Source organism: Streptomyces sp. NEAU-YJ-81, assembly GCF_017592595.1.
Classification (GTDB): Bacteria; Actinomycetota; Actinomycetes; order Streptomycetales; family Streptomycetaceae; genus Streptomyces; species Streptomyces hygroscopicus_B.
In genome coordinates, this window is the sequence record NZ_JAGFNO010000013.1 from 170685 (window position 1) to 228355 (window position 57671).

Annotated in this window: 49 protein-coding genes and 1 pseudogene (2 of these 50 cut by a window edge); 26 read left to right on the top strand and 24 right to left on the bottom strand. The window is 71.9% G+C overall.

The annotated features are described in order from the left end of the window. The 5 genes from J5X86_RS26645 to J5X86_RS26665 all read right to left on the bottom strand — a co-directional run. Positions 1–564: the 5' portion of a uracil-DNA glycosylase gene (locus J5X86_RS26645; RefSeq protein WP_208519247.1), read on the bottom strand. Its footprint begins 117 nt before the window's first position; only the first 564 of its 681 coding nucleotides appear in the window; the start codon lies at positions 562–564; the stop codon falls past the left edge of the window. Positions 565–723: 159 nt separating this feature from the next. Then, complete coding sequence (locus tag J5X86_RS26650) at positions 724–1485, bottom strand: SDR family oxidoreductase (protein ID WP_208519248.1); 762 nt, start codon at positions 1483–1485, stop codon at positions 724–726. 18 nt (positions 1486–1503) lie between these two features. After that, the gene (gene fabG / locus J5X86_RS26655) at positions 1504–2265 is read right to left on the bottom strand and encodes a 3-oxoacyl-ACP reductase FabG (protein WP_078638886.1); all 762 of its coding nucleotides are present in this window, start codon (positions 2263–2265) and stop codon (positions 1504–1506) included. A gap of 159 nt (positions 2266–2424) precedes the next feature. Continuing rightward, positions 2425–2820 (bottom strand): DUF3037 domain-containing protein, encoded by a 396-nt coding sequence (locus tag J5X86_RS26660; RefSeq protein ID WP_208519249.1) that lies wholly within the window; start codon positions 2818–2820, stop codon positions 2425–2427. Continuing rightward, positions 2817–3641 (bottom strand): HipA family kinase, encoded by an 825-nt coding sequence (locus J5X86_RS26665; RefSeq protein WP_208519250.1) that lies wholly within the window; start codon positions 3639–3641, stop codon positions 2817–2819. The genes J5X86_RS26660 and J5X86_RS26665 overlap by 4 nt, the downstream gene beginning before the upstream one ends. A 1032-nt stretch (positions 3642–4673) precedes the next feature. On the opposite strand from J5X86_RS26665, the gene rpmF reads away from it, so the two are divergent. The 3 genes from rpmF to J5X86_RS52070 are packed head-to-tail and all read left to right on the top strand — an operon-like array spanning position 4674 to position 5857. Further along, positions 4674–4844, top strand: a complete 171-nt coding sequence (gene rpmF / locus J5X86_RS26670) for a 50S ribosomal protein L32 (RefSeq protein ID WP_208519251.1) — start codon at positions 4674–4676, stop codon at positions 4842–4844. A gap of 25 nt (positions 4845–4869) precedes the next feature. After that, positions 4870–4971, top strand: a complete 102-nt coding sequence (locus tag J5X86_RS52065) for a GTP-binding protein (protein WP_308124739.1) — start codon at positions 4870–4872, stop codon at positions 4969–4971. Position 4972: 1 nt separating this feature from the next. Further along, a complete protein-coding gene (locus J5X86_RS52070; RefSeq protein WP_279595403.1) occupies positions 4973–5857 on the top strand; it encodes an ABC transporter ATP-binding protein in 885 nt (294 codons plus the stop codon). A gap of 16 nt (positions 5858–5873) precedes the next feature. On the opposite strand, the gene J5X86_RS26685 is transcribed toward J5X86_RS52070, so the two are convergent. The 3 genes from J5X86_RS26685 to J5X86_RS26695 form a co-directional block, all read right to left on the bottom strand. Next, positions 5874–6656, bottom strand: a complete 783-nt coding sequence (locus J5X86_RS26685; protein ID WP_208519252.1) for a TIGR03943 family protein — start codon at positions 6654–6656, stop codon at positions 5874–5876. Continuing rightward, positions 6653–7726 carry a permease gene (locus tag J5X86_RS26690; RefSeq protein ID WP_208519253.1) on the bottom strand — a complete coding sequence of 358 codons (1074 nt, stop codon included), beginning with the start codon at positions 7724–7726 and terminating at the stop codon, positions 6653–6655. The genes J5X86_RS26685 and J5X86_RS26690 overlap by 4 nt, the downstream gene beginning before the upstream one ends. A 252-nt stretch (positions 7727–7978) precedes the next feature. Beyond that, positions 7979–9490, bottom strand: a complete 1512-nt coding sequence (locus J5X86_RS26695; RefSeq protein WP_308124731.1) for an alpha/beta hydrolase — start codon at positions 9488–9490, stop codon at positions 7979–7981. A gap of 100 nt (positions 9491–9590) precedes the next feature. Between J5X86_RS26695 and J5X86_RS26700 the strand changes: the two genes are divergently transcribed. The 10 genes from J5X86_RS26700 (at position 9591) to J5X86_RS26745 (ending at position 21211) form a co-directional block, all read left to right on the top strand. Then, positions 9591–10847 carry an ATP-grasp domain-containing protein gene (locus J5X86_RS26700; protein WP_208519255.1) on the top strand — a complete coding sequence of 419 codons (1257 nt, stop codon included), beginning with the start codon at positions 9591–9593 and terminating at the stop codon, positions 10845–10847. Continuing rightward, on the top strand, positions 10844–11725 hold the full coding sequence (locus J5X86_RS26705) for a Rossmann-like domain-containing protein (RefSeq protein ID WP_208519256.1): 882 nt from the start codon (positions 10844–10846) through the stop codon (positions 11723–11725). The genes J5X86_RS26700 and J5X86_RS26705 overlap by 4 nt, the downstream gene beginning before the upstream one ends. Further along, positions 11722–12849: a PLP-dependent cysteine synthase family protein gene (locus J5X86_RS26710; RefSeq protein WP_243981455.1), complete on the top strand. Its 1128-nt coding sequence runs from the start codon at positions 11722–11724 to the stop codon at positions 12847–12849. Before J5X86_RS26705 ends, J5X86_RS26710 begins: the two co-directional genes overlap by 4 nt. Then, positions 12846–13907 carry an enolase C-terminal domain-like protein gene (locus J5X86_RS26715; RefSeq protein ID WP_208519257.1) on the top strand — a complete coding sequence of 354 codons (1062 nt, stop codon included), beginning with the start codon at positions 12846–12848 and terminating at the stop codon, positions 13905–13907. Before J5X86_RS26710 ends, J5X86_RS26715 begins: the two co-directional genes overlap by 4 nt. Beyond that, the gene (locus J5X86_RS26720) at positions 13891–15192 is read left to right on the top strand and encodes an MFS transporter (protein ID WP_208519258.1); all 1302 of its coding nucleotides are present in this window, start codon (positions 13891–13893) and stop codon (positions 15190–15192) included. Before J5X86_RS26715 ends, J5X86_RS26720 begins: the two co-directional genes overlap by 17 nt. Further along, complete coding sequence (locus J5X86_RS26725) at positions 15189–16013, top strand: class I SAM-dependent methyltransferase (RefSeq protein ID WP_208519259.1); 825 nt, start codon at positions 15189–15191, stop codon at positions 16011–16013. Before J5X86_RS26720 ends, J5X86_RS26725 begins: the two co-directional genes overlap by 4 nt. Positions 16014–16075: 62 nt before the next feature. Continuing rightward, entirely contained in the window at positions 16076–17695 is a 1620-nt protein-coding gene (locus J5X86_RS26730) for an ABC transporter substrate-binding protein (RefSeq protein ID WP_208519260.1), read from the top strand. Further along, complete coding sequence (locus tag J5X86_RS26735) at positions 17692–18645, top strand: ABC transporter permease (RefSeq protein WP_208519261.1); 954 nt, start codon at positions 17692–17694, stop codon at positions 18643–18645. Before J5X86_RS26730 ends, J5X86_RS26735 begins: the two co-directional genes overlap by 4 nt. Positions 18646–18710: 65 nt before the next feature. Further along, positions 18711–19586 carry an ABC transporter permease subunit gene (locus tag J5X86_RS26740; RefSeq protein WP_208519262.1) on the top strand — a complete coding sequence of 292 codons (876 nt, stop codon included), beginning with the start codon at positions 18711–18713 and terminating at the stop codon, positions 19584–19586. Further along, positions 19583–21211, top strand: a complete 1629-nt coding sequence (locus tag J5X86_RS26745; RefSeq protein ID WP_374229294.1) for an ABC transporter ATP-binding protein — start codon at positions 19583–19585, stop codon at positions 21209–21211. Before J5X86_RS26740 ends, J5X86_RS26745 begins: the two co-directional genes overlap by 4 nt. 62 nt (positions 21212–21273) lie before the next feature. Here the strand turns inward: J5X86_RS26745 and J5X86_RS26750 are convergent, their stop codons facing one another. The 3 genes from J5X86_RS26750 to J5X86_RS26760 all read right to left on the bottom strand — a co-directional run bounded on the left by J5X86_RS26750 (position 21274) and on the right by J5X86_RS26760 (position 27981). Further along, complete coding sequence (locus J5X86_RS26750) at positions 21274–22704, bottom strand: M1 family metallopeptidase (RefSeq protein ID WP_208519263.1); 1431 nt, start codon at positions 22702–22704, stop codon at positions 21274–21276. Beyond that, on the bottom strand, positions 22701–26678 hold the full coding sequence (locus J5X86_RS26755; RefSeq protein WP_208519264.1) for a Pls/PosA family non-ribosomal peptide synthetase: 3978 nt from the start codon (positions 26676–26678) through the stop codon (positions 22701–22703). The genes J5X86_RS26750 and J5X86_RS26755 overlap by 4 nt, the downstream gene beginning before the upstream one ends. 757 nt (positions 26679–27435) lie before the next feature. Continuing rightward, the gene (locus J5X86_RS26760) at positions 27436–27981 is read right to left on the bottom strand and encodes a GNAT family N-acetyltransferase (RefSeq protein ID WP_208519265.1); all 546 of its coding nucleotides are present in this window, start codon (positions 27979–27981) and stop codon (positions 27436–27438) included. A gap of 354 nt (positions 27982–28335) precedes the next feature. Between J5X86_RS26760 and gndA the strand changes: the two genes are divergently transcribed. Next, on the top strand, positions 28336–29790 hold the full coding sequence (gene gndA / locus J5X86_RS26765) for an NADP-dependent phosphogluconate dehydrogenase (protein WP_208519266.1): 1455 nt from the start codon (positions 28336–28338) through the stop codon (positions 29788–29790). A gap of 211 nt (positions 29791–30001) precedes the next feature. Here the strand turns inward: gndA and J5X86_RS26770 are convergent, their stop codons facing one another. Both J5X86_RS26770 and J5X86_RS26775 read right to left on the bottom strand, forming a co-directional pair. Further along, positions 30002–31345: an MFS transporter gene (locus tag J5X86_RS26770; protein ID WP_208519267.1), complete on the bottom strand. Its 1344-nt coding sequence runs from the start codon at positions 31343–31345 to the stop codon at positions 30002–30004. Positions 31346–31422: 77 nt separating this feature from the next. Next, positions 31423–32574, bottom strand: coding sequence for an XdhC/CoxI family protein (locus J5X86_RS26775; protein ID WP_208519268.1), 1152 nt, complete (start codon positions 32572–32574; stop codon positions 31423–31425). Positions 32575–32625: 51 nt separating this feature from the next. Between J5X86_RS26775 and J5X86_RS26780 the strand changes: the two genes are divergently transcribed. From J5X86_RS26780 to J5X86_RS26800, 5 genes are all read left to right on the top strand, one after another. Next, complete coding sequence (locus tag J5X86_RS26780; RefSeq protein WP_208519269.1) at positions 32626–33213, top strand: (2Fe-2S)-binding protein; 588 nt, start codon at positions 32626–32628, stop codon at positions 33211–33213. Next, positions 33210–34211 (top strand): xanthine dehydrogenase family protein subunit M, encoded by a 1002-nt coding sequence (locus tag J5X86_RS26785; RefSeq protein ID WP_208519270.1) that lies wholly within the window; start codon positions 33210–33212, stop codon positions 34209–34211. The genes J5X86_RS26780 and J5X86_RS26785 overlap by 4 nt, the downstream gene beginning before the upstream one ends. Then, the gene (locus J5X86_RS26790; RefSeq protein ID WP_208519271.1) at positions 34208–36370 is read left to right on the top strand and encodes a xanthine dehydrogenase family protein molybdopterin-binding subunit; all 2163 of its coding nucleotides are present in this window, start codon (positions 34208–34210) and stop codon (positions 36368–36370) included. The genes J5X86_RS26785 and J5X86_RS26790 overlap by 4 nt, the downstream gene beginning before the upstream one ends. Before the next feature lie 10 nt (positions 36371–36380). Beyond that, on the top strand, positions 36381–37028 hold the full coding sequence (locus J5X86_RS26795) for a TetR/AcrR family transcriptional regulator (RefSeq protein WP_208519272.1): 648 nt from the start codon (positions 36381–36383) through the stop codon (positions 37026–37028). A gap of 82 nt (positions 37029–37110) precedes the next feature. Continuing rightward, complete coding sequence (locus J5X86_RS26800; protein WP_208519273.1) at positions 37111–38013, top strand: lysozyme; 903 nt, start codon at positions 37111–37113, stop codon at positions 38011–38013. Between the two features lie 11 nt (positions 38014–38024). On the opposite strand, the gene J5X86_RS26805 is transcribed toward J5X86_RS26800, so the two are convergent. The 3 genes from J5X86_RS26805 to J5X86_RS26815 form a co-directional block, all read right to left on the bottom strand. Continuing rightward, a complete protein-coding gene (locus J5X86_RS26805) occupies positions 38025–38624 on the bottom strand; it encodes an extensin (protein ID WP_208519274.1) in 600 nt (199 codons plus the stop codon). A gap of 171 nt (positions 38625–38795) precedes the next feature. Beyond that, a complete protein-coding gene (locus J5X86_RS26810; RefSeq protein WP_208519275.1) occupies positions 38796–40052 on the bottom strand; it encodes an acyltransferase in 1257 nt (418 codons plus the stop codon). Beyond that, positions 40049–42343, bottom strand: coding sequence for a glycosyltransferase (locus tag J5X86_RS26815; RefSeq protein ID WP_308124735.1), 2295 nt, complete (start codon positions 42341–42343; stop codon positions 40049–40051). Before J5X86_RS26815 ends, J5X86_RS26810 begins: the two co-directional genes overlap by 4 nt. A gap of 710 nt (positions 42344–43053) precedes the next feature. Here J5X86_RS26815 and J5X86_RS26820 point away from each other — a divergent pair. Next, positions 43054–44235, top strand: a complete 1182-nt coding sequence (locus J5X86_RS26820; RefSeq protein WP_208519277.1) for an FAD-dependent monooxygenase — start codon at positions 43054–43056, stop codon at positions 44233–44235. A gap of 56 nt (positions 44236–44291) precedes the next feature. Here J5X86_RS26820 and J5X86_RS26825 read toward each other — a convergent pair whose 3' ends face one another. Both J5X86_RS26825 and J5X86_RS26830 read right to left on the bottom strand, forming a co-directional pair. Further along, positions 44292–45146 (bottom strand): ABC transporter permease subunit, encoded by an 855-nt coding sequence (locus J5X86_RS26825; RefSeq protein WP_208519278.1) that lies wholly within the window; start codon positions 45144–45146, stop codon positions 44292–44294. Beyond that, on the bottom strand, positions 45143–47947 hold the full coding sequence (locus J5X86_RS26830; RefSeq protein WP_208519279.1) for an alpha/beta fold hydrolase: 2805 nt from the start codon (positions 47945–47947) through the stop codon (positions 45143–45145). The genes J5X86_RS26825 and J5X86_RS26830 overlap by 4 nt, the downstream gene beginning before the upstream one ends. Positions 47948–48115: 168 nt before the next feature. Here J5X86_RS26830 and J5X86_RS26835 point away from each other — a divergent pair, with 168 nt between their 5' ends. Together J5X86_RS26835 and J5X86_RS26840 are read left to right on the top strand one after the other, a co-directional pair. Beyond that, positions 48116–49384 carry a VWA domain-containing protein gene (locus tag J5X86_RS26835; RefSeq protein WP_208519280.1) on the top strand — a complete coding sequence of 423 codons (1269 nt, stop codon included), beginning with the start codon at positions 48116–48118 and terminating at the stop codon, positions 49382–49384. After that, complete coding sequence (locus J5X86_RS26840) at positions 49384–50232, top strand: hypothetical protein (protein WP_208519281.1); 849 nt, start codon at positions 49384–49386, stop codon at positions 50230–50232. Before J5X86_RS26835 ends, J5X86_RS26840 begins: the two co-directional genes overlap by 1 nt. Positions 50233–50325: 93 nt before the next feature. On the opposite strand, the pseudogene J5X86_RS26845 reads toward J5X86_RS26840, so the two are convergent. Further along, positions 50326–50859, bottom strand: a pseudogene (locus J5X86_RS26845) (TerD family protein); the annotation flags it as partial. A gap of 156 nt (positions 50860–51015) precedes the next feature. On the opposite strand from J5X86_RS26845, the gene J5X86_RS26850 reads away from it, so the two are divergent. Continuing rightward, entirely contained in the window at positions 51016–51384 is a 369-nt protein-coding gene (locus J5X86_RS26850; RefSeq protein WP_208519283.1) for a BlaI/MecI/CopY family transcriptional regulator, read from the top strand. 224 nt (positions 51385–51608) lie between these two features. After that, positions 51609–52292, top strand: coding sequence for a M56 family metallopeptidase (locus J5X86_RS26855; protein WP_308124736.1), 684 nt, complete (start codon positions 51609–51611; stop codon positions 52290–52292). Positions 52293–52371: 79 nt separating this feature from the next. On the opposite strand, the gene J5X86_RS26860 is transcribed toward J5X86_RS26855, so the two are convergent. The 4 genes from J5X86_RS26860 to J5X86_RS26875 all read right to left on the bottom strand — a co-directional run bounded on the left by J5X86_RS26860 (position 52372) and on the right by J5X86_RS26875 (position 54931). Continuing rightward, positions 52372–53049: a DUF305 domain-containing protein gene (locus J5X86_RS26860; RefSeq protein WP_208519285.1), complete on the bottom strand. Its 678-nt coding sequence runs from the start codon at positions 53047–53049 to the stop codon at positions 52372–52374. Positions 53050–53119: 70 nt separating this feature from the next. Continuing rightward, complete coding sequence (locus J5X86_RS26865) at positions 53120–53626, bottom strand: hypothetical protein (RefSeq protein ID WP_208519286.1); 507 nt, start codon at positions 53624–53626, stop codon at positions 53120–53122. A gap of 98 nt (positions 53627–53724) precedes the next feature. Next, complete coding sequence (locus J5X86_RS26870) at positions 53725–54204, bottom strand: general stress protein (RefSeq protein WP_208519287.1); 480 nt, start codon at positions 54202–54204, stop codon at positions 53725–53727. Between the two features lie 421 nt (positions 54205–54625). After that, the gene (locus J5X86_RS26875; protein WP_208519288.1) at positions 54626–54931 is read right to left on the bottom strand and encodes a hypothetical protein; all 306 of its coding nucleotides are present in this window, start codon (positions 54929–54931) and stop codon (positions 54626–54628) included. A 122-nt stretch (positions 54932–55053) separates the two neighbouring features. Here J5X86_RS26875 and J5X86_RS26880 point away from each other — a divergent pair, with 122 nt between their 5' ends. Next, on the top strand, positions 55054–55422 hold the full coding sequence (locus J5X86_RS26880) for an arsenate reductase family protein (RefSeq protein WP_208519289.1): 369 nt from the start codon (positions 55054–55056) through the stop codon (positions 55420–55422). Positions 55423–55549: 127 nt separating this feature from the next. Here the strand turns inward: J5X86_RS26880 and J5X86_RS26885 are convergent, their stop codons facing one another. After that, the gene (locus J5X86_RS26885) at positions 55550–57184 is read right to left on the bottom strand and encodes an AMP-binding protein (protein ID WP_208519290.1); all 1635 of its coding nucleotides are present in this window, start codon (positions 57182–57184) and stop codon (positions 55550–55552) included. A gap of 449 nt (positions 57185–57633) precedes the next feature. On the opposite strand from J5X86_RS26885, the gene J5X86_RS26890 reads away from it, so the two are divergent. Beyond that, positions 57634–57671, top strand: partial view of a M6 family metalloprotease domain-containing protein gene (locus J5X86_RS26890; RefSeq protein WP_243981457.1) — the start only. 1966 nt of this gene lie beyond the right edge of the window; the window shows 38 of its 2004 coding nt (coding positions 1–38); its start codon is at positions 57634–57636; its stop codon lies beyond the right edge, outside the window.

Below are 57671 nucleotides of genomic sequence, written 5' to 3' on the forward strand. Positions count from 1 at the left end.
CGGGTGCGCCCCCTTCACCACCGCATGCCGCGACGCGTCGATCAGCGGCAGCTTCTTCTGGGCGTAATTCCCCCAGAGCACGAAGACGGCCGGATCGGGGCGCGAGGCCACCGCGCGGATCACCGCGTCGGTGAACTTCTCCCACCCCTTGCTCTTGTGGGAGTTGGCCTCGCCGCCCCGGACCGTCAGCACCGCGTTGAGCAGCAGCACACCCTGCCGCGCCCACGGCATCAGATAGCCGTTGTCGGGCACCGGGTGGCCGAGCTCCTCCTTCATCTCCTTGAAGATGTTCCGCAGCGACGGCGGGGTCTTGACGCCCGGCCGCACCGAGAAGCACAGACCGTGGCCCTGACCCTCGCCGTGGTACGGGTCCTGCCCGAGGACGAGCACCTTCACCTGGTCGAACGGCGTGGCCTCCAGGGCGGCGAACACCTCCTCGCGCGGCGGGTACACCGGCCCCTTGTCCCGCTCCTCCTCGACGAACTCGTGGAGCTCCTTGAAATAGGGCTTCTCCAGCTCCTCGCCGAGGACCCCGCGCCAGGACTCGGGCAGCACATAGGGCACGTCTACAACCTCCGGTCGTGTTCCGTCTACGGCACAGAACCTACCGGCGGCCGCTGACAACGCCTCATGTGGACCGGGCACCGGCCCGCGGTGCCCAGCCCCATGTGGCCCCGGGCACCGACCTGCGTGCCCATGGCGCGGGGTCGGACCGGGCGCCGGTCAGCCGATCCCAGCACCCAGGAGGATGCCGCCGTCCACGACGAGCGTCTGGCCGGTGACCCACGCCGCCTGGTCGGAGGTGAGGAACGCGGCCGCGCCCCCGATGTCCTCCGGCGCGCCGAGCCGCTTCAGCGGATAGGCCGCGGCGGCCTCCTCCTCCCGCCCCTCGTAGAGGGCGGTGGCGAACTTGGTCTTCACCACCGCCGGCGAGATGGCGTTGACCCGCACCCGCGGGGCGAACTCCTGGGCGAGCTGCACCGTGAGGTTGATCATGGCGGCCTTGCTGACGCCGTACGCCGCGATGAACGGCGAGGACGACATCCCCGCGAGCGAGGCGATGTTGACGATCGTGCCGCCGTTCTCCTGCTGCCATGCCTTCCAGGTCCGCTGGGCGAAGCCCAGTGCCGAGACGACGTTGGTCTCGAAGACCTTACGGACCACATCGAGGTCGAGATCGGCGATGGGCGAGTAGACCGGGTTGGTGCCGGCGTTGTTGACCAGGTGGTCGATCCGCCCGAACGCCTCCATCGTCCGCTCGACGGCGGCCGCCTGGTGAGCCTGGTCATGGGCCTTCCCGGCGGCGTAGATCGCACGGTCGGGCCCGAGCCGCTCCACGGCCTCCTTGAGCGCGTCCTCGTTGCGCCCGGTGATGCACACCCGGTCGCCGCGGGCCACCATCGCCTCGGCGATGGCGTAGCCGATTCCCCGGCTCGCCCCGGTGATGAGCGCGGTCTTGCCGCTGTCCTGTATCTGCGCGGTCATCTGGTGGGTGACTCCTGATCAGTTGAGCGGGCCGCCGGCCACGTACAGGACCTGGCCGGAGACGAAACCGGCCGCCTCGCCGGTGAAGAAGGCGACCGCGTTGGCGATGTCGCCGGGCTCGCCGACCCGCTGCACCGGGATCTGGCTCGCGGCGGCCTTCTGGAAGTCGTCGAAGCCCATGCCGACGCGCTGGGCGGTCGCGGCGGTCATGTCGGTGGCGATGAACCCGGGCGCCACTGCGTTGGCGGTGACGCCGAACTTGCCGAGCTCGATGGCGAGGGTCTTGGTGAAGCCCTGCATTCCGGCCTTGGCCGCGGAGTAGTTGACCTGGCCGCGGTTGCCCAGCGCCGAGCTGCTGGAGAGGTTGACGATCCGCCCGAAGCCGGCGTCCACCATGTGCTTCTGGCAGGCGCGCGACATCAGGAACGCGCCCCGCAGATGCACGTTCATCACGGTGTCCCAGTCGGACTCGCTCATCTTGAAGAGCAGATTGTCGCGGAGCACGCCCGCGTTGTTGACCAGGATCGTCGGCGCGCCGAGCTCTTCGGCGACACGCGCGACGGCGGCCTCGACCTGCTCGGCGTCCGACACATCGCAGCCCACGGCGATGGCCTTGCCGCCCGCCTCGGTGATCTTCTCCACGGTGTCCGCGCAGGACCCCTCGTCGAGGTCGAGCACGGCGACGACGCGACCCTCCTCGGCCAGGCGCACGGCGGTCGCCGCGCCGATGCCGCGGGCCGCGCCCGTAACGATGGCAACGCGCTGCTCGGTGGTGGACATGCGGGTTCTCCCTCGCATCGATGGCGGCTCACCGTCCCGGCCCCGGGAGTGAGCAACCGCTTAGTCTCTCCTGCGCACGAGACGCTATGAGGCCCGCCACCGCCTGTCAACGACCGCCCTTATGTACTCGCTCACCTCCGGGCGCTTTCACCCGGTGTGTCACCGCACCAGCAGATCGAGCAACCGCTCGACCTCCGCCTCCGCGTCCGCCGTCAGCCCCGTGTGCACCGGCCCCGGCTGGACGACCGTGGAGCGCGGCGCGACCAGCCAGCGGAAGCGCCGTCCGGGGTCGTCCTCCGCCGCCTGGCCGGCCTGCTCTCCCCCGCAGCAGACGCACTCCACCGCGCGCAGCGCGGCCCGTACCGCCCGCACGTCCGCCGAGGGGTCGAGAGCGCGCAGCCGGTCCTCGTCCAGATGGACCCGGGCCGCCACGAAGGACGTGGCGCGGCAGTAGACGACGACGCCCGCGTTGATCTGCTCACCGCGCTCGACCCGGGGGACGACCCGCAGCACGGCGTATTCGAAGACATCCCGGCCGTTGTGGAACCCGCTCACTTCGACGCCTTTCCATCGACCCACACCCGCAGCCACTCCGGGGCCCTGGACGGCTCCTCGCCGGCGCGCTCGCCGAGCGTGATCCTCGCCCCGACCGTGGCCGCCCGCTCCAACAGCACCTCGACATAGGCGCGGCGCACCGCGTCCGGGCCGTCGAAGCCCGGCTCGTCGATCAGCCACTCGTCGGGGACGTCCGCCACCACCTCGGTGAGCAGCTCCTCGGTGATCAACGGCGCCAGGGCCTCGGCCGCCGCGGCGACGTCCGGTGCGAACGGCGCGAGGACATGCTCGGAGGCGTCGTACGGCTTGGTGGCGGCCTTGTCCAGGCCGCGCCAGCCGTGGTGCCAGATCATCGTGGCACCGTGGTCGATGAGCCACAACTGCCCGTGCCACACCAGCATGTTGGGGTTGCGCCAGGAGCGGTCCACATTGCCGATGAGCGCGTCGAACCACACGACCCGGCCGGCCTCCTCCGCGCCCACCTCGAAGGCGAGCGGGTCGAAGCCGAGCGAACCGGGGAGGTAGTCCATGCCCAGGTTGAGCCCGCCACTGGCCTTGAGCAGCTCCTGCACCTCCTGGTCGGGCTCGCTCAGACCGATCACCGGGTCCAGCTGGATCCGCACCAGATCCGGGACCCGCAGCCCCAGACGACGGCCCAGCTGACCGCAGACGACCTCGGCGACGAGGGTCTTGCGGCCCTGCCCGGCGCCGGTGAACTTCATGACATAGGTACCCAGATCGTCGGCCTCGACGATGCCCGGCAGCGATCCGCCTTCACGCAATGGCGTGACATAGCGGATCGCGGTGACTTCGGTCAACATTTTCCCAGGCTATCCGACTTACTGACCTTGCAATCCACGATTGACTTCGGGCAGGAACAAACCGAGGAAACCGCTGCCATAAGCCCTGGGGAGAATCCGGGGAGTTTCGCCCGGCACGCCGATCCCCCGCCTCCCCAGCAATCCGTCAAGCACGGTGCGCCCCTCGCTGCCGATGGCCGGACGGGAACTATTCGACCGGCGCAGCCGACTTGCAGGGCAGGCCAGCGCTCCCTGGCCGCAACGGCCGGTCCCGGATCGACGCACGCGTCGTTGACGATGGGAACCTGGTGACCGCGGGCGGCGTCACCAGCGGAATCGATCTGGCGCTATGGATGATCACCCGCGAGTGCGGGGCGTCCATCGCCACAAGCGTCGAGTCCGTCATGGAATACGAGCAGCGCGGTGTCGTCTGGCGAAACTCCTGATCGCCATCGCAGGGAAGCATCTTCACTGAACTCGGCATAGCGCAGCGGCGGCAGCCTGCGGGCCACCGACGTGCGCAAGGGTCGTTGGCCACGCCGGTTCACCGTATGGGCAGCGAGCCGCACGTGCTGTCCGAGGCCCAGGGCATCCCGCTCGCCGTCGCCGCGTCCACGGCGAACACGCACGACAGCCAGGCTCGGAAGCCGCTGACCCGCGCGACACCCGCCGTCCGTTCCCGACGCGGCCAGCCACGGTCCGGGCGATGGTGTCCAGATCCTGCCGGATGATCACTGCTGGGCCTCCGGTCGCTTCTTGACACAGCGGGGCACGCCGCAGCAGGTCCAGTACGCGCCCCCGGGTTTCCGGGGTGTTGCCGCACACCAGGCCCAGGAGACCCCGGCTCGCGTTCACACCGGCGCTCACTCCGCCGCCTGGGCAAGAGCGGTCACGACGGCGTGGGCGGTTCTGCGCACCCGTAGCAGCACCAGCGGCACATCTCCTCCTGGGTGACGACGTCACAGTGTCACCGCGGAGACTACATGGAAACGGTACCCATTTTCATATACGGTGCTGGTGACCACCCGCCGAACAGGAAAGGACCCTTACGTCATGGCCGTGCCCAAGCGGAAGATGTCCCGGAGCAACACCCGCCACCGCCGCGCGCAGTGGAAGGCGAGCACTCCGGAACTGGTGACGATCACCATCGACGGCCGCGAACACCGGGTGCCGCGCAACCTCGTCCCCGCCTACCGGCGCGGACTGCTGAGCCCCGAGGGCTGACCACCCGGTGCCCGACCAGCTTCCGGTGACGGTCCTGTCGGGTTTCCTGGGATCCGGCAAGACCACACTCCTCAGCCACCTCCTCAACAAACCGCGAAGGACTGCGGGTCGCGGTCATCGTCAATGACATGGGCGAGGTGAACATCGACGCCGCTCTCGTCCGCGACGGCGACGCGGCCCTCTCGCGCACCGAAGAGCGCCTGGTCGAGATGACGAACCGCCGCATCCGCTGCACCCTGCGGGACGACCTGCTGGAGGAGGCGGACCGGCTCGCCAGGGAGGGACGGTTCGGCTACCTCCTCATCGAGTCCAGCGGCATCTCGGAACCATGCCTGTCGCCGCGACGTTCGCGTTTCCGCGCGACGACGGCGCCACGCTGGGCGAGGTCGCGCGGCTCGACACCATGGTCACCGTCGTCGACGCCGCGGTCCTGCTCGGACGTGGACGGGGCGGATGCCTGGTCGCTGCCGGTACGACGACTGGCACGTACCCTGGCCGCCGTGGTCCAGGAGTCGGGCACCGACATCGACCTGACCGTTCGCGAGGTTGTCGCGATGGGCCGCACCCCGCGCAAGCGTCTGCTCGACGGCGACACCCCCGAGGGCGCCCGGCTCATCGACGCGGCCCTGGAGTCGGTCGACGCCACCGACCTCGCCGACCGCGCCTTCGACCGCCTCTCCGGAGGCGAACGCCGGCGCGTGCTCATCGCCCGCGCCCTGGCCCGGCGCCCCTCCCTGGTGGTCCTGGACGAACCGACCAACCATCTGGACATCCGCCACCAGCTGGAGGTACTCGGAGTTCTACGGCGACTGCCCGCCACCGTTCTGGTGGCCCTGCACGACCTCGACCTCGCCGCGTACTACGTGGCGCTACGACGATCACGCCGACTACGTCCACGACGGCCACCGCCACGCCCAGCACGAGGGCCACCGGGACCACCGCTGACCACGCCCCTGGCCGACGCCGCGATCGCCCTCGACGCAGAAAGCCCCAGGCCGACGGTCTGGGTCTGAGCCGTGTGCCCGCCTTTCACCGGCCGGGCCGGGTGGCCACCGCATCGTTGTACGGGTCCTTGGGCGCGGGAACACGCTTGACGGTCGTGGCGTCCAGGGCCGGGCTCGCGTCGTCCGTCCCGACCTTGCCGGTGGGGTGCCAGGTGCCGGTGACGGAGACCCAGGCATCAGCGGGTGGCGCCGCGGCCCCGTGCACCCGCACCTTGCGCACCGTCGCGTCGGCGGCGCAGCAGCTGATGGCCAGGCGGCTGACGTACCAGGTGCCGTGGTGGCCGGGGGTGACGAAGCCGGTGAGGCGGACGGTGTGCCCCCTGAGGGTGCCGCCGGTGTCCCAGACCGCCCGGGAGCTGAAGTCGTTCAGCGACAACTCGACGATCCCGTTCCGCGGGAGGGCGGGGAAGAGGCCGTCTCCGGCGGTGGGGGCCTTGGCCTTCGCCTCGTCACGGGCGGCGGTGTACGAACCGAGAGCGGGTGGCGCGAGAAACAGGATGGTCAGCGCCGGTACGTACAGCAACCAGGCGATCCGCGGCCCCTGAGCGTGATCGTGTCCATGGCCTTGGTGGCCACCGCCTTGGTGGCCACCAAGGCGGTGGTCGTGGTCCGTACGCGGGCGGTTGAAGGGAAAGCCGTCGCGGGCGGCGCTGACCGCGCCGAGCACGATCAGCAGCACCCCCGAGGCGATGAGCGCGGGCCGCAGGCCCGGGCGCACATAGCGCAGATACAGATCGGTCAGCAGCGAGATGTGCAGCAGACCGACACCGGTGAACAGGAGCAGCAGCACCTGGACGTTGCGCTTCACAGCAGCCACCACCCCGCCAGAGCACTGCACAACACCGCCACCACCCAGGTGGCCGACGAGAAACGCAGCGCGAAAGCCCGCCCGAAGGTGCCCGACTGCAGCGCGATCAGCTTCAGGTCGACCATCGGGCCGACCACCATGAAGGCGAGCCGGGCGCTGGGCGAGAACCCGGTGAGCGAGGCGGCGACGAACGCATCGGCCTCGGAGCACACCGCGAGGACCACCGCCAGCACCCCCAGCATGGGCACCGACAACCACACCGAGTCGGAGAAGAGCCGCAGCACGGAATGCGGCACCGCGACGTTGAACGTGGCCGCGGCCGCCGCGCCGACCACGAGGAACCCCCCGGCGTGCAGGAAGTCGTGCTGGAGCGAGACCCGGAACTCCTCCGCCCGGCTCGCGCCGGGGGTGTGCCCGGTGGGCCCCTTCGGGGCGCGCAGCCACTCCTCACGGCCCAGACGAAGCCACAGCCAGCCCATCACCACGGAGGTCAGCAACGAGGCGACGAGACGTGCCGCGACCATCCAGGGATTGCCAGGAAAGGCCACGTACGTCGCCATCAGCACTATCGGGTTGATGGCAGGGGCCGACAGCAGAAAGGCCAGCGCCGCCGCCGGGGTCACCCCGCGCCGCATCAAACTGCCCGCCACCGGAACCGACGCACACTCACATCCCGGCAGCACCGCCCCGGCCACCCCCGCGACCGGCACGGCAAGCGCCGGGTTGCGCGGAAGCACCCGGGTGAACACCCACGCCGGTACGAAAGCACTGATCGCGGCCGACACCAGAGTGCCGAGCAGCAGAAACGGCACCCCCTGGATGACGATCGCGGTAAACACCGTCCGCCACGCCGCCACCGCCCGGCTGTCGAGCCCGCCGGAGATCTCCGGCCCCAACACGATGGCGACGACACCGAACACCGCCACGGGCAGCCCCGCGATCAGCGCATGAGAGGCGACACGCGCGGCCGCACGCAGGCCGCCGCCCGCGTCGGGATGTGTGGCCGACGGCGTCCGATCATGGGCAGGGCTCTCGGGCAGCGGTGGCGCAACGTCGACATCCCTGTCCACTACGCCTCCCCTCACACAGGACTCTTCGTCACGGCGGCATCCGCAGCCACACCTTAGCGGCGGGGCTCATGCGCCACGTCTCACCGCGGTGTTCGATGCGCAGGGCGTTGAGGTGTGTGCGTGGTCTCGGTGCGTGCCTGGTCTCGGTTGGCGGCGGGTCGTCACATCGGGATCTCGAAGTGCACCGTGGCGCCGCCCGGATCCCGCCACACCAGCCAACTGAAAATGCTTTTTGAAAACGCTGGGCGTGGCTCACGGCACCGCGGGCAGGCCGGGCCCCGCACAGCGCACATCCGCCGTTGGCGCAGCCCCGTCGACGAGGTAGGCGGCTGTGACATTGTCCACGCAGGCGTTGCCTCGGCTGGCGAACACCCCGTGCGAGTAGTCGTTGTCGAGCGTCACCAGGCGCGAGCCGGGAAGCAGGCGGCGCAGCCGGCGGGCCCCCTCGATGGGTGTGACGGGGTCGTGGGCGGAGGCAACCAGGAGAGCGGGCGGCGCGTCGGGGCTGCCGAGCGGGGTGCGGCGGGCGGGGTGGTGGTGCCAGTAGGCGCAGGTGGTTGCCTCCATGCCGGTGAGGACCGGCTGGGGGTCGAGGCGTCGGGTGCGGTGGATGTCCGTCACGATCCGCCGGGGCGTGGGGCCGGGGCCGTCGGCGCACTTGACGATGCGGTTGGCGGCTTCGTAGTTGCGTGAGTCCGGGCCGGTGAAGTCCTCGGCGGGACGGAGTCCGCCGGGAGTGCCGTCGCGCAGATAGATTCGCAGCCCGTCGGCGAGGTCCGCCCAGCGTTCGGTGCGGCCGAGGGCGCGGTACACGGCTCGGTCGAACTCCGCGGGGCCGAAGCCGTCCACGGGGTCGGCGGTAAGTCCGTCGCGTACGCGCAGGTGGGCCCGGCGTACGGCCGCCGCGCTGCCGCCCAGGCGGAAGCGGTCCGCGTGGGCGGCGGTCCAGGCGAAGAAGGCGTCGCGCTGCCGCAGCAGTGCGCGGCTCTGGATCACGTCGAAGTCGTACCAGCCCCAGGGCCCTACGACGCTGTCCAGGACCATTCGGCCCGTGCGATGCGGGAAGGCGGCGGCGTAGGCCGCACCGAGGTAGGTGCCGTAGGAGACGCCGAGGAAGTTCGTCCGCCGTTCGCCGAGTGCGGCGCGTATCGCGTCCATGTCCCGTGCGGTCTGCTCCGTCGACAGGTACCGCAGTGCGTCGCCGGCGCCCGCCGCGCAGTCGTCGGCCAGGTTGCGCAGTGACACCAGGTGAGCCCGCTCAGCCGTCGGGCCGACGGGCACGGGGTCCGCGCCCGGGGCGGCGAAGAGACCGCCCATCGGACCGCAGTCGACGGGTGCGCTCTGCCCGACGCCGCGCGGGTCGAGGCCGATGACGTCGTACGAACGGCGCACGCTCACAGGGAGTTTGGCCCGTTTGGTGACCGCGTAGGGGAGCCCGGAGCCGCCCGGCCCACCGGGGTTGACCAGCAGGATGCCGCGCCGCTCGGCAGGGGCGCCAGAAGCACGGACGCGTGAGACGGCGATCTCGATGCGCGGTCCCCGGGGGCGGTTCCAGTCCAGCGGCACGCTCAGCCGCCCGCATTCGACGTGCTCCGGCGCGGGCGGATCGGGCACGGATTCGGGACAGGCGCCGAAACGGAGTGCGGATGCCGAACCGGCGGAGGGGACACGGGCGGCGGACTGGGCGGGCGCGGCGGGGGCGACAGTCGCGGCGATGGCCGCCAGGGCGCACAACAGGGCCGTGCGGTGCGTGGGTGAGGTCACAACGTTTTCTTCCTCGGCGTGCATGGAGTCAGATGACAATGAAAACGATTATCGATAGCGTGGCCGCCACGTTATCCCACACGACTGGAAAAGGGGAGCTGTGGCTCATCTGTTGGTGGTAGAGAGCTGGGTCGGATCGATGAGCAGACTGCTGCCACGGGCGATACGCGAGAGTGGGCACGAGTTCACCTTCCTCACTCGCGACCTGCACCACTACCTGCGCTCCGCCCCCGAGGGCACGGCGCACCCGCTGCTCGGGGCGCGCAACGTGATCACTGCTGACACCAATGACACCGAGGCGCTGCTGCCGGAGGCCGAGCGGCTGCACGCGGTGTTCGGTTTCGATGGGGCGATCACGTCCTGCGACTACTACCTGCCGACGGTCGCGCGGATCGCCGGGCACCTCGGCCTGCCCGGCCCGGCCCCTGAGGCGGTCCGGAACGCCTGCCGCAAGGACGCCACGCGCCGCGTCCTCGCCGAGGCCGGGGTGCCCGGGCCCCGTTTCGCCGTGCACGAGGAGTGGGCCGACATCGCCCGGGCCGCGCGGGAGATCGGCTACCCGCTGGTCGTCAAGCCCGTCGACCTGTGCGCGGGCATGTACGTACGGCGCGTGGACGACGAGACCCAACTCGCCGCCGCCTTCGGTGCGTTGGCCGACTTCCCGGTCAATGCGCGCGGACAGCGACGCCCGCCCGCGGTCCTGCTCGAAGAGTTGCTGGACGGTCCCGAGGTGAGCGTCGAGACGGTGTCGCACGGGGGCGCGGTCCATGTGGTGGGCGTGACCGACAAGAGCGTCGGCGGGGCGCCCGCGTTCATCGAGACCGGGCATATGTTCCCCGCCGCGCTGACGGCCGTCGACACGGAGGCCGCCGAGCAGACCGCGCTGGGTGCGCTGGGGGCGCTCGGGCTGACCGACGGCCTGGTGTCACACACCGAGATCAAGCTGACGTCCGCCGGGCCACGTGTGGTCGAGGTCAACCCGCGGCCGGCCGGGAACCGCATCACCGAACTCGTCCGCCACGTCACCGGCATCGACCTCGCCGCCGCCTGCGTGGACGTGGCCCTGGGGCGCGCCCCCGATCTGCGGCGCACGGACACCGGGCTGCGCAGCGCCGCCATCGGCTTCCTCGTGCCGGAGCACACGGGCACGCTCGGCTCGCTGGACGGCGCGGGGCCGCGGGATGCTCCCGGCGTGCTGGAGGTCCAGCTCGCGGAGCCCGGCAGGCAGGTGAAGGCGGCGGGCAGCAACAACGAGTACCTCGGGCATGTGATGGCCGGGGACCCGGAGGGGGCCGGAGCCCGGGACCGGGTCGAGGCGCTGCTCGCCGAGGTGCGGTCCGGACTGGTGATCCGATGACCGCCGCCACCTCCGGCATATCCGCCGTCGACTCCGCCCCGGCCCTTTCCGCGGCCCGTGTGAGGACGTACGACGATCTCGTGACGCGTGTCCGGGCCGGCGAACTCGGGCCCGACCCGCGCACCCGGCGGATCGCCGTGGCGTTCACCACGCGGCAGGCCGTACGGCACGACGGGCGCGGCACCGGCTACCGCAACGAGGTTCTCAGCCTGCGGCTCGCCGGAGCCGTCGGCTCGTGCGCGGTCGAGCCCGGCGCCCTGTCCGACAGCGCCGTGGAGGAGTGTGTCGGCGCCGATGTGGCCGAGCTGCTGGACCATCCGCTGCTCCCGGTGCGCGTGGCCGCGCTCGACGCCTACCTGATGCACATCACTCCGCACAGCCCGGAGCACGGGGCACGTCCGGTCGTTCTCCCCGCCGGGACATCCCTGGAGAAGTCCCGGGCACGGGCTCGGGCCGTCGTCGAACTGCTCGACCTGCCGCCGGGGGCGACGGTGCTCGTGGTCGGCGTCGTCAACTCCCTTCTGGAGGAGCTTCGTTCGCACGGAATCGGCTATGTGCCGTGCGACCTCAAGGGCGGGGTGACGGAGTGGGACGAGCCGGTCGTCACCGACGCGCTCGCCGCGGCCGCCCGCTGCGACGCGCTGCTCGTCTCCGGGATGACCCTGGGCAACGGGACCTTCGAGCCGCTGCGGGAGCACGCGCTGCGGCACGGCAAGCGGCTGGTGCTGTTCGCGCAGACCGGCAGCGCCGTACTGCCCCGGCTCCTGGGGCACGGGGTGAGCGCGGTGTGCGCCGAACCGTACCCGTTCTTCTGGCTGGACGGCGGCCCCGGCACCGTCCACCACTACCGCGCCGACCGCCCCGGAGGTGCCCGATGACCACGACAGCCGTCCGTCCCACCGCCCGCCGGGAACTGCTCGCCCTGCTCGGCCGCACCCCCGTGGTCCGCATCGCCTCCGATCTGCCGGGGCCGCACCCCGGCTTCTGGGCCAAGCTCGAAGGACTCGCGGCGGGCGGCATGAAGGCGCGGGCCGCGGTGTCGATGCTGCTGGGCGCCCGCGAGCGCGGGGAACTGCGGCCCGGCGCACCGGTGGTGGAGTCCACCTCCGGCACGCTCGGCATCGGGCTCGCCTTCGCCGGACAGGCCCTTGGCCACCCCGTCGTGCTGGTAGGCGACAGTGAACTGGAACCGTCCATGCGGCAGTTGCTGCGCACTCACGGAGTGCGGCTGGAGCTGGTGGACCGTCCGGCGGAGAGAGGCGGCTGGCAGGCCGCCCGCCTCGCCCAGCTGCGGGAGCTGCTCGCCGAACTGCCCGGCGCGTACTGGCCCGACCAGTACAACAACCCCGACAACACCGCCGGTTACGCCTCGCTCGCCGCCGAACTCGCCGCGCAGCTCGACCACCTGGACATCCTGGTGTGCAGCGTGGGCACCGGCGGCCACAGCGCGGGGATCATCGGTCCGCTGCGGCGGCACTGGCCCGCGCTACGGCTGATCGGCGTCGACGCCACCGGCTCAACGATCTTCGGCCAGCCCGCGCGGCCCCGGCTGATGCGCGGCCTGGGCAGCAGCATCCACCCGCGCAACGTCGCCTACGACGCTTTCGACGAGGTCCACTGGGTCGGTCCGGCGGAGGCCGTGGACAGCTGCCGTCGGCTCGCCCGGGGGAGTTTCGTCAGCGGCGGCTGGAGCACCGGTGCGGTCGCGCTGGTCGCCGCCTGGGCCGCCCGTGTCCACCCCGGAGCGGTTGTCGCCACCGTCTTCCCCGACGGCCCGCACCGCTACCTCGGCAGCGTCTACGACGACGACTTCGCCGCCGCCCACGGTCTCGACCCGGCCACGGCGGCCACCCGGCCCGTGGAGATCCCGCACCCCGGCACGGCCGAGGCCACCGGCTGGACGCGATGTACGAGGGTCACCGACCCCTTGCGGGCCGACCTGCTGGGGCCCGTCCCACTGGAGGCCGTCCCCGCCCACCACCACCTGGAAGAAGACCTGTGAAGGCCAGTCAGCGCACCATCCATCTGCGACTCACCGAGCCGCTGCGCATCTCCCGCTCGACGATGGCCGCCCGCGACGCGGTATGGCTCAGCGTCGAACACGACGGGGTCAGCGGCCACGGCGAGGCCGTCACCAGCGTCTACTACGGTCTCGACGCCGCCGCCCTGCGACGCCTCCTCGCGGCAGTCGGCACGGATCTCGTCCGCCATCGCGACCCCGAGAGTGCCCTGGAAGCCCTGCGAGCGGGCGAGTTGGCCGGTGCGAACACGCCCCCGGCCGTGACCGCCGCCCTGGACGCGGCGCTCCTCGACCTCGTCGGCAAGCGCGCGGGCGCCCCCGTGCACCGCCTCCTCGGCACTCCGGAACCTCCCGTCGCCGCCACCGCCCGCACCATCGGCATCACCTCGCCGAGCCGTGCCGCGGCCGAGGCCCGCCGCCTGGCCGCACGCGGCTTCGAGGTGCTCAAGGTCAAGGCGGGAACTCCCGATCCCGAGGACGACGTGGAGCGCGTACGCGTCATCCGCGACGCGGCCCCCGACGCCCGGCTGCTCCTCGACCCCAACGGCGCCTGGACCGTGGCGCAGGCCCTGGCCCTGCTGCCGCGGTTCGCCGAACTCGGCGTGGAGGCCGTCGAACAGCCCCTCGCGCCCGGCCACCCGGACACGCTGGGAGCCCTCGCCGAGCGCTCACCCGTACCGATCATCGCCGACGAGGACGCCGTGGACCTGGAGGACGTACGCCGTCTTGCCGGACGCGTCCAGGGCGTCAACGTCAAGCTCGCCAAGTGCGGCGGGGTGCACGCCGCCCTGCGCATCGCCGAGACGATCGAGAGCAGCGGCACCGCGCTGATGCTCGGCTGTCTGACCGCCAGCAGCCTCGGCCTGGCGCCCGCCGTCCACCTCGCCGACCGCGCCCGCTGGGCCGACCTCGACGGACACCTGCTGCTGGCCCGCGACCCGTGGTCGGGCATCGGCGGGGCCGACGGTTTCGTCCGCGCGAACACCCTTCCCGGACTGGGAGTTCAGCCCCGGGAGGTGAGCCGTGAAGACATGGCATGAAATGCGCCGCTTCCCCCTCGCGATCCAGCTCCTGCTGGTCAACCAGCTCGGCGTCAACACCGGCTTCTACCTGCTCATCCCCTACCTCGCCACCCACCTCGACGAGAACCTGGGCATGTCGGCCGCCGTCGTCGGCATCGTCCTCGGCGTACGCAACCTGAGCCAGCAGGGTCTGTTCATCATCGGCGGCTCGGCCGCCGACCGGCTCGGCGCACGCGGCGTCATCATCGCCGGATGCGCCCTGCGCGCGGTCGGATTCGGGCTGTTCGCGCTCGGCGACAGCCTCTCCGTCCTGATCGCCGCGTCCGTGCTCAGCGGGTTCGCCGGGGCGCTGTTCAACCCGGCCGTGCGCGCCTACATCGCGCAGGAGGCGGGAGAGCGCAAGGCCGAGGCGTTCGCCCTGTTCAACGTCTTCGCCACAACGGGCGCGTTGATCGGTCCGCTGCTCGGCAGCGCGCTGCTCCTGGTGGACTTCCGCACCTCGGCCCTCACCGCCGCCGGAATCTTCGCGGTCCTCACCGTGGCGCAGGCCCTGGTGCTGCCCGCGCGCCACGTGGAGCCGAGCAAGGGCACGGTGCTCTCGGACTGGCGCGAGGTGCTCGGCCACCGCGCCTTCCTGGCGTTCGCGCTCGCCATGGTCGGCATGTTCACCCTGGAGAACCAGCTCTATCTGCTGCTGCCCGACGGAGCACGCCGGGCCACCGGCTGGGACGGCGCCGCCGGGCTCGTCTTCCTCGTCGGCACCCTCGCCAACCTCGCGCTCCAGCTGCGCATCACCAGCGCCCTGAAGGTGAGCGGTGACCGGGCGCGCTGGATCGCCGCGGGGCTCGGTCTGATGGCGCTGGCGTTCGTGCCGCCCGCGCTGGTGGCGGGTGGCTCCGGCGGCCCGGACGGCACCGCCGACGCGGTACTGCGCGCTCTTCCCGTGCTGATCGGGGCCACGCTGCTCTACCTCGGGGTGATGGTCGCCCAGCCGTTCGTGATGGAACTCGTCCCCGGCTTCGGCCGACCCGAACTGACGGGCACCTACTTCGGCATCTTCTACGTGGTCTCTGGCATCGCCGCCGCCCTCGGCAACACCCTCGTCGGCTGGGCCATGGACGCCGGCGAGCGGGGCGACGCCGACTGGCTGCCCTGGGCGTGCTGCGCGCTGTTCGGGCTCGCCTCCGCACTCGGCGTGGCCTGGCTGCACCGGCTGGGCTCACTGCCGACGACGCCGAAGCCCGCCACACCGGACGCGGTATCCGGCCACACCGGACGCGGCGTGACGAGGGAGAGGACATGACTACCTCCACGACGGGGGCGGATGCGCAGAATCTGCTCACCGACAACCCCGAGCTGTACGAGGCCAGGTTTCCCGACCCCGAGCGGCTGGCCGGCCGATGGACGGAGGACTGCCTGCGCCGGCACGGGGCCGGACCGCGCGTCCTCGACCTGGGCTGCGGCACCGGCCGCGACGCCGCCCACCTCCACGGCGCGGGCCGCGAGGTGACCGGGGCGGACCTCTCCGAGGCGATGCTCGCGCACGCCCGCGGGCACCACCCCGGACCCGAGTACGTCCGCGCCGATCTGCACACGTTCGACCTGGGCCGGGGCGTGTCCGACGCCGTGGTGTGCCTGGACAGCGCGCTGCTGTACTGCCACACCAACGCCCAGCTCGACGGCTTTCTGTCGTCCTGCCGGCGCGCCCTCGTCCCGGGCGGGCTGCTCGTCGCGGAGATACGCAACGGCGCCTACTTCCTCGGCCGTACGGACCTGCTCGACGCAGCCACGGTCGGTGAGTTCACCTGGCGGGGCACCGGCTACCGGTCCACCACCACGCTCACGGTCGACCGCACGGCCCAGCTCCTGCGCCGTACCCGCGTATGGACCGCGGACGACGGATCCGCGCCCGTGGAACAGCGCTCCGCGTGGCGGCTGCTCTTCCCGCAGGAGCTGCGCCACCTCCTGGGCGCGCACGGCTTCGAGGTCCTGGAGTTGCACGACGGACCGGGTCCGCGCACCGAGCCGCCCTGGCGCGAGGGCCACTCCCCCGGCGCTACGGCCGACGCCGACCGGCTGCACGTGGTGGCCCGCGTCACCGAGCCCGCCCCCTCGGCGCCCTGAGGGCCGCATCCGACGCCCGCCCCGTATCCCACCGGCACTTCCCACACCCCGAGGACAACCGCATGCATGACGAACCCGCTCGCCACCTTTCCCCCGTGGGCGATCACCCGGACGAGCACCACTTCCCCGGCCTGCGCCGCCGCGGCTTCCTCGCCGCCACCGGCGCCGCATCGCTCGGCGCCTTCGCCCTCACCGGATGCGGCGGCACCGACGACACCGCGGGAGCGGACGGCAGCGCCGACACCCCCCGGCGTGGGGGACGGCTGCGCGCCGCGTTCGCCGGCGGCGGTGCGAGCGAGACCCTCGACCCGCACCTGGCCAACCTCTTCGCCGATGTCGCCCGCGCGAAGGCCCTCTACGACAAACTCGCCGACTACGGCGCCGACCTGTCCGCCCAGCCACGTCTCGCCGAGAAGTGGGAGGCGAACAAGACCCTGGACCGGTGGCAGGTCACCCTCCGCAGGGCCACGTTCCACGACGGTCGGCCGGTCACCGCCAAGGACGTGCTCCACAGCTACCGCCGGATCGCCGATCCCCGGAAGGCGTTCCGCGCCAAGGCGTCCCTGGAACCCATCGACCTCGGCGCGAGCCGCGCGACCGGCGAACGGGGCATCGAGTTCGTCCTCAAGCGGCCCACCGCCGAATTCCCCAACATCCTGGCCGCGTTCGGCGCGTACATCGTGCCGGCGGACGCCACCGGCTTCGACAAGAAGCCGATCGGCTCCGGCCCGTTCCGCTTCGTGTCCTTCGCCCCGGGCCGGTCGGCCGTCTTCCGCCGCAACGAGGACTACTGGGACGGCGCCCCGCACCTCGACGAGCTCGAGTTCGTCGTCGCCAACGAGGAGTCCGCCCGGGTCAACGCGCTCCTCGGCGGACAGGTCGAGTACGCCCACGAACTCAACCCCACCACCGCCCGCGCCCACGAGGGCAGGGGGCAGATCACCATCGTCCGGCTCCGGGGCAGCGACATGCAGGGGTTCGCGATGAAGACCGACCGGGCCCCTTTCGACGACAAGCGGGTGCGCCAGGCGTTCTTCCTGATCGCCGACCGCAAGGAACTCCTCGACGGCGCCCTGTCGGGCGCGGGGGTGATCGGCAACGATCTGTTCGGCAAGGGCTACGAGTACTACGCCGACAGCCTCCCGCAGCGCGAGCAGGACCTCGACCGGGCTCGCGCCCTGCTGAAGGCGGCCGGTGCCGAGAAGCTGAAGGTCACCCTCGACACCTCGGCGGTGGCCGCCGGGTTCACCGAGTCCGCGAGCATCTTCCGCGACCAGGCCGCGAAGGCGGGCGTCACGATCGACGTGAAGATGGGCAGCAAGGACTCGTACTGGAGCGACATCCTGGACGGCGGCACCCTGTGTTCCTACCGCTCCGGTGCCATGCCCATCGAGGCCCATATCTCCCAGCGGCTGCTCACCGACTCCACCACGAACGCCACCAAGTGGCACCACAAGGACTTCGACGCGCTCTACCAGCGGGCCCAGTCCACCAAGGACAAGGCCGAGCGCACGGGCGTCTACGAGCGCATGCAGCGCCGCCTGTACTCCGAAGGTGGCTTCCTGGTCTGGGGCTTCGCCGACTGGATCCTCGGAACCGCGCGCAACGTCAGGGGGGTTGAGTCCAAGGCGCCCGCCAACACCCTCGACTGGGCACGCTTCGACAAGGTGTGGCTCGCATGAGCGGACTGCGCTCCTTCGTCGCCCGGCGGCTGCTGCTCGGTGTCGCGCAGACCGTGGCCGTGGTGCTGCTGGTCTTCGCGCTCACCGAGGCGCTGCCGGGCGATGCCGCGGTCGCCCTGGCCGGCGACCAGCCCGACCCCGCGCGTATCGCGGCCATCCGTGAGGCCCTCCACCTGGACCGGCCCGCCCACGAACGACTGACCGACTGGGCCGCGGGCCTGCTCCACGGCGACCTCGGGACCTCGCTCACCTCCGGCCGCCCGGTCAGTGCGTACCTCGCCGACGGCTTCGGGCCGACCCTGCTGCTGGCCGCGCTCACCGTGACGCTGCTCGTCCCGATCGGCTTCGGCCTCGGGGTGCTGGCCGCACGGTACGAAGGCCGCCTGGTAGACCGGCTGGTCAGCTCGGTGACGCTCGCCGTGTACGCGGTGCCCGAGTTCGCCCTCGGGGTGCTGCTGGTGACCGTCCTCGCGCTCCGCCTCGACTGGCTGCCACCGACCGCCGTCGGCTACGGCACCGACCTGCTCGGCCACCCGGCCGCGCTCGTACTGCCCGTGCTCGTCCTGCTGTCCCGGCCGGTGTGCTCGCTGTCCCGGCTGGTGCGCGCCGGCATGGTCGACGCGCTCGCCTCCCCGTACGTGGCACAGGCCCGGCGCTACGGCGTCTCCGGGGCCAAGGTCCGTTACGCCCACGCCCTGCCGGCCGCCCTCGCCCCCGCCGCCCAGCAGTTGGCCCGCACCATCGACTGGCTGCTGTGCGGCGTTGTCGTCGTGGAGGCCCTGTATGTGATCCCGGGCCTCGGGACCGTCCTGCTGAACGCCGTCGCCGAGCGGGACGTGCCCGTCGTCCAGGGTCTCGCCGTCGTCTTCGGCGTCCTGACCGTCGTCCTCAACCTGGGCGCGGACCTGGTGACCCATCGGCTGGCGCCCCGGGCGGGGGTGGCCGCATGAGCTTCCCTCCCGTCGCGGGTCCCCCGCGGGGCCCGTCTCGCACCCCGGGCGCAGATGTCCGCCCAATGCCGCTGCCCGGCCGTGCGGCGAAAGGGCGTACAGGCCGCTTCGCGCTCGGCGTCGCCGTCGTCTCCGTACCCCTCGTGCTCGCCCTTCTCGGGCCGGTGTTCGCGGGCCCCCCGGGCCCGCGGACCGCGTCCTTCACCCTCGGGGTCGGCCACTGGCTCGGTACCGACTTCGTGGGGCGGGACGTGTGGCGGCAGGTGCTGCACGGCGGGCGTCCGGTCGTGCTGACCGCGCTCGCCGCGACCGCGCTGTCCTATCTCGTCGCCCTCCCGGTGGGCCTGGTCTGCGCGCTCACCCACCGACGCTGGCTGGAGGAGCTGCTGATCCGGCCCCTGGACGTCCTGCTCGCCGTGCCCTCGCTGCTGCTGGTCCTGCTCGTCGCCTCGGTACTCTCCCTCGGCGCCGTCGGCCTCGCCCTGCTGGTCGCGCTGGTCAACGTGCCCGACGCGGTCCGTATCGTGCGGGCCACCGCCGCCGAGGCCGCCGCCCGCCCGGCGGTCGAGGCGCTGCGCATGCAGGGCGAGACCTGGTGGCGCATGGCCGTCGGCTACGTCGGGCGCTCCATGCTGCGCACCCTGGCCGCCGACGCCGGCACCCGACTGACCGGCGTGCTGTACCTGGTCGCCACGGCCGCGTTCCTCGGCGTCGGGGTCGCGCCGGACGCCGCCGACTGGGCGGTCATGGTCGACCGTAACCGCACCGGACTGTTCGTCCAGCCATGGGCCGTGGTCGTCCCCGCCGTACTGATCGTCGCCCTGACGATGGGCACCAACCTCCTCTTCGACGCCGCGCTCGCGGGCAGCCGACGGCCCGCACGGGGCCGGGGCGCGAGGACCAGGATCAACCGGAACCGGGCAGGAGAGCCACGTCCGTGAACCACGAGAACGACACCACAGCCCCGGCCGGGCGCCTCGGCTTCGACGCCGGGGCCGTGGGCCTCGACGCCGGGCCCGTCGCCGAGACCCGCGAGCTGCGCGTGGAGATCGACGGCAGGGCGATCGTCGACGGCGTAAACCTCGAGGCCCGGCCCGGCAAGATCACCGCCCTGGTGGGTGCTTCCGGCAGCGGCAAGACCACCACCGGCCTCGCCCTGCTCGGTGAGTACCCGCCCGGCGCGCGGATCGGCGGCGACGTCCGTCTGGCCGCCGGGGGTCTGGTCGGCTACATCCCCCAGCACCCGGCGGCCGTCCTCAACCCCGCCCGCCGCGTCTCCGCCCTCCTGACCGATATCGCCCGCTCCCAGGTACGCCACCTTCCCCGCGGCCGGCGCCGGGAAGCGGCCCGCGAACGCGTCCTACGCGCCCTGGCGGAAGCCCAGCTCCCGGACGGCGAGGCCCTGCTGCGGCGCTACCCGCACCAGCTCTCCGGCGGCCAGCAGCAGCGCGTCGTCCTCGCCCAGGCGCTCCTGCTCGGCGCCCGCGTCATCGTCGCCGACGAGCCCACCACCGGCCAGGACGCCCTGACCAAGAGCCGCATCGTCGACCAACTGGCGGCCGTCGCCGCACGGGGCATCGCCGTCGTGCTGCTCAGCCACGACCTGGACGTGGTCCGCGCTCTCGCCGACGACGTCCTGGTCATGCGCGCCGGAAGGATCGTGGAATCGGGCCCCGCCGAACGCCTATGGAGCGCACCCCGCCATCCGTGGACCCGCGAACTGCTCACCGCACACGCGGATTTCACACCCCCCGGCCCCGCAGGCGGAACCGGGGAGCCGGTCCTGCGGATACACGACCTCATCGCCCGGCACCGCGACGGCGGCGGTACCCACGGCCGACCGACCACGGTGCTGCGCGTCCCAGAAATCGCCCTGCACCCCGGCGCATGTCTGGCCGTCGTCGGCCGCTCGGGCAGCGGAAAGACCACACTCGCCCGCTGCCTGGCCGGACTCCACCGGGACCACGAAGGGGAGATATTCCTCGACGGCACCGCTCTCCCCCGCACGCTGCGCACCCGCGACCGCGCACAACTGGCGGCCGTGCAGTACGTCTTCCAGGACTCGCGCGCCGCCTTCGACGAGCACCGTCCCGTCCTGCACCAGGTCGCCCGCACCGCGATACGCCTGCGCGGCACCGACAAGGACACGGCACGGCAGGAGGCCCTGACCACCCTGACCCGCCTCGGCCTGCCGGAGGAACTGGCCGACAGACATCCCGGTCAGCTCTCCGGCGGCGAACTCCAGCGCGCCGCCCTCGCCCGCGCCCTGCTCGCCCGGCCTCGCGTCCTCATCTGCGACGAGATCACCTCCGGCCTCGACACCATCAACCGCCGCGGCCTCCTGGAGCTTCTCGCCCAGTTGCTGCGTGACCGCGACGACCTTTCGCTGGTCCTCATCACCCATGATCTGGACATCGCGGCCCTCGCCCACCGCATCGCGGTCCTCGACGCCGGAGAACTCGTCGAGCAAGGGACGGCCCCACACGTACTGGCCACACCGGAACACCCCTTCACCATCTCCCTCATGCAGACCACGGCACGCCTGGGAGCAGGAACAAGGCGGTGACCGGTTGCCGAGGGACGCTCGCGACGGGAGGGACGCCCCGGGATACCGCCTGGCTTGGCACACTATTCCTCTGAGCGCTGGAGGGTGCCGTCGGCGTAACGGGGGCCGGTGTTCTCGGGGAGTTCCGGCAGGCGCGGGGCGTGGAGCCAGGCGGTGAACAGCGCGTCGAGAGGCTGTGCGGCGCGGCGCCTTGCGAGAGCGGTGAACTCCTCGGTGGTGACGGTGGCGTGGCGGTACGTGGCCGTCCATTCCCGCAGCACCGCGAAGAAGGTGTCGTCGCCGAGGACCGTACGGAGCGCGTGCAGCGTCAGTGCGCCCCGCTGGTAGACCCGGTCGTCGAACATCCGCGGCATGCCCGGGTCCGCGACCAGCAGGTCCTGCGGCTGATCCGCCAGCTTGGCCCTGGTGCGGGCCGCGATGACGGCGGCGGGGACGCCGCCGGAGACTTCCGACCACAGCCACTCGGCATACTTGGCGAAGCCCTCGTTCAGCCAGATGTGGCGCCAGTCGGCGACGCTCAGACTGTTGCCGAACCACTGGTGGGCCAGCTCATGGGCGACCAGCCGCTCACAGCCGCGGTGCCCGTCGACATGGTTGGCGCCGAAGATGGCGAGCGTCTGTGCCTCGACCGGCACCTCCAGCTCGTCGTCCGTCACCACCACGGCGTACTCGTCGAATGGATACGGGCCGAAGAGGTCCTCGAAGGCGGCCATCATCCGGGGCTGGCGGGCGAAGTCGTGGTCGAAGCGGTCGCGCAGCCGCGGCGGTACCGCCGCCCGCTGGGGCACCGGGCTCACGGCCGCATCGGTCAGCTCGACCAGGTCGTACAGGCCGATCTGGACGGTGGCGAGATAGGTGGACATCGGCGCCGGGTGCTCGTACACCCAGGTCGTGGTGGAGGCGCTGACCGTGCGCGAGTCCAGGGTCCCGGCGGCGACCACCGCGTACGGCGACGGCGCGGTCACCTCGATCCGGTACGACGCCTTGTCGGCCGGGTGGTCGTTGCACGGGAACCAGGACGGCGCGCCGATCGGCTGGCCCGCCACCAGCGCCCCGTCCTCCAGCTGCTCCCAGCCCAGGTCGCCCCAATGCCGGGTCTTCACCGGCCGGGGCACCCCGACGTACCGCACCTCCACGGTGAACGGGGCCCCGGCGGGCAGCGGGCGCGCCGGGCGGATGCGCAGCTTGTCCGCCCGGTGGGTGTAGCGGGCCGCGCGGGCCCCGTCGACCAGCACCCCGTCGACCCGGAACGCGCCGAGGTCGAGGCTGAACCCGGACAGCGGCTCGCCCGCGGCGCCCGGCTCGGCGACCGCCGAGATCCGCGCGCGGCCCGAGAGCCGGCCGGTGTTCGGACGGTAGGTCAGCTCCAGGTCGTAATGGGTCACCCGGTAGCCGCCGTTGCCGTGCTCGGGCAGATAGGAGTCCCCGGACCGGGCCGCCCCGGCGCCGCCGCCGGGCGCGGCCTGCGCCCGGCCGCTCTTGCCCCTGCTCACTTCGCCGTACCCTCCGTCTTCCGCATGTCCTGCGCCTTCTCCGTCTTCCACGCCGCGATCGGGTTGCCGAGCCACCACGTGCCCGCGGGCAGCGTCTCGCCGCGCATCACCAGCGACGCCGGACCCACCGTGGCGCACGTGCCGACCGTGGCGCCCGGCAGCACGATGCCGTGCGGGCCCAGGGTGGCGCCCTCCTCCAGCACCACCTGGTCCATGCGCATGATCCGGTCGTGGAAGAGATGGGTCTGCACCACACACCCCCGGTTCACGCTCGCGCCCGAGCCGATCCGTACCAGATCGGCCTCCGGCAGCCAGTACGTCTCGCACCACACGCCGCGACCGATGCGCGCGCCGAGGCCCCGCAGCCACCAGTTCATCAGCGGTGTACCGGACACGGCCCCGATCAGCCACGGTACGGCCAGCACCTCCACGAAGGTGTCCGCCAGCTCGTTGCGCCACACGAACGAGCTCCACAGCGGGCGTTCGGCTGCCCTGAACCGGCCCACCAGCAGCCACTTGGCCAGCACCGCCACGGCGCACGCGACCAGACCGCCCGCGAGCAGCAGCACCCCGCCGGCCGCCATGGCCGCGGCGAATCCCCACCGTGCGGCGACCGTCCCGAAGGCGGCCAGCACCAGCACCGCGAGCGCCGCACCACCCATCACGGGGACGATCCGGCACAGCTCGACCACGCCGCGGGCCCACTTCAGCCGCCGCGCCGGACGGTACGTACGGCTCTGGTCGCCCTCCTCGGCCGCCCGCGGCAGCTTCATCGGCGGCATCCCGAGCCACGAGCTGCCCGCCTTGGCACCCCTGGGCGCGGCGGACAGCACGCCGACCAGACCGCGCTTGGGCACCGAACTGCCGCCCACGGCCATCCCCGAGTTGCCGAGGAACGCCATCTTGCCGACCCGCGACTCCGCGATCCGCAGCCGGCCGCCGCCCAGTTCGTAGGAGGCGACCATGGTGTCGTCGGCGAGGAACGCGCCGTCGCCGACGGTTGTCATCGACGGCAGGGCCAGCACGGTGGACGCCTCGACCCCGCGCCCGACCTTCATCCCGAGCGCCCGCAGCCACACCGGGGTGAACAGGCTGGCGTACAGCGGGAACAGATGCACCCGCGCCATGTCCATCAACCGCTCGGTGGCCCATGCCTGCCAAGCGATCCGCCCGTGGACGGGATGGTGACCCGCGCGCAGGCCGAGGCCGAGCGTCCGCACCCCAGCCAGGACAAACAGTGCGTAGCAGACCATTCCGATCACCGTCGCAAGCGGCGCGGCGGCCAGCGCGTGGAGCAGCGCTGTGCCCGCGTCGCGGGTGCCCCGCACGAACAGGGTGATGACGGCGAGCGCGGGCAGCAGCGCCAGTGCGGGCAACAGGGTCAGCCCCAGCGAGGTGAGCCCGTACACGAACGCCCAGCGGCGGGTGCGGGCCGGCCGGCCCTCGGGCCGACGGGGCGCCGCCTTGCCGGACTTGGCCGCCGGCACGCCCGCCCAGCGGCGCCCCGCGGGCACCGCACCGGTCACCCCGGACCCCGGGGCGATCTCGGCGCGCTTGCCGATCCGGGCGCCGGGGAAGAGCGTGCTGCGGGCGCCGACCGTGGCGCCCGCGCCGATCCGGATCCGGCCGATCCGCAGCCGGTCGCCGTCCAGCCAGTGGCCGGACAGATCGACCTCGGGCTCGACCGCGCTGCCCTTGCCGAGCTTGAGCATCCCGGTCACCGGCGGCAGCGCGTGCAGATCGACATCGTCGCCGACGCGCACGCCCAGCGCCCTGGCGTAGTGGGTGAGCCAGCTGCCGGACAGGCCGGTGGCACCGCTCAGTTCGGCCAGCCGCTCGGCCGACCACAGCCGCAGGTGGACGCCGCCGCCGCGCGGGTACGTCCCCGGCTTCAGACCCCGCAGCAGCAGCCGCGCACCACCCGCGGCGATCGCGATCCGGGCGGGCGGCGAGACGAAGAGCAGCCAGCCGAGCAGGATCCACCACCAAGAGACGGTGGGCGCGTAGGGGGCGGCACCGCAGAGGTTCAGCACGTTGATGACCGCGGCCGCGGCCACGCCCCAGCGCAGCCCGGCGACCGTCAGCAGCGGCAGCATCAGCAGCGTCTGCGCGACACCGGTACGCCCGGGTACGGGCCGTACGGTGCGCGGGACCGTCGTCTCGCCGCCCGACGCCTCCAGCGTCCGGGCGAGCGCGCCCAGCCGTGGGTTCTGGTAGATGTCGCTGACCGACCCGCTGGGGTAGCGGTCCCGGATCCGCGAGACGAGCTGGGCGGCGGCGAGGCTGCCGCCGCCCGCCGCGAAGAAGTCGGCATCCGGCCCGCTCGCCGGGGTGCCCAGCACCTCGCCCCACAGCTCGGCGAGCCAGCTCTCGGTCTCGGTCAGCTCGTCCGCCGGACCGGCCGTGCCGACACCCGGCAGCGGCCAGGGCAGCGCCGCCCGGTCCACCTTGCCGGAGGTACGGGTGGGCAGCGTGCCGACCACCGCGAGCAGCGGCACCAGCGCGGCGGGCAGCGCCTGCCGCAGCCGGTGCAGCGCGTCCGCCTGGTCGAAGCCGCCGTCCTCCGCCGTGCTCTCCTCGGGTACGACGTAGCCCACCAGCAACTGGTGGCCCGCCTTGGTCGTCCGCACCGCGGCCGCGGCGCCCGCCACGCCCGGCAGCGCCTGCAGCGCGGCGTCCACCTCCCCCAGCTCGATCCGGCGGCCGCCCAGCTTGATCTGTTCGTCGGCTCGGCCGACGAACAGCAGTCCCTCCTCCTCGGCGCGTACCAGGTCACCGCTGCGGTACGCCCGCGACCAGCCCAGCGACGGCAGTGGGGCGTACTTCTCGGCGTCCTTCGCCGGGTCGAGATACCGGGCCAGCCCGACCCCGCCGATCACCAGCTCGCCGACCTCGCCCATGGGCACGGCCGCACCCCGGGAGTTCACGACCGCCAGCTCCCAGCCGTCGAGCGGCAGCCCGATCCGCACCGGGCCCTCGCCGGTCAGCTGCGCGGCGCACGCGACGACAGTGGCCTCGGTCGGACCGTAGGTGTTCCACACCTCGCGGCCCTCGACCGCCATCCGGTCGGCCAGTTCCGGCGGGCACGCCTCGCCGCCGAAGATCAGCAGCCGTACGTCGTCCAGCGCCTCCACCGGCCACAGCGCAGCCAGCGTGGGGACCGTGGAGACCACGGTGATCTCCTGCTCGACCAGCCAGGGGCCGAGGTCGACGCCCGTGCGCACCAGCGACCGGGGCGCGGGCACCAGGCAGGCGCCCCCGCGCCAGGCGAGCCACATCTCTTCGCATGACGCGTCGAAGGCCACCGACAGGCCGGCCAGCACCCGGTCGCCCGGTCCCATGGGCTCATCGGCCAGGAACAGCCCGGCCTCGGCGTCCACGAACGCGGCCGCGCTGCGGTGGGTGACGGCGACGCCCTTGGGCTTGCCGGTCGACCCGGAGGTAAAGATGATCCACGCGTCGTCGCCGGGCCCCGGGCGGCCGGGGACGCCGTGCGGCTCGGCGCGCACCGTCATCTCGAGCCCGTCGCCGAGGACCACGCTCACCCCGGCCTCGGAGAAGACCAGCTCGGCCCGCTCGTCCGGGTCCTCCGCGTCCACCGGCACATAGGCTGCGCCGGCGGCCAGCACGGCAAGGATCCCGACGTACAGGTCGGCGGTCCCGGACGGGACGCGGATGCCCACCCGGTCACCGACACCGAGGCCCGCCTCGACCAGCCGCAGCCGCACCCTCTCCACCTCGGCAAGGAGCGCACGGTAGCTGAGTGCCGCCGTACCGTCGTCGACGGCAGGGGCGTTCGGGTGGCGACGGGCCGTCTCTCCGAGGACGTCCATGAGGGTGCGCTCGGCGTGGGCGCCGCGTCCGGGGAACAGGGCGGGCGGTACCGCGGGCTCCTCCTCGGCGGGTGCCGGCAGCGGGTCGAGCAGTGCTTGGGACTCGTCGATCAGTGCTTGGGACTCGTCTATTACGGCCATCCGGCCTCTCCGCAGTCGGTGGACCGAATGTTCGGCGACACCGCCCGGTCAACCCGGACCATCGGCCTCTGCCATCCGGCTCCACACTGAGCCGGGTCCCGAACACCCGCTCGCGGCTGATGGTTTCCGCGAGGGCGACCACTCGGCGCGGCCGTCCAGCGGCCGGCTCGAATCGCGGGCACCGGTGGCCGGACGGGCATGTTCCGCCCCTCCGGTCGAACCGACGCCCGCATACGCCGAACAGGCAGTTTACCCAGTGTTAACAGGAGCCCGTCGGCTTCCGAGGCGTCGGTGGCCCGAGCCCGTGGCCGCGCGGCACCGTGGCACGCCGTTCCCCACCGCCGTCATCCCTCTCGTATCGTGCCTGGTGGGGGGCGGATTCTCTGGTCTCGCTCGCGGCCCGGCGGCGGCCACCCGACGGGCCCCGACCCTGTGGTCGGTCTCACAGCGGCCGCAGTCCGGGCGGACACGGAATGTTGCGCACGCTCGTGGTCCTTGGCGTTTTGGAAAACCGGCAGCCGCCCCTCGGGCTCGGCCGCGCCGAACAGCACGTCGGCAACGGTGAGCCGTTCGCGGCCTGTGCGACGCGGACCGCGGCCCGTGTGCCGGGGCCGGCGGTGAGGTACCAGTGCGCCCAGCCGGTGTGGACGAGGACCAGGTCGGCGCTTCCCCTCCGACGTGCTCCGCGAGGTCAAGCCGCGGGCCGAGGTCGACGACCGATCGGTGGCCTCGTAGATCCGCGCTGTCGAGCACGGGCTCAAGCGAGCGGCGCGACCGAAGACCACACGCCGAACCACTGCTCGGCGCCGTACGCCTCGAATCGCTCCAGCTCGGTGAACCCGAGCTTCGCCACGAGGCGCATCGAGCGGACGTTGGCGGTCTGGGTGTAGAGCACCACCGGCTCACCGGGAAGCGCGCCCGCAAACCAGTCGAGTGCCGCTGTGCACGCCTCGGTGGCGTACCCGCGTCCCCACGCCTCCGGCAGGAACAGGTAGCCGAGCTCGGTCCCCCCTGCCTCCAGGCGGTTTCCCGGACGCTCGGGGTCTTGCGGGTCGAGCTGGATTGTGCCGATCGTCGCCCCATCGAGCTCGACCACGAAGAAGCCAGGGCGCCGCCCGGGCACCTCGGGCACCGTGCGTTCGAGCTCGGCACGCGGTCGAGGACCACCGAGGTAGGTGCCCACCTCCGGCGAGGCGTTCAGCTCGATGACCGCTGCGCGGTCCCGGGCCTCGGACTCGCGGAGTACGAGCCGCTCGGTCTTTATCGGGGCAGGTGGCCAGGCGAGGGGTCTGAGGTCCGTCACGCCGGTCAAGCTAGCCAGCGGCCCGGCAGCGATCAAGACGCCGACTCGATGGACCCCACCGGCTCAGCAGTCCGCTTCAACCCAGGGCATCGCTCAGCGAGCTGAGGATTCACCCGCTCTCAGAGACCAGGCATACGACACCGCCTTGTGGATACCCCACAACCCGGCGCACCGCCCGCGCGGGAGAAAAATGACACACCTCGGCCGCTTTCTTCGGACACGCGTCCGCCGTCGGGAACATCGTGCAACTATGGCCGGGCGATGCCCGGCTGACCGAGAGGGAAGATCCCCGCTCCCCTCGTCGTTGCCACCTCGCATAAGCATTCGATGCGCATGACAGGAGTGGAACACCGTATGCCCAGCCCTTCCACCACCCAGCCCACCGCCCAGATCGGCGTCACCGGGCTCGCCGTCATGGGCAGCAACCTCGCCCGCAACTTCGCCCGGCACGGGCACACCGTCGCTCTCCACAACCGCACGTTCGCCAAGACCAAGGCGCTGATGGAGGAGCACGGCCACGAGGGGAGCTTCGTGCCGGCCGAGAGCGCGGCGGAGTTTGTCGCAGCCCTGCAGCGGCCCCGGCGGCTCGTCATCATGGTCAAGGCGGGTGCGCCCACCGACGCCGTCATCGAGGAGTTCGCACCCCTCCTCGAAGAGGGCGATGTGATCATCGACGGGGGCAACGCCCACTTCGATGACACCCGGCGCCGGGAGAAGTCCCTGCGCGAGCGCGGGCTGCACTTCGTGGGCACCGGCATCTCCGGCGGCGAGGAGGGCGCGCTCAACGGGCCCAGCATCATGCCCGGCGGATCGGTGGAATCCTACAAGTCCCTCGGGCCGCTGCTGGAGAGCATCTCCGCCAAGGTGGACGGCGTCCCCTGCTGCACCCACATCGGCCCGGACGGCGCCGGCCACTTCGTGAAGATGGTCCACAACGGCATCGAGTACGCGGACATGCAGCTCATCGCGGAGTCCTACGACCTGCTGCGGCGGGCGCTGGGCATGACGCCGAGTGAGATCGCGGAGGTCTTCCGCACCTGGAACGGCGGCCGGCTCGAGTCGTATCTGATCGAGATCACCGCCGAGGTGCTCGGGCACACCGACGCCGCCACCGGCAAGCCGTTCGTGGACGTGGTGCAGGACCAGGCCGAGCAGAAGGGCACCGGCCGCTGGACCGTCCAGACCGCGCTGGACCTGGGCGTGCCGGTGAGCGGGATCGCCGAGGCGGTGTTCGCCCGTTCGCTGTCCGGCCACGCGGATCTGCGGGACGCCTCGCAGGGGCTGCCGGGGCCGTCCGGCAAGAAGCTCACGGGCGAGGCGGCGGAGCGGTTCGCCGACGATGTCGAGCAGGCGCTGTACGCCTCGAAGATCGTGGCGTACGCGCAGGGCATCCACCAGATCGAGGCGGGCAGCCAGGAGTACGGCTGGGACATCGACCCGGGGGCGGTCGCGAAGATCTGGCGCGGCGGCTGCATCATCCGGGCGCGGTTCCTGAACCGGATCACCGAGGCGTACGCCAAGGACCGCAAGCCCGTCACGCTGCTGACCGACGACCACTTCGCGGAGGCGCTGGGCGCGGCGCAGGACGCGTGGCGGCGAGTGGTGTCCACCTCGGTCGAGCTGGGCGTGCCGGCGCCGGGCTTCTCGGCGGCGCTGGCGTACTACGACGCGCTGCGCTCGGAGCGGCTGCCCGCCGCGCTGGTCCAGGGGCAGCGGGACTTCTTCGGCGCGCACACCTACCGGCGGGTGGACCGCGAGGGTTCGTTCCACACGATGTGGGGCGCCGACCGCGACGAGCGTACGGTCTGACGTCGCGACGGCACGAGGGCCGTGTCCCCGCGCCGGGTTCCGGCGGGGACACGGCCCTCGTGCCGTTGTGTGCCACGACCGTCGTGCCGTTGTGTGCCGCGGCCCTCGTGCCGTTGTGCCACGACCCGGCCCTCGTGCCGTTGTATGCCGCAGCCGCGCCCGCCGTGCGACTGTGCCACGGCCCTCGTGCCGTCGCGCCGCCGCCGCGTCGTCAGGGCGTGTAGCGGCGGAAGGCGGGCACCGCGGCGGCCAGCCCGAGCGTGCTGACGGCCACCAGCAGCCCGCCCGCGGCGACCGCCGCGCGGGCCCCGAGGAGGGAGCCCGCGGTGCCGTGCAGCAGGTCGGCGATGCGCGGGCCGCCCGCCACCACCACGGTGAACACGCCCTGCATCCGGCCGCGCATGTCGTCGGTGGCGGCCGACTGGAGGATCGCCCCGCGGAAGACCATCGAGACCATGTCGGCGACGCCCGCGAGGGCGAGGAAGGCCACCGCCCACCACAGGTTCGGGCTGAGCCCGAACCCGGCGATGGCCACGCCCCAGGCCACTACGGCGGCGATGACCATCAGGCCGTGGCGGCGGGCGCGGGAGAAGGTGCCGGACAGCAGACCGCCGGCCACCGCGCCGATCGGGATCGCCGCGAAGAGCAGGCCGAGCGCGAACCCCTCCCCCCAGGGCGCGTAGGTGTGCGAGGCGAGCTGGGGGAAGAGCGCGCGGGGCATGCCGAAGACCATGGCGATGATGTCCGCGAGGAAGGACATCAGCAGGATGCGGTGGGCGGCGATGTACCGGAAGCCCTCGACCACATCGCGCCATCCGGCCCGCCGGCCCCCGCCCGCGGCGCCCTGGGTGAGGGGCGGGAGGGACGGCAGCCGCCAGACGGCCCACAGGGTGATGCACAGCGCCACGGCGTCGAGGAGATAGAGCGTGGGCAGGCCGAGGACGGGGATCAGGGCGCCCGCGAGCAGCGGGCCGATGATCATGCCCGTCTGGGCGACGGTGGACTGCAGGGCGCCCGCGGCGGGCAGTTCGTCGGCCGGGACGAGACGGGCGACGGAGGCGCTGCGGGCCGGGGAGTTCATGCCGAAGAAGCCCTGCTGGGCGGCGAGCAGCACCATGAGCACCGCCACCGAGTCCAGACCGGCGAAGGACTGCGCCCAGAACAGCAGCGAGGTGACGGCGATGCCCACGTTGGTGACGAGCATCAGGGTGCGCCGGTCCATCCGGTCGGCGACCACCCCGCCCCACAGCGCGAAGACCACCAGCGGGAGGAGTCCCGCGAAGCTGGCGTAGCCGACCCACGCCGATGAGCCGGTGATGTCGTAGATCTGCTTGGGGACGGCCACGGCGGTGAGCTGGCTGCCGACAGCGGTGACGGTGGTGGAGGTCCACAGCCGTCGGAAGGGGCGGTGGCGCAGCGGCCGGGTGTCCATCACCCAGCGGCGCCAGCCGGGTTTCGGCGGCGGGGCGGGGGCGCCGTCCCCGGCTCCGGGGGGCGTGTCGTCGTCCCGGGCGGTGGGTTCTATCTCGTCGTCGCTGCTTCTGGCGGTCTCCACGGCTGGTTCGATTCCTCCTACATCCATTCGGGCCGGGAACCATTGTGACGACCCCCGGCCCGCGCCGTGGCCCCGGCTCAGTCTCCGGCCGCCGGCCGCATCGACCGCCGGCCGTGGATGCTGCCGCTCAGGGAGGTCAGCCGGGTGCCGCTGCCGCCCCCGCGGTCGGCGATGATCTCGGCCGCGATGCTGATCGCGGTCTCCTCCGGGGTACGGGCGCCGAGGTCCAGGCCGATCGGCGAGGCGAGCCGGGTCAGCGCCTCCTCGCCGAGACCGGTGGCGCGCAGTCGGCGCAGCCGGTCGTCGTGGGTGCGGCGGGAGCCCATGGCGCCGACGTAGGCCAGCGGCAGGCGCAGGGCGACGTCCAGCAGCGGCACATCGAATTTCGGGTCGTGGGTGAGGACACAGACCACCGTGCGTTCGTCGATCCGGCCCGCCTCCGCCTCGGTGCGCAGGTAGCGGTGCGGCCAGTCGGTCACCACCTCATGCGCATCGGGGAAGCGGCGCGCGGTGGCGAAGACCGGCCGGGCGTCGCACACGGTGACGTGGTAGCCGAGGTACGCGCCGATCCGGGCCATGGCCGCCGCGAAGTCGACGGCGCCGAAGACCAGCATCCTCGGCGGGGTGGCGTGGACGGAGACGAACAGGGTGAGCTCCTCGTCCATGCGCGTGCCGTCGTAGCCGTAGCGCAGGGTTTCGGTGCGCCCGCCGGCCAGCAGTCCGCGCGCGTCCTCGGTGATGGCCGCGTCCAGCCGTCCGGAGCCGAGGGATCCCGAGGTGCTCTCGGGCCGTACGACCAGCCGGCGTCCCAGCCGCCCCTCCGGGTCGGGCCCGTCGACGGCCACGCAGATCACCTCGGCCACCGGCTCCCCGGCGGCCACCGCAGTGGCCACCTCGCCCAGTTCGGGGAAGCCTTCGGGGTCGACCCGCTCCACATACACATCGATGATTCCGCCGCAGGTCAGCCCGACCGCGAAGGCGTCGTCGTCGCTGACGCCGTAGCGCTCCAGCGCGGGCGTGCCGCTGTCGGTCACCTCCTGGGCCAGTTCGTAGACGGCGCCCTCGACGCAGCCGCCGGAGACGCTGCCGATCGCGGCGCCATCGGGCCCGACCAGCATGCTCGTCCCGGGCGGCAGCGGGGAGGAGTGCCAGGTCGCCACCACCGTGGCACGGGCGAACGGCTCGCCCTCGCCCCACCATCGGTGCATCTGCGCTACGACGTCTCGCATGGAATCCAAATCTCCTCGCCGACCCATGTAAGAGGTTGATACATTCAATGTATGAGCCTCTCACATCACTCACCGAGTAGCGACATCATCTTGCGGATCAACGGCACGTCCCACCCGATGACCATCGACAACCGGACGACCCTGCTCGATGTGTTGCGCGAGCGGCTGGGGCTCACGGGCACCAAGAAGGGCTGCGACCACGGTCAGTGCGGGGCCTGCACGGTGCTGGTCGACGGTGAGCGGGTGAACAGCTGCCTGGTGTTCGCGGTGACCGCCGAGGAGCGCGAGATCGTCTCCATCGAGGGCGTGGCGGCGCTGTCGGACGGCGGGGAACTGCACCCGGTGCAGCGCGCCTTCCTCGACCACGACGGGCTGCAGTGCGGCTATTGCACCCCGGGCCAGATCTGTTCCGCCATCGGGGCGCTGGGCGAGGCCGGGCGCGGCTGGCCCAGCCATGTCACCGAGGACACCGCCGCCGGGGTGGCCGATGTCTCGGAGCTGGACGCGCGGGAGGTGCGCGAGCGCATGAGCGGCAATCTGTGCCGCTGCGGTGCGTACAACGGCATCGTGGAGGCCGTGCTCGAGGCCGCGGGCACCCAGGGCGCCCAGGACACTGCCACGGTCGGAGGCGCCCGGTGAAGGAGTTCGCCTACGCCCGCGCGGGCGACGCCGACGAGGCGGCCGCGCTGATCGCCGAGCGCCCCGATGCCACCTATCTCGGCGGGGGCACCAATCTGGTGGATCTGATGAAGCTCGGCGTCACCGGCCCCGGGCTGCTCATCGACGTCTCCCGGCTGCCGTACGACCGCATCGAGCACCGCGACGACGGCTCCGTACTCATCGGCGCCACCGTGCGCAACGGCGCTCTGGCGGGCGATCCGGGCATCCGCGAGCGCTTCCCGCTGCTGTCCCAGGCACTGCTGGCCGGGGCGTCCGGGCAGTTGCGCACGGTGGCCACGGTGGGCGGCAATCTGCTGCAACGCACCCGTTGCGGGTACTTCCAGGATGTGACCAAGCCATGCAACAAGCGCGAACCGGGCACCGGGTGTCCGGCGATCCAGGGCGCGCACCGCGATCTGGCCGTGCTGGGCACCTCCGACCAGTGCGTGGCCTCCCACCCCTCCGACATGGCGGTGGCGCTGGTGGCGCTCGATGCGGTGGCGCATCTGCGGTCCGTGGACGGCGGCTCGCGCACCGTTCCGGTGGCGGAGCTGTATCTGCTGCCCGGCGACACACCGCACCGGGAGACCGTCCTGGACCACGGCGACCTCATCACCGCCGTGGAGCTGCCCCCGCCGCCGCACGGTGCCCGGATGCGCTACCGCAAGGTGCGGGACCGCTGGTCGTACGCCTTCGCGCTGGTGAGCGCCGCCACCGCGGTGTCCGTGGCCGAGGACGGCTCGCTCCGGGACGTACGGATCGCGCTCGGCGGGGTGGCACCCCGGCCGTGGCGGGCCCGGATCGCCGAGGAGCGGCTGCGCGGCGGCCGGCCGGACGAGGAGACGCTGCGGGAGGCGGCCCGGGCCGAGCTGGCCGAGGCGCGGCCGCTGCCGGACAACGCCTTCAAGGTCGACCTGGCCATTGATCTGATCGTCGCGGGCGTCCGCGACCTCGTCGCGAGGAAGGATCGCGCATGACCACCGTCGAGCGATGCGTCGGCGCCCCGATGACCCGGGTCGACGGCCTGGACAAGGTGACCGGCGCGGCGCGCTACGCCTATGAGTACCCCACTCAGGGCGTCAGCTACGTGTGGCCGGTGCAGGCGACCGTCGCCCGCGGCCGGGTGACGGAGGTGGACCCCGCCCCGGCGCTGGCCCTGCCCGGTGTGCTGACGGTGCTCGACCACACCAACGCCCCGCGGCTGAACGCCGAGGCACAGGCGAGCGCGGACCTCTTCGTGCTGCAGTCCCCTCAGGTGGCCTACCACGGCCAGATGGTGGCCGCCGTGGTGGCCACCTCGCTGGAGGCGGCGCGCGAGGGTGCGGCGGCGGTCCGGGTGAGCTATGAGCGGGAGCCGCACGATGTGGTGCTGCGCGCCGACGACGAGCGGCTGGAGATCGCCGAGACGGTGACCGACGGCAGCCCTGGCCTGGTCGAGCGCGGTGACGCCGACGCGGCGTGGGCCGCCGCTCCGGTGTGGGTGGACGAGACGTACACCACCCCGGTCGAGCATGTGAGCCCGATGGAGCCGCATGCCACCATCGCGGTGTGGGACGAGGAGCGGCTGACGCTGTTCAACTCCGACCAGGGCCCGTACATGAGCGCGCAGCTGCTGTCCGCGCTGTTCGGGATCGAGCTGAGTGCGGTGGAGGTCGTCGCCGAGAACATCGGCGGGGGCTTCGGGTCCAAGGGCATTCCGCGATCGCCGACGGTGCTGGCGGCGCTGGCCGCGCGGGCCGTCGGACGGCCGGTGAAGATCGCCCTGACCCGGCAGCAGATGTTCCAGCTGATCCCCTACCGCTCCCCCACGATCCAGCGGGTGCGGCTGGGGGCCGGACGCGATGGCCGGCTGACGGTGATCCAGCACGACTCGGTGCAGCAGCGCGCGGCCCTGGTGCCGTTCGCCGACCAGACGGTGTCCTCGACGCGGATGATGTACGCGGCGCCCAACGCCCGTACGACGGTGAAGGTGGCGCCGCTGGATGTGATGACGCCCGCCTGGTTCCGCGCGCCCGGCCACACGCCGGGGATGTTCGCGCTGGAGTCGGCCGTCGACGAACTGGCCGAGGCGCTGGGCATGGACCCGATCGAGCTGCGGATCCGCAACGAGCCGGAGAACGACCCGGAGAGCGGTAAGCCGTTCAGCAGCCGCAACCTGGTCGCCTGCCTGCGCGAGGGCGCGGCGCGCTTCGGCTGGGAACACCGCGATCCGACACCGGGGATCCGGCGCGAGGGGCGCTGGCTGGTCGGCACCGGTGTGGCCGCATCGCACCACCCGGACTACACGTTCCCCTCCTCCGCGGTGGCGCGCGCCGAGGAGGACGGGACGTTCCGGGTGCGCATCGGCGCGGCCGACCTCGGCACGGGTGCCCGCACCGCCCTCACCCAGGTGGCGGCGGACGCGCTGGGCATTCCGGTGTCGCTGCTGCGGCTGGAGATCGGCCGCGCGTCGCTGGGCATGGCGCCGTTCGCGGGCGGTTCACTGGGCACCGCCTCCTGGGGCTGGGCGGTGGACAAGGCGTGCCGTGCGCTGCTGAAGGAGCTGGACGTCTACGGAGGGGTGGTCCCGGACGGCGGTCTCGAGGTGGTGGCCGACACCACCGAGGACCTGGGGCAGCGGGCGGATCTGTCGCGGCACACCTTCGGGGCGCAGTTCGCCCAGGTGCGGGTGGACGCCGACACCGGTGAGATCCGGGTGGACCGGATGCTGGGCGTGTTCGCGGCCGGGCGGATCGTCAATCCGCACACCGCGCGCTCGCAGTTCCTGGGAGCCATGACGATGGGTCTGTCGATGGCGCTGCTGGAGATCGGCGAGGTCGATCCGGTCTTCGGCGACTTCGCCAACCATGACTTCGCGGGCTATCACATCGCCGCCCACGCCGATGTCCCGCGGCTGGACGTGGTGTGCCTGGAGGAAACTGACAACACCTCCAACCCGGTGGGTGCCAAGGGCATCGGCGAACTGGGCATCGTGGGCGCGGCGGCGGCCATCGGCAACGCCTTCCACCATGCCACCGGAGAACGGGTGCGGGATCTGCCGATCCGCATCGAGCGCTCGCGGGAGGCGCTGCGGGCGGCCAGGTCCGCCGAAAAGCGCAGGCCAGGGGCGGGCGAGCCGGAACCTCGGGTCGGGTAGGGTCACCCGAATGGCACCCACCCCCAAGGGACGCGCCACCTACCACCACGGCGACCTGGCCGCCGCGCTGGTGGCGGTAAGCCTGGAGATCATCGACGAGGTCGGGGTGCGCGGCTTCTCCGTCGCGGAGGCCGCGCGCCGCACCTGTGTCAGCCCCGGTGCCCCGTACCGCCACTTCGCCGACCGTGACGCGCTGCTCGCGGCCGCCGCGCTGGAGGTCTCGCGGCGGCTGCGGGCCATCTACCTGGAGACCGCGGCCGAGACCGGGTCCGCTCAGGAGCGGCTGGCGACGGTGGCGGGCAGCTTCGTGCGCGCGGCCGCCCGTTACCGCGGCGGGCTGGACATCCTGTTCGCCCCGGGGTTGCGGGCCACCCATCCGGAGCTACGGGACAGCACCAGGGAGTTCGTCGATCTGCTGCTGCCGAGCGCCTTCGAGGTGATCGCTCCGGGCGAGGGACCGGCGACGGCCGTGGCGCTGCTCGACGCGCTGCACGCACTCGCCCGGGGGTATGTCGCCCAATTGCTGGAAGGGAAGTTCGGCGATCCGGATGACGTGGTCGAGGGGGTCGCCACCCGTGCGACCCAGGCCGCGCGGGCGCTGGTGGCGGGCTACGGCGTGCCTTCGGGGCCCGTCGGCGAGGTGGCACGGGACCGCTGACGGAGGGACAGAATTTCCCGTTCCGCTTCACGTTCTTCGTTCGGCGCGCATACCGTCGATGCGGAACGGATCGGAGGAACAGATGTCCCTGAAATCCGGTAAGGGCGCCCACCGGGCGCCTTCGCGTCTGCGCTCGCCGCATGCCATCGGCGCACTGGGGGTGGCGGTCACCGCCGCCGTCCTCGCCACCCTCGTCCCGGCCACGGCCTCGACGACCGACCCCGACCACGACGCCGGTACCGACCCGGCCCCCGCATCGTCCGTCCCGCACCCCGAGCGGGACTGGATGGGCTCGACGATCGCCCGCCACGAGAAGGCCGACCCCGGCGCCTCACCCAGGGCCACCAGAGCGGCCGCGGCCTCCGTGGAGGGTGTGGACGTCAGCGACCATCAGGGTTCGGTCGACTGGGCGGCCCTGTGGGACGACAACGTCCGATTCGCCTATGTGAAGGCCACCGAGAGCACGACCTACAAGAACCCCTCGTTCTCCGCGCAGTACAACGGCTCCTTCCAGCAGGGCATGATCCGCGGCGCCTACCACTTCGCCCTGCCGGATCGTTCCAGCGGCACCCGCCAGGCCGACTTCTTCGTGAGCAACGGAGGCGACTGGTCGGACGACGGCAAGACGCTGCCGCCCGTCCTGGACCTCGAGTACAACCCGTACGGAGCAACCTGCTACGGCCTGACCGCATCCCAGATCGTGGACTGGATCGGCGACTTCACGGCGCGGGTCAAGGAGCGCACCGGACGCCAGCCGGTGATCTACACGGCCACCGGCTGGTGGAAGACGTGCACCGGGAACAGCGCCGCCTTCGCCGGGCGGAACCCCCTGTGGCTGGCGCGGTACGCCGCCACCCCCGGGGCCCTGCCGGCCGGCTGGGAGACCCACACCCTGTGGCAGTACACCTCCACCGGTCCGCTGGTGGGCGACCACAACAGGTTCAACGGGAGCCTGGCGGGCCTCAAGGCGCTGGCCACGGGGTGAGGCGGCGGCGCTCAGCCGCCGAGCACACCGCCGAGCACTCCGCCGAGCGTGTCCCCGACACCGTCCACCAGGCCGCCCACCAGACCCTTGCCGTGGTGACCGCCCTCGCCGGGGGTGGACTGCGGCGGCTGGCTGGGCTGCTGCGAGGGGGTGGTCGGATCGGCGCTCGGGGTCGTCTCGCCCGGCGAGGAGGGCTCCGAGGGGACCTGGTCGTCCCGCTGCGCCGGGGTGGGGGCCGCGTGGGTGGTCGCGGCCTTGGAGGGTGCCGCGTCGGGGGTGGCCGGGGTGGTGGGCCGCTGCGCGCCGGCGCCCCGGTCCGTCGCCCCGCCACCGGGAGTGGCGGCGTCGGTGTCGTCGGAGATCAGCTTCGGCTTCGTGGACTCGCTGGGCGAGACATGGCTCTGCGAGGGCGAGTGGTCGACGGCGGGGTCGATGTGCGGCGCCTGCTCCTGCTGTGTGTTCACATCGGAGCGGGCCTGCGCGGACTTGTCACCGCCGGCCGTCGAGTGGAGGCCGAAGGCTATGGTTCCGGCCACTCCGAGGGCGGTAGCCGCCTTGAGCGTCGTGGTACGCGCCTGCTGAGCGGCGGTCGGTCGGCTGTGTCGACCCATTTCGCTGATCTCCCCGTTATGGCATGGGTTGGGTGCAGTGCACCGGAAGGCCCGGTTCCGAGAGGAACTGATGTCCGACGCACACGTGTTACAGAGTAAAGAATGAGCCAGATGATAACCACGGCCCCCCGGTGTACGGCCACCCGTACACCGGGGAACGTTTGTCCATGGCTAGCGCGCGGCCTCCGGATAGAAGTCGCGTGAACGGCCCTTGCCGTCCTTGAGCCTGCCGAGCAGGCTCGCCGGGTACTCGATGAGCCAGTAGCTCACCGCGGCGGCGGCCACGGCCACCACCAGCACGATGACCACGGCCAGCGGGAAGCCCGCCTGGCCGTCGGGGGGCAGCAGCCCGGCGTTGTACAGGCCCAGCATGATCGGCTCATGCCAGACGAAGAGGCTGTAGCTGGCCAGCCCGGCGCCGGTGAGCCAGCGGGCCGTGAGCCACGTGTGCCACCGCCCCTGCCGCCGCACATGGATGGTGCTGTACAGCAGCACCGTCCACAGCAGGGCGGACAGCGGATGGTAGAAGGTGGTGGGGAAGTCCTCCGCCTCCGTACCGGACCAGGACAGCAGATACAGCCCCAGGAGCGCGGCCACCCGCAGCGGGATCGCCACCTTCGCGTGGAGCCGGCCCCGGTCGCCGAGGGCGATCATCATCACGGCCAGGCCCATGCCCGCCGCGAACCCGCCGAAGCGGGCCTGCGGTCCGAAGTACACCGGCCATTCGGTGTGCGGGATCTCCAGCACATAGCGGGCGACCGCGATCCAGATGAACGGCCCGATGTACAGCAGGGCACATCCGGCGGCGCACACCGCCACCCGGGAGGCCCGCCGGCGCAGCGGACGGCACGCGCGGGCGGCCAGGGGGCCGAGTCCCACCAGCGCCAGATAGAACATGATTTCCAGTGACAACGACCAGGTGGGGCCGATGGTGTAGAAGATCTGCTCCTGGTCGAAGACCTGGGTGAAGGTGAGATGGTGCACCAGATCGGACCACTCGCCGGGCAGGGTGGGGTTGCGGGTGGCCCAGACGCACAGGACCGCCAGGAAGTACAGCGGGATGATCCGGATGGCGCGCCGGAAGAGGAACACCCGGCCGGGGCGGGTCGAGCCCCCGTCGATCGCCGCCCGTGCGTAGGACAGCGTCAGCAGATACGCGGACAGGACGAAGAAGAAGTCGATGACCTCCAGCGACACCAGCGCGTTCGCGTACCGGTTGGGCACCGGTGAGTGGGCGCCGTCCCGGTCGTAGGTGAAGTACTGCTGCCAGACATGGAAGACGACCGTGAGGAGCGCCGCCATTCCCCGGAAGCCCTGGATCTCCGCGTTCCGCCGGTTGCGGGAGGGAGCGCCCTTGGCGGGCGTGCCGTTGACCGGCCGGCGAACGGTGGCGGGCGCGGTGGTGAGGGTCGTGGACACCGTGCTCATGTCCGCTTCACCGCCTTCTCGCCGGGCCGCGGGGTGACCCGCCACTGGCGGTCCCGCAGCACCTCCTTGAGGAGCGACTGACGGGCCACGATGTTCTTGAAGTGGCTGTAGAAGAAGGTGGACACCAGCAGATAGCGCCAGAACCACGCCCTGCGGCGGCGCAGTTCGGGCACCGCGAGCCGCCATGCGAACAGCGCCTGGACCAGCCCGGCGGAGAGGGTGAACAAGGTGGCCAGCAGGCAGACCGGCACGGCCCAGTCGAGCTGGTCCACTCCGCCCGCCCGCCACGCCGAGTACAGCAGCACGGGCAGGATCTGCAGGGTCAGCCACGGCTGGATCTCGCGCCAGCCCAGCAGCACCAGCAGCCCCGCCTTCTGGCGGGCGGTGAAGGCCGGGGAGCGCAGTCCGCGCCACAGGTACTTCAGCGACACCTGGAGCCAGCCCTGGGCCCAGCGCGACCGCTGGTTCCACAGCGCCTTGAGGGTGGTGGGCGCCAGTTCGCGCGAGATGAGCGTGCGGTCGGTGGCGATCCGGGCGCCCTCGTGCAGGGCGCGCATCGAGGAGTCGATGTCCTCGGTGAGCATCGTGCCGTGCATCCGGGTCCTGGCGAGCAGATCGGTGCGCCAGAAGCCGTTGGAGCCGCCGAAGACGCCGAAGGTGTAGAGCCGGGTCCGGCCGGGGTGGCTGACGGCGTAGATGGCCTCGAACTCCACGCCCACCAGCTTGGAGACCCAGGAGCTCTCGCCGTTGCGGATCACACAGTGGCCCTGGACCACGTCGTAGCCATGGGAGAGCCAGTGCCAGGCGTGCTGGAAGGCGTCGGGCACCGGGTGGTGGTCGGCGTCGAAGATGCCGACGAACTCACCGCGCACCCGGGTGACGGCGGCGTTGACGTTCTGCGCCTTGGAGGTGCTGCCCGCCACCGGCATCAGCACCAGCCGCGGGTCGCGGCGGGCCATCTCCCGCAGGGTCTCCTCGACGGGCATGGGGTGCGGCGTGTTGTACGCGAGCACAATCTCCAGCTCGTTGGGGTAGTCCAGGCGCAGAAAGGACTCGATGGTGTCGACGATGGTCGCGGCCTCATTGGGCAGATAGGCGGCGATGACGGCGCTGGCCGGCGGATACGGCTGTGCGGGCTGTTCGGGCCGGGGTTTGGCGTCGAGCGAGAAGAGGCACTCCAGCACGATCATCGCGGCGGAGAGCACCAGTCCGGACACCACGACCCAGTAGGCGGCCGAGCCGACGTCCCAGCCCAGCTCGTACATCTGCTGGTAGAAGACGAAGGGGATGCCCACGCCGAAGAGAAGCACCAGGATGGGCGAGAGTGCCGACAGCAGGGTGCGGAGCGCGGTGGCCAGCGGACGGCGACGGCGGCGGTGGCTGCCGCGCATCCACGCCGCGTACTTGACCGGTCGCAGATCCCGGTGGCGGATCGATTCCTCGACCGCGTTGCGGGAGTTGGCGACGGCCTGGGCGCGGTCCGGGCAGTCGGCCAGCGGGGTCCATCCGATCGCCGGGGTCAGCCGTACGTTCTCATCGGCGACCACGAAGCGGGTCCCGGCCACGGCGTTGGCGAACTTCTGCAGTTCACCGCGCGCGGTGTCCTCGTCCACACCGGGCATCAGCATCAGCAGGTGGCCGTCGTCGTCCCAGCCGAGCCGGTCGCAGACACCGCCCAGCTTCTCCGCCACTCCGGCGAGACGTTCGGCGACCTCACGGCGCACCCGCGGCCCGAGCCGGGCTTCGAGGGCGGCTATCTCGGCGACGCCGACCATGGCGACGACACCACCGACGCGGCTGTCGTCGACCCGCTTGAGTTCCCGGTCGAGTTCGCCCAGGAAGTGGGGCTGGGAGTACAGGCCGGTGCGCGGGTCGAGGAGCAGGTTCTCGACGGGGACCGGGACCCGGCGCAGCTTGGCCTCGATCCGGGCGGAGAGCTCGACGGGGTCGGAGCTGTCCGGCAGGCAGTCGTCGGCGCCGCCGCGCAGCATGTCGGCGACGCCGACGGGGCCGGGGTCGGAAGTGACCATGAGCAGGGGCAGCGCCCGTCCCGCGGGCACGGCGCGGACCTCGCGTATCAGGTCCAGCCCGTCGTGGGCGTCGTCCAGGGCGACGATCGCGTCCGGAGGGGATTGCCGCATCTGACGGCTGACGTCGCCGGGCTCCGCATGGCTCACCTCATGCCCGGTCGAGACGAGTGTCCGGGTCAGCTGATCGAGTCTGGGGCCCGGTGTGCCGACCGCCAGCACATGCCCGCTCGGTCCCGCCACATCGCCGCGAGCGGCGGGCACGGGTTGCTGGTATTCGCGTGATCGTGGGTGGTGCGAAGTAAGCACCTGAGGGGTTCCTTTCTGAAAGACATGCGTCACCGAACGGGCCGTGGGCGCGCGGACGTTCCGGCCGGGGTCAGGGCAGACCGCGTGGCCCGCGGGCATGCGTGCATGGGCATGCGCCTACGGGCAGGCCGGAGTATGGCGTCGCCGGGAAGGCCGGGGCGATCCGCCGTTCGGTGAGTGGTGAGAGGCGGCTACGCCGCGACCGTGGCCGATCCGCGCGGGGAGAGGTGAGGTCTCCGGCGGGGTCTCGGGCAGACGGACGTGACGGCGGCGGGGGTCACGCGAACGTGCTCCAGCGAATTGCGCATAAGGTCCCATCCTGTTCGGATCGTGGGGGGCGGACCGAACGTCACCAGTGCGGGTTGACCGATCTTTTGGGCTGACCGGTCGGAATCCTAAGTCTCATCGATCACTACGGAACCACACAACACATCGAAGTAACACTCTCATTAACCGATGAGAGAGTTCCGCGTTCCGACGGGCCGATCGCCACCGGTCTCAACTTGCCTACGGCGCGGGGGTGTCGGAGCCCTGTCGGTACGGCGTCGGCGGGGCGTCGGTACGTCATCGACCCGGCATCGGCCACGTCGGTGTGGTGTCGGTACCTCCGGCCAGTCTTTTTCCAGGCACCACATTCGGTGGTTGAATTCGGAAGGGACAACACCATGCGCAATACCCGGGTCCTGATTTCCGGCGCCAGTATCGCCGGGCCCGCCCTCGCCTACTGGCTGGACCGCTATGGCTGCCAGGTCACCGTGGTGGAGCGCGCCGCGGGGCCGCGCCCGGGCGGACAGGCGATCGACGTACGAGGCCCGGCGCTGGAAGTGTGCGCGCGTATGGGTGTGCTGGAGGAGATCCGGACACACCGCACCGGGCTGCGCGGCATGTCGATGGTCGACGGCGACGGAAAGGAGCTGTTCAGCACCACCGAGCGCACCGCGAGTGGCGGACAGCTCGACAGCCCCGACGTGGAGATTCTCCGGGACGATCTGTCCTCGGTTCTGCTGGCCGCGGGCGGCGACGGGATCGAGTACCTCTTCAACGATTCGATCGCCTCGCTCGCCCAGGGCCCCGATGAGGTGGCGGTCACCTTCCACCGGGGCGGTTCGCGCGCCTTCGACATCGTGGTGGCGGCCGACGGGGTGCACTCCTCAACCCGGGCGCTGGTCTTCGGCCCGGAGGAGAAATTCCTTCACCATATGGGGGGCTATCTGGGCGTGTGGACGGTGCCGAACTATCTGGGCCTCGACCGCTGGGAGGTCATCTACCAGATGCCCGGCGACGTCTGGGGCGGCATGGTGATGAGTGTCCGCGAGAACACCGAGGCCCGGGTCTACATCGGCATCGACTCGGACGAACCGCCCGCCGAACTGCTCGGCTCCCGGACCGTCTCGGATCAGAAGCGGCTGGTGGCCGAGCGGTACCGGGACGCGCGCTGGGAGATGCCACGGCTGCTGGAGTACATGTGGGGGGCGCCCGACTTCCACCTCGACGTGGCGGCCCAGATCCATATGGACTCCTGGTCCCGTGGCCGGGTGACCCTGGTCGGCGACGCCGGTTACTGCGGCTCGCCGATGTCCGGGCAGAGCACCAGCGTGGCCATGGTCGGCGCCTATGTCCTGGCGGGCGAGCTCAAGGCCGCGGGCGGCGACCACACCGCGGCCTTCGCCGCCTACGAGCGCGAGCTGCGGGGCTATGCGGTGGCCAACCAGCAGCTCGCGCTGGACAACAAGGCGCGGAAGGACGCGGAGACCACATCGCGCGGGCAGGAGCCCGACACCAACCCGACCGATATCGGTGACGGCTTCTACGAGGTGGTCAACTCCTACACCCTCAAGGACTACTGACCGGGCCGCCCGACGGCCGTGGCCGTGGCCTCGTGGCCTCGTGGCCTCGTGGCCGTCTAGGACACCACGTCCTTGCGGCCGAAGCCACGGAAGGCGAACGCGAGGAACACCAGCGCGTAGGCGACGGACACCGAGACGCCCTTCACCATTCCGCCCCACTCCATATGGGGCTGGAGCGCGTCCGCCCACGCGAACTGCCAGTGCGCGGGCAGGAAGTCGCGCCAGGAGCCGAGCGCCGTGACCGCGTCCAGCACATTGCCCACGATGGTGAGCCCCACCGCGCCGCCCACCGCGCCCAGCGGCGCGTCGGTGACGGTCGAGAGCCAGAACGCCAGAGCGGCCGTGACCAGCTGGGACAGGAAGATGTACAGCACCACGAGGGCGAGCCGGACGAGGGCGTCCCCGATCGGCAGTTCACCGCCCGTGGGCATCCGCAGCGGCCCCCAGCCGTACGCGACGCCGCCCACCGCGAGCGCGACCAGCGGCAGCAGCACCATGGCGGCGGCGCTGAAGGTGAGGGCCACCGTCAGCTTGCTCCCCAGCAGCCGGGCCCGGGGCACGGGCGCGGCCAGCAGATAGCGCAGCGAGGACCAGCTCGCCTCGGAGGCCACGGTGTCACCGCAGAACAGCGCCACCGGCACCACCAGCAAAAAGGCGGCCGAGACGAACAGCGCGGTGGCGGCGAGGTTGACGCCGGAGGCGGTGGCCGTGGACATCAGGGTGACCCGGTCCTCCCGCCCCTCGGGGGTGCCGCCGATGGCGAAGGCGGCGACGAGGACGACCGGCAGCAGCGCCAGCACCAGCGCCATGACGAGGGTCCGGCGGCGGCGTAGCTGCCGTACGGCCTCGACCCGCAGCGGCAGGGTGTGATGGGCCCGGTAGCCGGGCGCGACCTGGGACAGGGAGCTCACGCGGATCCTCCTGCAATCAGCGTCAAGAAGGCGTCTTCCAGGCGCCGGTTGGGCCCGAAGCTGGTCACCGGGATCTCCAGCCGCACCAGTTCGGCGAGCAGCCGCGCCGGGGTGGTCCCGTCGAGCTGGACGAGCAGTCCGTCGGCGGTGCGGGCGGCGGAGACGATACCGGGCAGCGCGTTCACCTTGTCGACGTGGGCCTCGCTCAGCTCGCCGTCGTGGCCCACCAGCACACTGCCGCCGTTGCCGGTGATCTCGCCGACCGGGCCCGCCTGGATGAGCCGGCCGCGGTCCATGACGACCAGATGGGTGCAGGACTGCTCGACCTCCGCCAGGAGATGGCTGGATACGATCACCGTGCGCCCCTCGGCGGCGTACCGGATCATCACCTCGCGCATCTCGCGGATCTGCGGCGGGTCGAGGCCGTTGGTCGGTTCGTCGAGGATCAGCAGATCGGGCAGGCCCAGCATGGCCTGGGCGATGGCGAGCCGCTGCCGCATGCCCTGGGAGTAGGTGCGCACCGCACGCTCCAGCGCGCTGCCCAGGCCCGCGATCTCCAGTGCCTCCTCGATATGGGCGTCGGCGGCGGGGCGGCCGGTGGCCCGCCAGTACAGCTCCAGGTTGGCGCTGCCGGTCAGATGCGGCAGGAAGCCCGCCCCCTCGACGAAGGCGCCGACGCGGGAGAGCACGGGGGCGCCGGGCCTGATGGCCTGGCCGAAGACCCGGATCTCGCCCTCGTCGGGGGCGATGAGCCCCATCAGCATGCGCAAGGTGGTGGTCTTGCCCGCGCCGTTGGGCCCGAGGAGCCCGAGCACCTGCCCCTTCTCGACGCGGAAGGACAGCTCGCGTACCGCGTAGCGGTCGGCGGACTTGGCGTAGCGCTTGCTGAGACCGGTGATCTGCAGGGGCACCTCGGCCAGTTCGGGGTCGGGCGCGGGAGTGGCCGTACGCCGCCTGCCGGTCAGCACCAGCGCGAGCGCCACCACGGCCGCGGCGAGCGGCAGCCCCCACACCCAGGCGGGCAGCGGGGCGGGCTGGGTGTGCACCGCGGGTGCGGTGGGAACCGTCAGGCCGCCGTCCACGAGCCCGACCGTGTAGGTGGCGGGCTCGGTCGGGGAGGCGTAGCCGAGATCGGTGGAGGCGAGGACGAGCCGCAGCCGATGGCCCGCGATGAGCTCGTGGTCGACGGCGGGCAGCCGGACGGTGACGGTACGGCCCTGCTTCGCGCCGGTGACGCGCAGCGGCGTGACCAGTTGCTCGGGCAGCACCTGCTGCCCGTCCGGCCCCACGTCGTAGACCTTGGCGAACAGGACGGCGTCGTCCGTGTCGGCCTTGACCCGCACCTTCACCTCGGGCGATCCGGTGATCCGCAGGGGTCGGTCCAGCCGCGCCGAGTCGAACCGCGCGAACTGGCCCGGGACGTCGAGGGAGAGGCCGACGCCGAGCGAGGACGCCTGGGACAGCCCGGCCACGCCCGGCACCGTGGAGATGGAGGGCGGCCCCGCCCCGGGCGGGTTGGCGAACGACTGCTCGCGTCCGGGCAGTGCCACCTTCCGGGTGCCGTCGCCCAGGCCCGGGTAGCGGTCGCCGGTGGCGCCGCGCAGCTGGACCGCGCCGTTGGTGGTGTCGATGCCGCCGGTGCGGCTGATCCGGAAGGCGGGCCCGGTGTCGGTGCCCTTGTCGCCCCCCAGGTAGCGGTCGAACCAGGCGCGGGTGCGCGCCGCCACCCGCGAGGTCTCGCGGTCGCCGCCGTCATGCCCTCCGGCCGTCCAGTCGACGGCGACCGGCGCCCCGGCGGCCCGGATCGACTTCGCCATCTCATCGGCCTGGCCGAGGGGGAAGAGGGAGTCGGCCTGTCCCTGGAGGATCAGCGTGGGGACCTTGATCCGGCCGGCCACGGCGGAGGGGCTGCGGGCCTCGAGCAGCCGTCGGGCGGCGGCGTCGGGCTTTCCTGCGACCGCGACCCGCTCGTACATCTCGCACAGCCGCTTCTCGAAGCGACCGCAGCCCTGGCCTCCCAGGGCCTTCCCGCCGCTCTCGTCCCCCGCGCCGTTCGCGTCTCCCGGGTCCGCCTGGACTCCCTGGCCCGCCCCGCTGTTCGCGCCTCCCGGGCCCGACTGGCCCGTTCCGCCGCCCGCTCCTCCCCCGCCGTTCGCATCCTCCTGGCCGCCCTGGGCCTGGGTGAGGTCGGCCGAGCCGGTGGTGAAGAACAGTCCGGTCCAGAGCTTTTTGTAGACACCGTTCGGGAAGAGCGCGTCGGCGAGGTTCCAGTAGGTGATCTCGGGCGCGATGGCATCCACCCGGCGGTCGTATCCGGCGGCGAGCAGGGAGATCGCCCCGCCGTAGGAGGCGCCGGCGACGCCCACCCGGGGGTCGCCCTGGCCGTCGAGCCGCACCTCGGGGCGTTTCGCCAGCCAGTCGATCAGCCGCCGGGCATCGGCCACCTCATGGTCCGGGTCGTTCAGCCCGATCTTCCCCGTGGACCTGCCGAATCCACGCGCCGACCAGGTGAGCACGGCGTATCCGTCGCGGGCCAGCTCCTCGGCCCGGTCGCGTACGTCGTCCTTGCTGCCGCCGAAGCCGTGGGCGAGCAGGACCGCGGGCCTGCGGCCGGTGCCCGAGGTGAAGTACGAGGTGTCGATGCGCGCGCCCGGCATGTCCAGCACGCGGTCCTGGCGGTGCACGGCCGGCCGGTCGTCGGAGGCGGCGGCCGCCCAGGTGCCCGCGCCCGCGAGGACGGCCGCGGCGGCCACGGCGGCGGCCAGGCGCCGGCCTCGCAGCCGGGTCTTTCGGAGATCCATACCCGCAACCCTAAGAGGAGGATGCAAACGCCGGAGCTGACACCAGACGGATTCTCGTCCCCTCCCGGGGGAGTACCCCGACACCTGCCGTACACCCGGCGCGGTATGCCACCGGCCGCGGCGGCCGGGCTTTTGGATCAGTCAGATGAAGCTCCATAGGATGCGCCGGTGATCATAAAGAAACGTCTGGCGACAGGCGCGTTGGGGCTGCTCGCGGCCCTCGCCTGCGGCCTGATATCCCCTCCCGCCGCCATGGCCGGCGAACCGGCTCCCGATTCCCCGAAGGTCGAGCTGGTACTCGACGTCAGCGGCTCCATGCGGGCCCGCGACGTCGACGGCGACACCCGGATGGCGGCAGCGAAACAGGCGTTCAACGAGGTGCTGGACGCCACTCCCGAGGAGGTGCGGCTGGGCATCCGTACCCTCGGCGCCAACTACCCGGGCAAGGACCGCGTGGCCGGCTGCCGGGACAGCGAGCAGCTCTACCCGGTGGGCCAGGTGGACCGCACCGAGGCCAAGACGGCCGTCGCCACGCTGCGCCCCACCGGCTGGACGCCCATCGGGCTCGCGCTGCGCGGCGCGTCCAAGGACCTCTCCAGCGGCGAGGGGACCCGCCGGATCGTGCTGATCACGGACGGCGAGGACTCCTGCGGTCAGCCCGACCCGTGTGATGTGGCCCGTGAACTGGCCGCCCAGGGAACCCATCTGGTCGTCGACACGCTCGGGCTGACGCTGGACCGCAAGGTCCGCGAGCAGCTCAGCTGCATCGCCGAGGCCACCGGTGGCACCTATACGGCGATCCAGCACCGGGACCAGCTCTCCAGCCGTATCAAGCAGCTGGTCCGGCGCTCCGCCGACACCCCCGTGCAGACGCCCACGCCGGTGCAAGGCGCCGCACAGTGCGCGAAGGCCCCCTACCTGGGCTCCGGCCTCTACAGCGACCGGGAGAGCTTCGGCGAACACCGCTGGTACCGGATGCGGGTGGCGCCCGGTCAGGAGCTGCGGGCCTCGTCGAGCGTGGCCGTGGACCGCGCCGTCGACCCGGACTACGGCGTTCTGCTGCGGGCGATGACCCCGGGCGGCCGGGAGCTGGTGCGCGGCAGCGAGGCGGGCAGCGGCCGTACGGACGTCATGTCCAGCGGGCTGCGCTATCCGGTCGCCGATGTGGACGACGACGAGGACAAGACCGCGCGGACGGTGTGCCTGGAGCTGAGCCAGTCCTTCTCCGCGCCCGCTTCCGTCAAGCGCGCTCCGGGCCTTCCGGTGGAGCTCGCCGTCGATGTGGTCGGCAACGACGATCCGCCCGCCGATGTGGCCGCCTTCGGCCTTGGCCGCGGCTGGATGCTGCTGGGCGTGCTCACCGTGGGCGGGCTGCTCGCGGGGTTGCTGTGGGGCTGGCTGGCCCGCTGGCGTGTCACCGTCTGGAGGTCCAACTGATGCGAGCCCTGCGTACCGTGGGCGCCGCGCTCACCCTGTGTGCCGCCGCCTGGCTGACCGCCGCCGCCCCGGCCGCCGCTGACGGCACGGACGACAAGAAGGACGGCGCCCCCACCGAGGCGGGCACGAACTTCCGTACCGCCACCGAGATCAAGCCCGGTCAGAAGGCCACCGCGGCGGCCTCCACCGGCGACTATCTGTACTGGGTGTTCCCGGCCGCCGCCGGGCAGATCCCCAAGGTCGAGGCGGAGCTGAAGCTGCCCGACGGTTCGAGCCGGCACGGCAGCGCCACCTGGCAGCTCGACGTCTACGACGGTCTGCGCCGCCACCAGGCGTGCGCCTCGGGCACTCCGGCGCGCAGGGCGGCCCAGCAGGACCGGTCGGTCACCGTGAGCTGCACCCTGCGCCAGGTGCGGTCCTGGTCCGAGCGCTGGGCCAACGACCCGCTGCAGGGCGCCTATTACGTGCGGCTCACCGTCGTCGATCTGCCCGCCGAGGACCTCGGGCTGCCGATCGACGCTGAAGTGGAGGCGTCCGTACCGGACGCGGGCGGGGCGCACGCCGACGGCGGGGACGTGACCCCGCTCAATCCGGTACTGCGGTCCGGAACGGCCCCGGGCACGGACTCCGAGCCGCCGGGCGACCCGTCCTCGGACTCCGCGGACGGCAAGGGCGGGGACATCCCGCACGCGGTCGCCGAGCCGGAGGACGACTGGGGCTCCGGCTGGTGGTCGGACCGGTGGGTGTGGACCGTGATCGGCGCGGCGCTGGCGGCGCTCGCCGGGGTGGGCGGCTACACCCTCACCCGGGGGCCGCGCTTCCCGGGCCGTCCGCCGAGCGACGCCTGACCCGATATCTGACCCGATGTCCGGAATCGGCGCGCGGCCCGCACCTTCACCGTGCGGGCCGCGCGCCACACCGGACCCCGGTCGCCCGGACTCTCAGGAATAGTCCTGGCCCATGAGCCGCCCAAAGTCTTCGGGATCCGTGTCGAATCCACGAATAGCGCTCTGCATTCCCCATTCCCCCGAGTCGTCCCGGGTGAATACCGCCACCGTGGCGGCAGTGGCTCCAGAGACACCGGTGAAGTCGCTCGTAATCAGCTCGGTGTATCCGTTGAGAATCCGGACGCTGGTGTTCGGGACATCTCCGAACGCCTTCCGTCCCGAGCTCCGCTGGATGACTACCCCGACGACCACCCGCGAGTATTCGGACGACAGCCGTTCGAGTTCGAGGGTCATGGACTCGTCGATGCCAAGGCCCTGACCGGTGCGACTATCCCTGTTGAGGTTGATGGTGCCGTCCGGTGAGCGGCTGTCGAAGTGGACGAGATACGCGGGCTCACCGTACGGATCGGCGGCGCGGTACGTCCCCGCCACGATGTCGAGATCATGGGGCGGCTCACCGGTGGGACTCGGATCCCACTTGAGCGCCACCTCGATTTTCCGAAGCCCCTTGTTGAGACCAGTCACCCGGACTTCCCTTCCCTCGAACCGTGCGGATGTTGAATGCGCGTGGCGTCAAGCGTATCGCGGGCAGGGCGAGTTGAGGATTTTCCGACGGCCGCGTGCGGGGCCTCCCCGAGGGGTCTCTACTATGGGCCTCCGTACTAACGGCGGAAGGAAGCGTCCATGCGACGGTTGGGGGAGCTCGAGGCGGAGATCATGGACCGTCTCTGGGCTTGGCAGCGTCCCACCACAGTGCGGGAGATCGTGGACGACATCAATGAGCACCGCCCGGTCGCCTATACCACGGTGATGACCGTCGCTTCCATCCTCTACAACAAGGGCTGGCTGCTGCGCGCCAAGGAGGGCCGGGCGTGGGTGTACTCGCCGGTCCGCAGCCGCGAGGAGTACACCGCCGCCCTGATGGAGGACGCGCTCGGCACCAGCGAGGACCGCCCCGCCGCCCTCGCCCACTTCGTCGAGCAGATGGGCCCGGAGGAGGTCAGCGCGCTGCGCAAGGCACTGCGGGCCGCGGGACGGCGGACCCAGGCGTGACGGCCGCCCTCGCCCTGGGCTGCTACGCCGCCGTGGTCGGCTCGGTGGCCCCGAAGGCGCTGGCGCGCAGCGCCTGGCCGCATCGTGCACCCGGCTTAGCGGTTGTCGTTTGGCATGGATTGGTCCTGTCGTTCACCATCGCGCTGGCTCTGACCACTTATCACCTCGTCACCCCAACTTGGCATCTTCATAATGGAATGTCCGGCTTACTCCAATTCTGTGGGTTGACGTTCGACGCCCGTATCCCGGGCACGGGCCCGGTCGGCGTTCCGGCCATCGCCGTACCGGCCTTGGTGGCACTGCTTCCGCTCGCCTGCTTCGGCCATGAGCTGCTGCGGGCCCGGCGCGTTCGCGCCCGCCACCGGGGCGTGCTGGACATGGTCGGCCGGCGCTCGGCGCACTGGCGCGCCACCGTGCTGGACCATGACACGCCCGCGGCGTACTGCCTGCCCGGCCGCAGGCCGCGGATCGTCGTGAGCGCGGGCGCGCTGAGACTCCTCTCCCCCGCCCAGTTGGAGTCCGTACTGGAGCATGAGCGCGCGCATATCGCGGGCCGCCACCATCTGGCACTGGCGGCCACCGAGGCGTTCGCCCGGGTGTTCCGGTGGCTGCCGCTGGCGCGCGAAGCCAAGGCACAGACGGCACTTCTGCTGGAGATGGCCGCGGACGACCGGGCCCTGCGCCGCCATCCGCGCGAAGCGCTCGTCTCCGCCCTGTACGCGCTGGCGGCGGGCCACGCTCCCGGCGGGGCCTTCAGCGTCGGCGGACCGCACGCCGTGGTCCGGCTGCGGCGGATGCTGGACGCCCGGCGGCGCCCACATCCGGCGCTGTGCGGCGTGGTGGTGGCGGCCGCGGTGGCCGTACCGCTGCTGCCCCCTCTGCTCGGCTGCGCCCCCGGGATGGGATAGCGCCCCGGCACGCCTCGGGGGCCACCCCGGGGCCACACGGAGGCACCGCGGGACCCGGGGCGGCGGGGCGGGAGGCGGATCAGAGCCGGTCGAGGAGGGTCCGCAGAGTGGCGACCTCGGTGGACTGGTTCTTGACGACGTCGTCGGCGAGCTTCTTGGCCTTGGCGTTACGGCCGTTCTTCTTCTCGTCCTTCGCCATGGCGATCGCGCCCTGGTGATGGTCGATCATCAGGCTCGCGAAGGCACGGTCGAAGGCGGGCCCCTTGGCGACCTCGAGCTTCCGCATGTCCTCCTTGGACATCATTCCGCCCATATCGCCCTTACCACTCGAACCGTGGTCCATGCCATCCATGTCCTCCATACCGCCCGATGACGCCTTCTCCGGCTTACCCCAGTCCTTGAGCCAGGACTTCAGGGTGGCGATCTCCGGGTCCTGCGCCTTCTCGATCTGCCCCGCCAGGCTCGTGATCCGCGAGTCCGAGGCCCGGTCATCGGCCAGCGCGGCCATCGCCAGAGCCTGCTCATGATGCGGGATCATCATCTGCGCGAAGCGGACGTCCGCGTCATTGAACGCGCCCACCGAGGAGGCCGCGGTCGCCTCGGAGGCGGTGGACTCCTTTGTGCCCGCGTGGTCCATGTCCTTCGGGTCGTCGCTCCCGCCACAACCGGCGAGCAGCAGCCCTCCGGCGGCGACGGCGCCCACAAGCGCGAGACGGCGATGGAGCGGCCGACGCGGGACATGCGTCAATGCGGTCATGTCGATATACCTCTTTTGCCAAGTGTTGACTGTTCCATGGGGCGTACCGGCGCTTTACGCGCGGTTCGGCCTAAATCCGCAGAACAGACAGGGCAGTGAGGTCGGGTCCGTGTGACGGAGGGTCGGGCCGCGCGACGGCGGCCGACGCCACGGGGAGCCTCAGCGGGGGACCGCCCCGGCGGGCGAGGGCCGCGCTCAGGAGCGCCCCGAGCACCCAGACGCCGAGCACCGCGACACACAGCGAGGCCATGTCCATACCGGTCATGGGCGCGCGCGGCTTCGTCTCGGGCGCGGCCGGCGCATGCTCGGCCTCGGCGGACGGGGCGGGCGCGGCCCGGTGCGACCCGGAGCCGGTGGCGGCCGTACGGCCGTCGCGGTCGCCGTCGTACGGCTCGCCGTCGTACGGCGCGGGGCGCGGATCACCGGAGGCATGGTGTGCCGAGTGGCTCCCACCCGCACCGGATCCGCCGTCGGGATGACCCAGGGTGTGCATGACGAAGACACCGAGCGCGAGCACGACGACGAGCAGGACCCGCGGAAGGACTCCGTCCGCGCGCACACGCCTGCCGGTGGTCACCGTCGCTCCTCGGGGGTCGGTGTGATCTCTCGGAGCCACACCCTACTCCTAATGCCGTTAGTATGTGCACGGGCCCCCGGAAGACCCTAGGAAGCCGCTCAGCTCTCCCGCATCGCGAGCCTGGCCAGCATGTTCTTCGCCTCATCGGCGACCTCGGCGTCCGCGACCACGTCATAGCGCGCGGCCACGATCTGGCTGCGGGACGAGAAATCGCGCTGCCCCCGGGTCATGGCATGCCCGACGAAACCGAAGATCGCGCCGAACACCGCGCCGTAGACGAGACCGCTCACCAGCAGCACGATCACGTTGTTGGCCCCGGCGGCGAACACGGACAGCAGCAGCCCGACCAGCAGTCCGAACCAGGCCCCCGTACCGGCCCCCGCCAGCGCCGCACGGCCCCTGGTCATCCGCCCGAGCACCGTCTCGACCATGCGGAGGTCCGAGCCGATGATCGCCATGTGTTCCACCGGGAACTTGTTGTCGGACAGGAAGTCGACCGCGCGCTGAGCGCCGGCGTAGGTCGGAAACGAGCCGACGACCGGGCGGTCGACCACCTCCGACGGCAGTTGCTGGCTCATCGCCGTCTCCCTCCGTCAAGGAGAGCGTGCGCCCGCGCCTGTCCCCTCGCAACGGGAGAGGCGCGGGGAGGGGAGAGGGGAAAGTGGCGGAACCTCCGAGGATGGTCCGCACCGCCGGAAAATCCGGAACGCCGGCGCGGCTATCCGCGGAACATTTCCCCGGCCCTCTTCGCCCTTCTCCCTGCCACTCTTCGCCCTTCATTTCCCACCCGGGCACGAGACCCCGCCATTCCCGGAAGGGGCCGCTTCCTTTCGCGCTGTCGGTGCATGGGCCTGCTCCCCCTTTCGGGAAACCGTTATCCGTTTTCGGTTAACCGTTGACAGCGATCGTGGCCGTGGGAGCGGCTGACGCTGACGCGGTGACCGCGCGCCGACGGGCCGGGCCCGCCGCGCTCCGAGGAGGCGCGGCGGGCCGGCGGTTTCAGCGGCGGGCGGGGCGGTCGGTGTGATCGGTGTGATCGGTGCGGATGAGGGAACGCACCATCCGGCAGGTGGTGTCGGAGGGCGGATGCACCCCGATCCGGGCGGCCGTGGAGCGTATCTTGCGGTTGGGCGCCTGCTCGGGGCGGTAGACACCGGAGTTGAGCAGCGCGATGGCCAGGCGCATGGCCTTCAGACGACGGTTGTGGGACTCGTACCACTCACGCGGACGCCCGGCGGGCATCCGCTTCTTCGGCAGGGTCGGGAAGCTCGGCAGCTCCTGAAGAGGGGGTGCGGCAACGGCCATCGGCAGCCTCCTGAGATGGTCGGGAAACCTTCCCTTCAACTGCCTCTATTCTACGGCCGGGCACTGACAAAGGCCCCTGGTCAGGCACCATTTCGAAGCGATCCCGCGATAGCGTGTGCGGCATGGAGATCTGGATCAATCCGGCATGCTCGAAGTGCCGTGGCGCGCTCACCCTGCTCGACGCGGAGGGGGCGGGTTACACCGTCCGCCGCTATCTCGAAGACGTGCCGAGCCAGGACGAGATCCGCGAGGTCCTCGGCCGGCTCGGGCTGGAGCCGTGGGACATCACCCGGACCCAGGAGGCGGCCGCGAAGGAGCTGGGGCTGAAGGACTGGCCGCGTGAGGAGAGCGCTCGGGATCGCTGGATCGCGGCGCTCGCCGAGCACCCCAAGCTCATCCAGCGGCCCATCATCACGGCGGACGACGGTACGGCGGTGGTGGGGCGCACGGAGGAGGCGGTACGGGAGGCGCTGTCCCGGTCCCGCGAGTGACCTCAAGGCCAGGGGTACGACGCCCCCGGCGCCCCGTGTGACGACACGGGACGCCGGGCCTGCGCGCGGTACGGCTCCGGGGCGTGCGCGGTGCCCGCTGCGGAGGCCGCCTCGGCGCGGGAGCCGCTCAGCGGCTCCGGGGCGAGTGCTGCTGCGGACGCAGCAGGAACCGCTGCGTCTTACCGCTGGAGGTCTTCGGCAGCTCGGCCACGAAGTGGACGTTCCGCGGATAGGCGTGCTTGGCGTACCGCTCCCTGACCAGCTGCTGCAGCTCGGCCGCGAGCGCGTCGCCCGCCTCCGTCCCGGGCCGTGGCACGACGAACGCCTCCACGACCTCGCCGTACTCCTCGTCCGGTACGCCGACCACGGCTGCCTCCGCCACCGCGGCGTGCTCCAGCAGCACGGTCTCCACCTCGAAGGGGCCGATGCGGTAACCCGCCATCAGGATGATGTCGTCGCCGCGCCCGGAGAAGAACAGATCGCCCTCCTCGTCGCGGGAGGCGGTGTCACCGGTGTAGAACCAGCGCCCGTCGGGGCTGAACTTCTCGGCGGTCTGCTCAGGGGCGTCGCGGTAGCCCTTGAACCACATCAGCGGGCTGTCCTCGATGTCCACCACGACCCGGCCGGGGATGTCCACACGGGCCAGCGCGGAGTTGGTGTCCTCGCGCAGCACCTTCACCCCCCAGCCGGGCAGCGGACGGCCCATGGAGCCGGGCTTGATGTCGTCGCGCAGGGCCGGGTGCCAGGCGTGGGCGATCACCATGCCCAGCTCGGTCGAGCCGTAGTGGTCGCGCACGGGGACCCCGAGCGTCTCCAGCGCCCAGTCGACGACGTCCGGGGGCAGCGGTTCGCCCGCCGCGGAGCAGCAGCGCAGCCGCAGATCGCCGGGGGCGGGGATGCCGGAGGCGCGCAGCTTGCGGTAGACGGTGGGCCCAGCGGCGAAGTTGGTGACCCCGAAGCGGGAGAGCACCTCCCAGGTGGACTCCGCGGAGAACAGGCCGTTCAACAGCAGTGCGCGCTGCCCGAGGGCGAGCGGCCCGATGAGCGCGTAGTACAGGCCGTACGCCCAGCCCGGGTCGGCGGCGTTCCAGAAGACGTCGGTGGGCCGGTGGTCCAGGCCGAACTGCTGGTACATCGAGAAGCCCGCGACGGCCCGCAGCGGGATCGGGACGGCCTTGGGGGTGCCCGCGGTACCCGAGGTGAACAGCTCCACGATGAGCCCGTCGCCGCCCACGGCCGCCGGTTCGGGCAGCGTGGCGTCTCCCTCGGCCAGTTCCGCGAAGGACAGGTCCGACCCGGTGACGGGCCCGGTGGTGACGATCCGCCAGGGGCGCTCGCCGGGGAAGCCCGACTCCGGGTCCAGCTTGGGGCGTTGGTCGGCGTCGCTGATCACGACCTTGGTGTCGTTGCCGGCGATCCGCAGCGCGATGGCCGGCGGGGCGAACGCGGTGAACAGCGGCACCTGCACGGCCCCGAGCCGCCAAATCGCAAGGCTCGCGACCAGCAGGTCGGCGGATTTGCCCATCAAGGTGGCGACGCGGTCGCCCACTCCGACTCCCAGGGCGGCCAGGGCACCGGCCATCCGCGACGAACGGTCCCGCAGCTCCCCGTACGTCATGTCGTGGCCGGTCAGGTCCTTGCCCACCACCGTGAACGCGACGGCGTCGTCCGGGTGCCTGTCGCACAGCAGGTACGCGGTGTTCGCCGCAGGCTCACCGAAGGTCTTGAGCAGGTCAGCCATGCGCTGTTCCGGGCTGGTCAAGAGGGCTCCTAGTGCTGGTATCCACGAATCGCGCCGGACGGGAGCCAGGGCCGGTGCCCGGCTTCGGGCGAGCGCGGACGCACCTCGGGGGCGCGGGCGCATCTCGCCTTCCGGGGTGGGCTGTTCCCGGGTTGCGCTGAGCCGAAGTCCCAGGCGGCAGCTCCCGTTGGCCTGTACACGCTATCGCGCTTTCCCACCGGTCCGGCAGCCGTCCTCCGGTACCGGGACCGGGACGACCTCCGCGAGCCGGAGCGGAGCCGATGCGGAGCCCGGAGCGGGAGCGGTGGGCGACGGCCCCGGCCGCCACCGACGCACTCTGGCGCCCCCTCTTTCCCCGCCTTACCTTGGGGCAGCGGTAGGCATACCGCTCGTACGGCTTGTCATGTCTGAGTTCCGAGACGCCCGACACGAGGTGAGCCTTGTTACTCCCCCGAAGACCCGTCGGCCGGTTGACCGTCGTCGCCACGGTCCTCGCCACCGCGGCGGC

What these genes read in the sequence shown, in the direction of transcription:
- J5X86_RS26730 (WP_208519260.1), top strand. Translation starts at nt 16,076, where the DNA reads ATGCATGACGAACCCGCTCGCCACCTTTCCCCCGTGGGCGATCACCCG.
- J5X86_RS26850 (WP_208519283.1), top strand. Translation starts at nt 51,016, where the DNA reads ATGCGACGGTTGGGGGAGCTCGAGGCGGAGATCATGGACCGTCTCTGG.
- rpmF (WP_208519251.1), top strand. Translation starts at nt 4,674, where the DNA reads ATGGCCGTGCCCAAGCGGAAGATGTCCCGGAGCAACACCCGCCACCGC.
- J5X86_RS26780 (WP_208519269.1), top strand. Translation starts at nt 32,626, where the DNA reads ATGAGCCTCTCACATCACTCACCGAGTAGCGACATCATCTTGCGGATC.
- J5X86_RS26880 (WP_208519289.1), top strand. Translation starts at nt 55,054, where the DNA reads ATGGAGATCTGGATCAATCCGGCATGCTCGAAGTGCCGTGGCGCGCTC.
- J5X86_RS26705 (WP_208519256.1), top strand. Translation starts at nt 10,844, where the DNA reads ATGACCGCCGCCACCTCCGGCATATCCGCCGTCGACTCCGCCCCGGCC.
- fabG (WP_078638886.1), bottom strand. Translation starts at nt 2,265, where the DNA reads ATGTCCACCACCGAGCAGCGCGTTGCCATCGTTACGGGCGCGGCCCGC.
- J5X86_RS26735 (WP_208519261.1), top strand. Translation starts at nt 17,692, where the DNA reads ATGAGCGGACTGCGCTCCTTCGTCGCCCGGCGGCTGCTGCTCGGTGTC.
- J5X86_RS26710 (WP_243981455.1), top strand. Translation starts at nt 11,722, where the DNA reads ATGACCACGACAGCCGTCCGTCCCACCGCCCGCCGGGAACTGCTCGCC.
- J5X86_RS26875 (WP_208519288.1), bottom strand. Translation starts at nt 54,931, where the DNA reads ATGGCCGTTGCCGCACCCCCTCTTCAGGAGCTGCCGAGCTTCCCGACC.
- J5X86_RS26870 (WP_208519287.1), bottom strand. Translation starts at nt 54,204, where the DNA reads ATGAGCCAGCAACTGCCGTCGGAGGTGGTCGACCGCCCGGTCGTCGGC.
- J5X86_RS26800 (WP_208519273.1), top strand. Translation starts at nt 37,111, where the DNA reads ATGTCCCTGAAATCCGGTAAGGGCGCCCACCGGGCGCCTTCGCGTCTG.
- J5X86_RS26665 (WP_208519250.1), bottom strand. Translation starts at nt 3,641, where the DNA reads ATGTTGACCGAAGTCACCGCGATCCGCTATGTCACGCCATTGCGTGAA.
- J5X86_RS26740 (WP_208519262.1), top strand. Translation starts at nt 18,711, where the DNA reads ATGCCGCTGCCCGGCCGTGCGGCGAAAGGGCGTACAGGCCGCTTCGCG.
- J5X86_RS26805 (WP_208519274.1), bottom strand. Translation starts at nt 38,624, where the DNA reads ATGGGTCGACACAGCCGACCGACCGCCGCTCAGCAGGCGCGTACCACG.
- J5X86_RS26650 (WP_208519248.1), bottom strand. Translation starts at nt 1,485, where the DNA reads ATGACCGCGCAGATACAGGACAGCGGCAAGACCGCGCTCATCACCGGG.
- J5X86_RS26840 (WP_208519281.1), top strand. Translation starts at nt 49,384, where the DNA reads ATGCGAGCCCTGCGTACCGTGGGCGCCGCGCTCACCCTGTGTGCCGCC.
- gndA (WP_208519266.1), top strand. Translation starts at nt 28,336, where the DNA reads ATGCCCAGCCCTTCCACCACCCAGCCCACCGCCCAGATCGGCGTCACC.
- J5X86_RS26725 (WP_208519259.1), top strand. Translation starts at nt 15,189, where the DNA reads ATGACTACCTCCACGACGGGGGCGGATGCGCAGAATCTGCTCACCGAC.
- J5X86_RS26775 (WP_208519268.1), bottom strand. Translation starts at nt 32,574, where the DNA reads ATGCGAGACGTCGTAGCGCAGATGCACCGATGGTGGGGCGAGGGCGAG.
- J5X86_RS26830 (WP_208519279.1), bottom strand. Translation starts at nt 47,947, where the DNA reads ATGGATCTCCGAAAGACCCGGCTGCGAGGCCGGCGCCTGGCCGCCGCC.
- J5X86_RS26790 (WP_208519271.1), top strand. Translation starts at nt 34,208, where the DNA reads ATGACCACCGTCGAGCGATGCGTCGGCGCCCCGATGACCCGGGTCGAC.
- J5X86_RS26860 (WP_208519285.1), bottom strand. Translation starts at nt 53,049, where the DNA reads ATGACCGCATTGACGCATGTCCCGCGTCGGCCGCTCCATCGCCGTCTC.
- J5X86_RS26795 (WP_208519272.1), top strand. Translation starts at nt 36,381, where the DNA reads ATGGCACCCACCCCCAAGGGACGCGCCACCTACCACCACGGCGACCTG.
- J5X86_RS26755 (WP_208519264.1), bottom strand. Translation starts at nt 26,678, where the DNA reads ATGGCCGTAATAGACGAGTCCCAAGCACTGATCGACGAGTCCCAAGCA.
- J5X86_RS26820 (WP_208519277.1), top strand. Translation starts at nt 43,054, where the DNA reads ATGCGCAATACCCGGGTCCTGATTTCCGGCGCCAGTATCGCCGGGCCC.
- J5X86_RS52070 (WP_279595403.1), top strand. Translation starts at nt 4,973, where the DNA reads ATGGGCGAGGTGAACATCGACGCCGCTCTCGTCCGCGACGGCGACGCG.
- J5X86_RS26810 (WP_208519275.1), bottom strand. Translation starts at nt 40,052, where the DNA reads ATGAGCACGGTGTCCACGACCCTCACCACCGCGCCCGCCACCGTTCGC.